The organism is Legionellales bacterium (assembly GCA_026125385.1).
In the GTDB taxonomy this organism is placed as follows: domain Bacteria; phylum Pseudomonadota; class Gammaproteobacteria; order JAHCLG01; family JAHCLG01; genus JAHCLG01.
In genome coordinates, this window is the sequence record JAHCLG010000015.1 from 1 (window position 1) to 50,252 (window position 50,252).

At 39.2% G+C, this 50,252-nt stretch carries 46 protein-coding genes; 24 read left to right on the top strand and 22 right to left on the bottom strand.

Annotation, left to right across the window (positions count from 1 at the left end):
• The 4 genes from KIT27_07095 to secA all read right to left on the bottom strand — a co-directional run.
• On the bottom strand, positions 1-857 hold an 857-nt coding region (locus KIT27_07095; protein ID MCW5589417.1), incomplete at its 3' end, for a hypothetical protein.
• A gap of 121 nt (positions 858-978) precedes the next feature.
• Entirely contained in the window at positions 979-2,037 is a 1,059-nt protein-coding gene (gene ribD / locus KIT27_07100) for a bifunctional diaminohydroxyphosphoribosylaminopyrimidine deaminase/5-amino-6-(5-phosphoribosylamino)uracil reductase RibD (protein MCW5589418.1), read from the bottom strand.
• A 33-nt stretch (positions 2,038-2,070) separates the two neighbouring features.
• Positions 2,071-2,496, bottom strand: a complete 426-nt coding sequence (mutT, locus tag KIT27_07105; GenBank protein ID MCW5589419.1) for an 8-oxo-dGTP diphosphatase MutT — start codon at positions 2,494-2,496, stop codon at positions 2,071-2,073.
• Complete coding sequence (secA, locus tag KIT27_07110; GenBank protein ID MCW5589420.1) at positions 2,475-5,198, bottom strand: preprotein translocase subunit SecA; 2,724 nt, start codon at positions 5,196-5,198, stop codon at positions 2,475-2,477. Before secA ends, mutT begins: the two co-directional genes overlap by 22 nt.
• A gap of 162 nt (positions 5,199-5,360) precedes the next feature.
• Here secA and KIT27_07115 point away from each other — a divergent pair, with 162 nt between their 5' ends.
• Entirely contained in the window at positions 5,361-5,831 is a 471-nt protein-coding gene (locus KIT27_07115) for a DUF721 domain-containing protein (GenBank protein ID MCW5589421.1), read from the top strand.
• Here the strand turns inward: KIT27_07115 and mutH are convergent.
• Complete coding sequence (gene mutH, locus KIT27_07120) at positions 5,828-6,490, bottom strand: DNA mismatch repair endonuclease MutH (GenBank protein MCW5589422.1); 663 nt, start codon at positions 6,488-6,490, stop codon at positions 5,828-5,830. The two genes, KIT27_07115 and mutH, sit on opposite strands and share 4 nt — an antisense overlap.
• A 222-nt stretch (positions 6,491-6,712) precedes the next feature.
• Complete coding sequence (locus tag KIT27_07125; GenBank protein ID MCW5589423.1) at positions 6,713-7,894, bottom strand: ATP-binding protein; 1,182 nt, start codon at positions 7,892-7,894, stop codon at positions 6,713-6,715.
• A 346-nt stretch (positions 7,895-8,240) separates the two neighbouring features.
• On the opposite strand from KIT27_07125, the gene KIT27_07130 reads away from it, so the two are divergent.
• Entirely contained in the window at positions 8,241-8,900 is a 660-nt protein-coding gene (locus KIT27_07130) for a hypothetical protein (GenBank protein ID MCW5589424.1), read from the top strand.
• A 70-nt stretch (positions 8,901-8,970) separates the two neighbouring features.
• Here KIT27_07130 and KIT27_07135 read toward each other — a convergent pair whose 3' ends face one another.
• Complete coding sequence (locus KIT27_07135) at positions 8,971-9,426, bottom strand: hypothetical protein (GenBank protein MCW5589425.1); 456 nt, start codon at positions 9,424-9,426, stop codon at positions 8,971-8,973.
• Positions 9,427-10,023: 597 nt separating this feature from the next.
• Between KIT27_07135 and KIT27_07140 the strand changes: the two genes are divergently transcribed.
• The gene (locus tag KIT27_07140; GenBank protein ID MCW5589426.1) at positions 10,024-10,182 is read left to right on the top strand and encodes an ATP-binding protein; all 159 of its coding nucleotides are present in this window, start codon (positions 10,024-10,026) and stop codon (positions 10,180-10,182) included.
• A 367-nt stretch (positions 10,183-10,549) separates the two neighbouring features.
• Here KIT27_07140 and greA read toward each other — a convergent pair whose 3' ends face one another.
• The 3 genes from greA to carA form a co-directional block, all read right to left on the bottom strand.
• Positions 10,550-11,026, bottom strand: coding sequence for a transcription elongation factor GreA (greA, locus tag KIT27_07145; protein MCW5589427.1), 477 nt, complete (start codon positions 11,024-11,026; stop codon positions 10,550-10,552).
• 128 nt (positions 11,027-11,154) lie between these two features.
• A complete protein-coding gene (gene carB / locus KIT27_07150) occupies positions 11,155-14,382 on the bottom strand; it encodes a carbamoyl-phosphate synthase large subunit (GenBank protein ID MCW5589428.1) in 3,228 nt (1,075 codons plus the stop codon).
• A 5-nt stretch (positions 14,383-14,387) separates the two neighbouring features.
• A complete protein-coding gene (gene carA, locus KIT27_07155) occupies positions 14,388-15,536 on the bottom strand; it encodes a glutamine-hydrolyzing carbamoyl-phosphate synthase small subunit (protein ID MCW5589429.1) in 1,149 nt (382 codons plus the stop codon).
• Positions 15,537-15,860: 324 nt separating this feature from the next.
• On the opposite strand from carA, the gene KIT27_07160 reads away from it, so the two are divergent.
• From KIT27_07160 to KIT27_07185, 6 genes are all read left to right on the top strand, one after another.
• Positions 15,861-17,084 carry a TolC family outer membrane protein gene (locus KIT27_07160; protein MCW5589430.1) on the top strand — a complete coding sequence of 408 codons (1,224 nt, stop codon included), beginning with the start codon at positions 15,861-15,863 and terminating at the stop codon, positions 17,082-17,084.
• A 47-nt stretch (positions 17,085-17,131) separates the two neighbouring features.
• The gene (locus KIT27_07165) at positions 17,132-19,297 is read left to right on the top strand and encodes a type I secretion system permease/ATPase (GenBank protein ID MCW5589431.1); all 2,166 of its coding nucleotides are present in this window, start codon (positions 17,132-17,134) and stop codon (positions 19,295-19,297) included.
• 83 nt (positions 19,298-19,380) lie between these two features.
• Positions 19,381-20,526 (top strand): HlyD family type I secretion periplasmic adaptor subunit, encoded by a 1,146-nt coding sequence (locus KIT27_07170; GenBank protein ID MCW5589432.1) that lies wholly within the window; start codon positions 19,381-19,383, stop codon positions 20,524-20,526.
• A 19-nt stretch (positions 20,527-20,545) separates the two neighbouring features.
• Positions 20,546-20,956 carry a cytochrome c5 family protein gene (locus KIT27_07175; GenBank protein MCW5589433.1) on the top strand — a complete coding sequence of 137 codons (411 nt, stop codon included), beginning with the start codon at positions 20,546-20,548 and terminating at the stop codon, positions 20,954-20,956.
• Positions 20,957-21,134: 178 nt separating this feature from the next.
• Positions 21,135-21,572, top strand: a complete 438-nt coding sequence (locus KIT27_07180; protein ID MCW5589434.1) for a hypothetical protein — start codon at positions 21,135-21,137, stop codon at positions 21,570-21,572.
• Between the two features lie 167 nt (positions 21,573-21,739).
• Positions 21,740-22,651 (top strand): phospholipase A, encoded by a 912-nt coding sequence (locus tag KIT27_07185; protein ID MCW5589435.1) that lies wholly within the window; start codon positions 21,740-21,742, stop codon positions 22,649-22,651.
• Positions 22,652-22,779: 128 nt separating this feature from the next.
• On the opposite strand, the gene KIT27_07190 is transcribed toward KIT27_07185, so the two are convergent.
• The 3 genes from KIT27_07190 to KIT27_07200 form a co-directional block, all read right to left on the bottom strand.
• The gene (locus tag KIT27_07190; protein ID MCW5589436.1) at positions 22,780-23,691 is read right to left on the bottom strand and encodes a heme o synthase; all 912 of its coding nucleotides are present in this window, start codon (positions 23,689-23,691) and stop codon (positions 22,780-22,782) included.
• 57 nt (positions 23,692-23,748) lie between these two features.
• A complete protein-coding gene (locus KIT27_07195) occupies positions 23,749-24,744 on the bottom strand; it encodes a zinc-binding dehydrogenase (protein ID MCW5589437.1) in 996 nt (331 codons plus the stop codon).
• A gap of 538 nt (positions 24,745-25,282) precedes the next feature.
• Positions 25,283-25,456: a hypothetical protein gene (locus KIT27_07200; GenBank protein MCW5589438.1), complete on the bottom strand. Its 174-nt coding sequence runs from the start codon at positions 25,454-25,456 to the stop codon at positions 25,283-25,285.
• Positions 25,457-25,469: 13 nt separating this feature from the next.
• Between KIT27_07200 and KIT27_07205 the strand changes: the two genes are divergently transcribed.
• The 8 genes from KIT27_07205 (at position 25,470) to KIT27_07240 (ending at position 31,877) form a co-directional block, all read left to right on the top strand.
• Complete coding sequence (locus tag KIT27_07205; GenBank protein ID MCW5589439.1) at positions 25,470-26,369, top strand: SagB family peptide dehydrogenase; 900 nt, start codon at positions 25,470-25,472, stop codon at positions 26,367-26,369.
• Between the two features lie 8 nt (positions 26,370-26,377).
• Entirely contained in the window at positions 26,378-27,355 is a 978-nt protein-coding gene (locus KIT27_07210) for a TOMM precursor leader peptide-binding protein (protein ID MCW5589440.1), read from the top strand.
• Positions 27,356-27,573: 218 nt separating this feature from the next.
• Complete coding sequence (locus KIT27_07215) at positions 27,574-28,686, top strand: YcaO-like family protein (GenBank protein ID MCW5589441.1); 1,113 nt, start codon at positions 27,574-27,576, stop codon at positions 28,684-28,686.
• Entirely contained in the window at positions 28,661-29,302 is a 642-nt protein-coding gene (locus KIT27_07220; protein ID MCW5589442.1) for a CPBP family intramembrane metalloprotease, read from the top strand. The genes KIT27_07215 and KIT27_07220 overlap by 26 nt, the downstream gene beginning before the upstream one ends.
• Entirely contained in the window at positions 29,299-30,024 is a 726-nt protein-coding gene (locus KIT27_07225; protein MCW5589443.1) for a CPBP family intramembrane metalloprotease, read from the top strand. The genes KIT27_07220 and KIT27_07225 overlap by 4 nt, the downstream gene beginning before the upstream one ends.
• 9 nt (positions 30,025-30,033) lie before the next feature.
• The gene (locus KIT27_07230) at positions 30,034-30,933 is read left to right on the top strand and encodes an ABC transporter ATP-binding protein (protein ID MCW5589444.1); all 900 of its coding nucleotides are present in this window, start codon (positions 30,034-30,036) and stop codon (positions 30,931-30,933) included.
• Positions 30,933-31,622 (top strand): hypothetical protein, encoded by a 690-nt coding sequence (locus tag KIT27_07235; GenBank protein MCW5589445.1) that lies wholly within the window; start codon positions 30,933-30,935, stop codon positions 31,620-31,622. Before KIT27_07230 ends, KIT27_07235 begins: the two co-directional genes overlap by 1 nt.
• A 6-nt stretch (positions 31,623-31,628) precedes the next feature.
• Entirely contained in the window at positions 31,629-31,877 is a 249-nt protein-coding gene (locus KIT27_07240) for a hypothetical protein (protein ID MCW5589446.1), read from the top strand.
• A gap of 165 nt (positions 31,878-32,042) precedes the next feature.
• Here the strand turns inward: KIT27_07240 and KIT27_07245 are convergent, their stop codons facing one another.
• From KIT27_07245 to grpE, 5 genes are all read right to left on the bottom strand, one after another.
• Positions 32,043-33,014, bottom strand: coding sequence for a hypothetical protein (locus KIT27_07245; GenBank protein MCW5589447.1), 972 nt, complete (start codon positions 33,012-33,014; stop codon positions 32,043-32,045).
• Between the two features lie 127 nt (positions 33,015-33,141).
• The gene (locus tag KIT27_07250; protein ID MCW5589448.1) at positions 33,142-33,351 is read right to left on the bottom strand and encodes a hypothetical protein; all 210 of its coding nucleotides are present in this window, start codon (positions 33,349-33,351) and stop codon (positions 33,142-33,144) included.
• A gap of 231 nt (positions 33,352-33,582) precedes the next feature.
• On the bottom strand, positions 33,583-34,731 hold the full coding sequence (dnaJ, locus tag KIT27_07255) for a molecular chaperone DnaJ (protein ID MCW5589449.1): 1,149 nt from the start codon (positions 34,729-34,731) through the stop codon (positions 33,583-33,585).
• An 88-nt stretch (positions 34,732-34,819) separates the two neighbouring features.
• Positions 34,820-36,748 (bottom strand): molecular chaperone DnaK, encoded by a 1,929-nt coding sequence (gene dnaK, locus KIT27_07260; GenBank protein MCW5589450.1) that lies wholly within the window; start codon positions 36,746-36,748, stop codon positions 34,820-34,822.
• Positions 36,749-36,840: 92 nt separating this feature from the next.
• Positions 36,841-37,491: a nucleotide exchange factor GrpE gene (gene grpE, locus KIT27_07265; GenBank protein MCW5589451.1), complete on the bottom strand. Its 651-nt coding sequence runs from the start codon at positions 37,489-37,491 to the stop codon at positions 36,841-36,843.
• Between the two features lie 209 nt (positions 37,492-37,700).
• Between grpE and KIT27_07270 the strand changes: the two genes are divergently transcribed.
• Complete coding sequence (locus KIT27_07270; protein ID MCW5589452.1) at positions 37,701-39,542, top strand: acetate/propionate family kinase; 1,842 nt, start codon at positions 37,701-37,703, stop codon at positions 39,540-39,542.
• Positions 39,543-39,557: 15 nt separating this feature from the next.
• On the opposite strand, the gene KIT27_07275 is transcribed toward KIT27_07270, so the two are convergent.
• Together KIT27_07275 and hrcA are read right to left on the bottom strand one after the other, a co-directional pair.
• Positions 39,558-40,685, bottom strand: coding sequence for an ATP-binding protein (locus tag KIT27_07275; GenBank protein MCW5589453.1), 1,128 nt, complete (start codon positions 40,683-40,685; stop codon positions 39,558-39,560).
• A 157-nt stretch (positions 40,686-40,842) separates the two neighbouring features.
• Entirely contained in the window at positions 40,843-41,892 is a 1,050-nt protein-coding gene (gene hrcA, locus KIT27_07280; protein ID MCW5589454.1) for a heat-inducible transcription repressor HrcA, read from the bottom strand.
• Between the two features lie 121 nt (positions 41,893-42,013).
• Here hrcA and KIT27_07285 point away from each other — a divergent pair, with 121 nt between their 5' ends.
• The 3 genes from KIT27_07285 (at position 42,014) to KIT27_07295 (ending at position 44,970) form a co-directional block, all read left to right on the top strand.
• The gene (locus KIT27_07285) at positions 42,014-42,898 is read left to right on the top strand and encodes an NAD(+) kinase (protein ID MCW5589455.1); all 885 of its coding nucleotides are present in this window, start codon (positions 42,014-42,016) and stop codon (positions 42,896-42,898) included.
• A 10-nt stretch (positions 42,899-42,908) separates the two neighbouring features.
• Positions 42,909-44,573, top strand: coding sequence for a DNA repair protein RecN (gene recN, locus KIT27_07290; GenBank protein MCW5589456.1), 1,665 nt, complete (start codon positions 42,909-42,911; stop codon positions 44,571-44,573).
• A gap of 169 nt (positions 44,574-44,742) precedes the next feature.
• The gene (locus KIT27_07295; protein MCW5589457.1) at positions 44,743-44,970 is read left to right on the top strand and encodes a hypothetical protein; all 228 of its coding nucleotides are present in this window, start codon (positions 44,743-44,745) and stop codon (positions 44,968-44,970) included.
• A gap of 2 nt (positions 44,971-44,972) precedes the next feature.
• Here the strand turns inward: KIT27_07295 and fur are convergent, their stop codons facing one another.
• Entirely contained in the window at positions 44,973-45,389 is a 417-nt protein-coding gene (fur, locus tag KIT27_07300; protein ID MCW5589458.1) for a ferric iron uptake transcriptional regulator, read from the bottom strand.
• A 220-nt stretch (positions 45,390-45,609) separates the two neighbouring features.
• Between fur and KIT27_07305 the strand changes: the two genes are divergently transcribed.
• Complete coding sequence (locus KIT27_07305) at positions 45,610-46,818, top strand: hypothetical protein (protein MCW5589459.1); 1,209 nt, start codon at positions 45,610-45,612, stop codon at positions 46,816-46,818.
• On the top strand, positions 46,793-47,788 hold the full coding sequence (locus tag KIT27_07310) for a hypothetical protein (GenBank protein MCW5589460.1): 996 nt from the start codon (positions 46,793-46,795) through the stop codon (positions 47,786-47,788). Before KIT27_07305 ends, KIT27_07310 begins: the two co-directional genes overlap by 26 nt.
• 110 nt (positions 47,789-47,898) lie before the next feature.
• Here the strand turns inward: KIT27_07310 and KIT27_07315 are convergent, their stop codons facing one another.
• The gene (locus KIT27_07315) at positions 47,899-49,596 is read right to left on the bottom strand and encodes a hypothetical protein (protein ID MCW5589461.1); all 1,698 of its coding nucleotides are present in this window, start codon (positions 49,594-49,596) and stop codon (positions 47,899-47,901) included.
• A gap of 320 nt (positions 49,597-49,916) precedes the next feature.
• Here KIT27_07315 and KIT27_07320 point away from each other — a divergent pair.
• Positions 49,917-50,252 (top strand): hypothetical protein (locus KIT27_07320; protein MCW5589462.1); only part of this gene is annotated, 336 nt, incomplete at its 3' end.

A 50,252-nucleotide genomic window follows, 5' to 3' on the forward strand; every position in this document is an offset into this window, starting at 1 on the left:
TTCACAATCTGCTCGGCTGTAAATTTTAACTTTTGCAGTGCATCAAAGTTATCTTGAACTGCAGCTAAATTCTGCGAACCACCGGTGTGTGAAACCATCCTCACAATCTGCTCGGCTGTAAATTTTAACTTTTGCAGTGCCGAGAGATATTTTCTAACTGCAGTTAAATTATTCGAACCACCGATGCGTGAAACCATCCTCACAATCTGCTCGACATTAAATCCTGACTCTTGCAGTGCCGAGAGGTATTTTTTAACTGCAGTTAAATTATTCGAACCACCGTTGTGTGAAACCATCCTCACAATCTGCTCGACGTTAAATCCTGACCCTTGCAGTGCGGCATTGTGGTGTATGACCGCAGCTATATTCTTCGAACCACCGGTGTGTGAAACCATCCTCACAATCTGCTCGACATTAAATCCTGACTTTTGCAGTGCGTCAAAGTGAACTACAAGAGCGGCTAAATTATTATGACCACTATCATGTGAAACCATTCTCACAATATCAGTTTTCGAAAATTCCTTTTCTATCAGCCAGTTATAGTGTTCAGAAACACCAGTTGCATTACTTTTGCCGTTATAATGTGAAAAGATTCTAATAATTTGGCTATTATCGAAATTGATTTTCAGAGTGTTATATTCTTTTTTAATCGCTTGCCAATCTTCTATGCCTGCTTTTGAAAGTAGCAATTTTAGAATATCTTCGGATGAGAATTTGTATATTCCATTCTCATCCAGAAAGGTTCTCATAAGCGCTATAATATCGGCGGGAAAATTGTTCAGTATTTTTATTGCTTTTTTTATATTTTTATCTTTTATGGACGGAAAGAGGTTTTTCACACTATTGTTAGTATACATAATCTATGCTCACTTGTTATTTTTTTCGATATTCTATAGGCCATTTATTATTAGGTCAACATAAACACTCTGGCACAATCGCAGCTAAATTACTTGAAAGCGAACTATCAACAAAACTTAATCAAAACACCATTTCGCAAGCCGCATCATTTCCCAATGAAAACCAGCGAATGCTTTTGGCGTGTTGTAATAATTCGGATTTTTCTTCAAATGCGTTGGTAGCATTTTTTCCTAATAATTTTAAACTAAGATAAATATACACTTTATTCACTAATTGTTGGGTTAATAATCCCATAAAACACGTGCTACCCGTTTCTACCCATAAATCATGAATGCCTGCTTGACCTATTTCACGAATGATAGCGTTTAAATTAAGTTGGGAATTTTCTGTCAGTGGGATGGCTTTAAAAAGAACGTGATTACCCAAACTGCGCGAAGGCGTGATCGAGGCATCATGAAAAATTGTAATTTGACTGGCGGTATTAAAAACTAAGGCGTCAGGATTAATTTGCAATTGACGATCGATAATATAAAGTTTTTTCGCAAAAATCGAATTTTCTAAGCGCACATTCAATTGTGGATTATCCTGATTGATAGTGATGGCCGTGGTTAAAATCGCATCAGCCTTTTGACGTTGTTGATGAGTAAAATATAACGCTTCTTTTCCGGTAATCATTTCACGTTGTCCTTTATCACCAGCAATTTTGCCATCCAAACTCAATGCTAATTTTGCAGTGACCCAGGGAGTTTGGGTATGGTGCCAATGGGTGTAAGCGCGGTAAAATTCGCTTATTTCTGGCAGAGATAAATAATGACAAGTAATTCCCGCCGCTTGCAAGCGCTCGATACCTTTACCGGCAACAATGGGATTAGGATCATACCAGCCAAAATAAACGGTTTTAATTTTCTCATGAATAATTCGGTCAACACACGGCGGGGTTCGCCCCACATGACAACAAGGTTCTAAGGTCACAAACAAAGTGCCTTCTGCTGGAGACTCTCGAGCATGTTCAAACGCATCCACTTCAGCATGTGCGCTACCCGGACCGCGATGAAATCCTTCACCAATAATCCGATTATTTTTAACGATAACCGCACCCACTGCCGGATTTGGCGCACAAGCACCTTGTGTTTGTGTGGCTAAAGCTAATGCGTTGAGTAAATAATTTTCCGCATTCATGCGATGCTTAACTTATTCTAGTCATTGTCGGCGTTACTCCGTATCTTCAACCCATTCTAGCAACGTTGAAATAATTTTTTGATTGGCTTCAGGAAAGGGTTTGTTCAATAATTCAGGTAAATGCATCCACGCAATTTCTTGTCCTTCATTGCCCACTGCGACTCCTGAAAATTCTGTGATTAACCAGACGTCTAACATAAATTCACGATCAGAATAGGTGTGAGCGATGGTTAAAAAGGGTTGGTAGGTTTTAATGTCAATGGCTAATTCTTCGCGCAATTCACGAATTAACGCGGCGGTCACCGTTTCGCCCGCTTCCACTTTTCCACCTGGGAATTCCCAATAGCCTCCCAAGTGAACATGTTGCGGACGACGAGCCACCAACACTTGACGGTGTGAATTAAAAATCACACCGATGGCAACATGAATAGGCATATTCAATAAATTTTTCCATGGCATTGTTTATATTTTTTTCCAGAACCGCAAGGACAGGGATCATTACGCCCGACTTTAGGTTCTTCACGCACAAAAGGAATTACTTTAGCAAGATCGTCTTCTCCTGCATCGTTTTGAGGAGTGTTAGCACTGGCAATATTAGCAATATTGGCATGATCAAATTGCATGGCTTGTGCTAAAGCCTGTTTACGCCGCTGTTCTTCCATCGCGTCGACATCTGCTTGCGCTTGAACTTCAACGCAAGAAATTAAATTGACAATATCATATTCTAAACTGCCCAGCATGGTACTGAATTTTTCAAACGCCACGCGCTTGTATTCTTGTTTAGGATCTTTTTGCGCATAACCATGTAAATGAATACTATGGCGCAAATGATCCATGGCCGCTAAATGATCTTTCCAATGCGCGTCTAATTCTTGCAGCATCACCGCTTTTTCAAATTGACGCATGGTTTGGCTTCCCACTTGTTGTTCTTTTTGCGCATAAGCCGCTTCTGCGGCTTGAATAATTTTTTCTTGTAGGTGTTCATCGGTTAAATGATGATCTTCTTCCAACCATTGTTGCAATGGCAACGATAAGCCAAAATCAGCGCGTAATTGTTTTTCTAATTCTGGAATATTCCATTGCTCTTCTAAACTATTGGGGGGAATATGCAAGTGGATGGTATTACTCAAGACATCGCGGCGCATCGAGCTTATGCCATCGGATAAATCATCACTTGACATTAATAATTGTCGACGCTCATACACGGCTTTACGTTGCACATTCGCGACATCGTCAAACTCTAATAAATCTTTACGAATATCAAAATTATGGCCTTCAACTTTGCGTTGCGCATTTTCAATGGAGCGCGATACCATGCGATGTTCGATGGGTTCCCCTTTGGGCATGCCCAAACTTTTCATTAAACGTGAAACCCAATCAGGTGCAAAAATCCGTAATAAATTATCTTCTAAGGATAAATAAAAACGGCTGCTGCCGGGATCACCTTGGCGTCCGCAGCGTCCGCGCAATTGGTTATCGATCCGCCGTGATTCGTGGCGTTCACTGCCAATCACATGCAAGCCGCCTGCGGCAATGACCGCATCGTGGCGTGCTTGCCAAATTTTCTTTAATTCTGCAATTTTTTCTGGCGTAGGATTTTCAAGCTCAGCCACTTCTGCTTCAAAATTACCGCCTAAGACAATATCCGTGCCGCGACCCGCCATGTTGGTAGCAATCGTTACACTACCCGGACGACCTGCTTGCGCGATAATATGCGCTTCCCGTTCCGGTTGTTTGGCATTTAACACTTCATGCGGGATTTTTTCTTTTTTAAGTAATTGAGAAATATATTCAGAGGTTTCAATCGAAGCGGTACCCACCAGCACAGGACGTTTTTGCTCCAGTGTTTGTTGAATATCTTTAATGACTGCTGCAAATTTTTCTTGAGCGGTTAAATACACTTGATCGGTAAAATCTTTGCGTTGAATGGGTAAATTTGTGGGGATCACCACGACTTCTAAATGATAGATTTGCTGGAATTCATAGGCTTCAGTATCGGCCGTTCCAGTCATGCCCGCCAATTTATCGTAGAGACGAAAATAATTTTGGAAGGTAATCGAGGCCAGTGTTTGGTTTTCATTTTGAATTTTTACGCGTTCTTTAGCTTCAACTGCTTGATGCAACCCTTCCGACCAGCGACGTCCAGGTAATGCCCGTCCAGTATGTTCATCGATAATCACCACTTCATCATTGCGAACAATATAATCGACATCTCGATGAAACAAAGTGTGGGCGCGTAACGCTGAATTTACATGATGCATTAAACTCACGTTAGTGGGACTATAGAGGCTTTCCCCTTCGTTAATAATATTCTCAGCGACTAAGAGTTCTTCAATTTTTTGATGCCCTGCTTCGCTCAAATACGCTTGTTTGGTTTTTTCGTCTAATAGATAATCACCTGGCGCATCTTTATCGGCTTGTTTGACTAAATGCGGAATTAAACGATCAATTTTTTTATATAAATCGGAGCTGTCTTCGGCGGGACCCGAAATAATTAAGGGCGTGCGCGCTTCATCGATTAAAATTGAATCGACTTCATCCACAATCGCAAACGCTAAATCGCGTTGCACGCGATCTTCAATGGTGAAGGCCATGTTATCGCGTAAATAATCGAAACCAAATTCATTATTGGTGCCGTACGTAATATCGGCTTGATACGCTAATTGTTTTTGATCGTGCGGCATTAGGGTTAAATTAATGCCGACGGTTAATCCTAAAAATTGATAAATAGGTTCCATCCAGTGTGCGTCACGTTCGGCTAAATAATCGTTGACGGTGACAATATGAACGCCACGTCCGCTTAAGGCATTTAAATACGCGGGCAACGTAGCCACCAGTGTTTTACCTTCACCGGTACACATTTCAGCAATTTTACCATCGTGTAGTACCATGCCACCGATTAATTGCACATCGAAATGGCGCATGTTTAAGGTTCTAACCGACGTTTCTCGCACCACGGCAAACGCTTCTGGTAACAAATCGTCGAGAGTGGCACCTGCTTGCAAACGTTGTTTGAATTCCTGAGTTTTGGCCTTTAATGCGTCGTCGGATAATGTTTTAAGCCCTGCTTCTAAGGCATTAATTTTTTCGACATTATGCGCGTAGCGTTTTAATAAACGTTGATTGCGCGAACCAAAAATACTTTTCATTAATGCTGAAATAGCCATTGACCACCTTTCTGTTTGTTTCTGTCGGCATTTAAATTCGCCAGCCTACGCCGGCGAGTTTAAATAGGCTTAGAAAATTTCCATTCTCTAAAATTCTGGTTTTTCCTAAGCTCCGTCTGTTATGATTTCATTTTCCCATTTACGTTTAGATACTTGATGAACAAGAACCCTGAAAAATCAATAGCGCAGATCCTACTGGATGCGGCGTCACAACTCCAGCCTTTAGTGAATAAAGCGCAAAATATCTTAGCGTTAGAGGGCATTGTTAAGCAATATTTACCGTTACATTATCGAGATTATTGTAAAGTCGTCAATTTTCGCGGTGGAATTCTGGTACTGGCCTGTGCCAATGGCAGTGTCGCCACTCATCTTCGCTACTCCTCTCAGCAATTGTTGAGCGATTTGCGTCAAAATGGCTTGATCGCCAATCTATCGTCTATTCACGTCATTGTCCAACCCGACGTCTGCTCGCAAGCACATCCCCATCACGCACTCCCGCGTGCGCGAATTTCATTAGCTACTTCGGTGTTTTTAGCCAAACAAGCTGAAGAATGCGAGGATGTGCGTTTCAAAAAATTATTACGTTGCCTGGCCTCACATACCCATCATCATTCCTCTCATCATTAAAGATAATGCTGCGCTAATAATTGTGTGGTAAATTCTGCGCGTAAATAAAACCCACGTGGTAAGGTTAAAATAGGTTGTCCTTCTTCTCCTATCGCGCGACAGAGAGCCTTGGCATTAGCAGCTTTAGGACGAATTTGTAATACTTGCCCTAATTTGCCGTGAATGCGCGTTAATTCTCCCAAACTGATTAAATCCGTGAGTTCTTGCCAATCGGTTTTTAATAATTGTTCTTCTGCACGATTGGGCGACCATAATAATGGCATACCTACAATACGTTCGGCGAGTGGTATGCAACGCTCAGCCAAAATGGGCACCCATAACACGCGTGCTAATTTAGCGCGAACATACGAGGTTTCCCAAGTAATTTGACTTAACTCGGTTAATTGTACTACACAGACATACGTCGATTCTAAAACACGACCATGTCGATCGATGGGTAAGGTTTTTAATTCGATGCCTAATTCTGGAAAATCGGGGATGGGTTGTGAATGGGCTTTTGCTCCTAAACATTTTTCAATTAATTGCCCCACAATTCCTTTTTCACGAGTTAAATCGCGTGGTAACGTTACGTCCAGAAGTGCCGCCAATTGCGCTAAATTTTTTCCCGCTAAACGTTCCGCATGGGCAAGTAAGCTTTGTTCATTGTGAGGCGATAACATAACTATAAAACTTCAATAAATAAAACGCAGTTTACTGATTTTTTAGGTTTGGAGAAACAATTTTTATAGTTTTATCAAATTCACTTGATTCAACAGAGCTACTAATATTTCTCCAACGATGACCCGAAGTAAATTATAAAAAATTTTATAATTAAATATTGAATAACTACTACCTATATTTTAAATTCCCCACGTAATATCAGGTTTAGTTGGCAATAGTTATCATTTAAATATTGGAATCGCTCGTTTCATAAACTCATCAAAAAGCGGGACAGTAAACCTGATTTCTCCATGAGCAGGACTAAAAATCATTCCTTTTTTAATGAGTTTTGCTCTAACAGGTCCTATCTGATGGATTTTTACACCTAACCGAATTGCAATATCACTGGTTCGTAACAAATCTGTTCCAAACTCTGCCATGGCTCTTAAAAATTTTTGTTCGCTCAACGTTAATCGATCGAATCGAACTCGAAAAAAATTTTCATCTAAACGCCGGATGACATCGATCGTTGAATTCTTTACGTCCTGTAATGTAATAGGCGAGCTTACTGCATGATTCCATGATTGATAACCCCATTCTTGAATAAAATACGGATAACCTTTTGTAAGCCGAAATATTTCTTCTAGCGCTTCTTCAGTAAATTTTACGTTGTATTTTTTCACGGGCTCTTGCAATGCTTTTATAGAATCAATGGCTGAAAGTGGACCAATATCAGGAAATTGAAAAAGTCGTTCAGCATAAGTTTTTGATGACCCTACCAAGGCTGGTAAAACAGGTAGCCCTGCCCCAATTAAAACTAATGGCAGTTGACGCTGTTGCATTTTATGCATTGCCATGATTAATGCCCCTAGCTCATCTTGGCTGAGATATTGAATTTCATCGATTAAAATCGCAATAGGCGTTTGTTTTTCTTGAGCGGCTTCTGCAACGGCCATAAATAAATTAGGCAAATCGGATGCCAAATCACCACTATCAGCAGTGCCTTGTTCTGGCTCAATATCCAACCCTACTTCAATTTCGCCCATTTTGACTTTGATTGCAGTAATAAAACTTTTTAGTACAGCAAGTCCACGACGCACCTTGTTTCCCATACCAGCCAATCGATCCAACTGGTACAACAACTGACGTAGTGGAGGTATCAGTAGCACCCCTAATGATTTACCTTCATAAGCCTCAATCAAAATAGTTTTATAACTCGCTTGCTCTGCTAATCTTTCTAATTCATTGATTAATACAGTTTTACCGACCCCACGCAGCCCTGTTAGTAATAAACTTTTTTCAGCTCGTTGACATTTCACACGGGCAAATAAAATATTACCTTTTTTTAAAATAGCTTCTCGTCCCACTAATTCAGGAGGTGGGGAGCCGGCTCCAGGCGAAAAGGGGTTTTCAATTGAATCCATGGCAAATTTAGCTCCAACCTATTTAATTGATAATAGCTTATAATTAATTATAACTAAAATCAAATATAAATAGATATAAATAGATATAAATAGATATAAATAGATATAAATAGATATAAATAGATATAAATTATTATAACTTGCTTGAGAATATACTAAAACCGATTCAATGCCACAATTGACTGCGATGTGAGCTTAAGTAAACGAACTCTCTGAAGAAGATATCACTACCGAATCTTGCATGACCTTAACTTGACAAGCGCTGCGAAACAATAAAAGCATTATTGTCAAACTCGTCATAATTTGAAATACTGAGTTTTTTTAAGCGTTACAGGGAAACGCGAAAATGAAATATTTATTATGGTCATGCCTTTTTTTTATTTCTTCGGCGTGCGCGTTGCACCGCTCCACCTTACCAGAAACTTTGCAAAGTCATACGACGCAACCGCGTTATTTGTTAGTCACCTTACCGCTATTACAAACCGATGCTTGGATTTTTACCAATAGACACACCGTATTAGCAGGAAAATTAATACTGACCCTTCAGCATGAACAATCCCAGCAGTCTATCACCATCTTTGAAAATGGTCATTTTACTCAACATTGGCATGATCTACCCTTGGGAAAAAAAGCAAATCCACACACCATGAATTTTAAATTTATTTCTACCCAAAAATATTTAACCGCCCCCACCGATAAACTGTATTTAACGTTAATATTAAACGATGCGGCGTTTGGTCAAAGTGAATTTTTTTCTGGCATGGTGCCTGCTGGTATTTATCACAGCCAAGGAATTTATTCTGGCTTAACCGCTACCCCTAATCTCCAGCACACCGCCATTCACGCGCTTATTCAACAACTCGGCAAAACCCCGCAACAACGTCAGCAATTATTGCATTCACTCGATCACAAAGCCTTTTTAGCCAATTGGCAACCGCAATGGGCAATTAAGATGGTGAATCAACACGGCTGGCTTTCACCACCTCAAATACCCTTTCGCAATTAGGGGGTACTGTTTGAGTAACACGGCGGGGGCGCAATGAATCAACACGCTATGCTAGCCAATACCCCGCAAATTAACCCAGTTTTGACCTTTTGAAACCATTCCCACCAATGTTAAAGTTAAATTGAATGTGAGTTGATCCTTGACGTGCAGGTTCATCTCGGAAAACATTGGATATACAATTCATCATTATTTGACAAACATTTTGTAATTTACCGACTGATGTTTCAATTTTTGTTCTTTCCCCAGATTCCGAAACTTCATTTAAAATTTTTCTTTTTGAAAAATTGAGTAACAGCGTTGCATACCTAAAATTAAAACTTATATTCACCAATTGTTCAGTATTAAAAGTTGATGAATTGTAAAGCTGCCTCAATAATCTAAGAGTAAAATTCTTGTTAGATTCCATCGTTTCCTTAAAAGATATAAATTGATCATAAAAGCCTACTAATGCCGTTATTTCATCGACACTAAGAGTCTTTATAGCTGTTGATTCACCACTTGAATTTGTATTGTTAACACCATTCATTGTCCGAGCAGGGAGTAAAATTGAAAAAAATCTTGAAGGTATGTTATTTACAGGTAAGTATTCGAATCGTGCAGGAGTATGAAAATAATCAATTAAGGCCTCTCCCTTTTGACCAAGTTCATTTATCAGCGACAGAAAAGGGGCATGTGAAAGTGGATTAGGGGGGGCTCGTTTGAAGATCCTTGCGTTATTTCTCCCGCCTTTCTTTTTTTTCGATTGCTATTGTTATTAGACATATAAAAATCCTCTAATTAATATTATTGTTATCAACTCTTACCCATTCAGTAAGCGCGATGAGTTTAGCATCAATCTAAATATCTTAAAACATTTTCCATTCAATCCCCCAGAATAAGCGCTCGCCATCGATTTCAAGTGTTCAGGAGTTTCGCCCCAGTGCGAAACTCCTGGTGTTAACTGGATTTTGGATTTTTGTATAAAGATGGCCATTGAATCGGAATTGGACGGTTGTTAAATCGGAATCGGACGGCCTTTCAATCGAAATTGGACGGTGTTCTAATCGGAATTAGACGGGAGTTAAATCGGAATTGGACGATTAAAGATAGTTGTTATTCAACATAAAATACGAGAATAGTCAATATGATACATATAAAACCCTATCCGCGCCGGGTCGAAAGTCTTATTCAAGAAGCACTATCAGACACGCCAGCTGTGTTTATCATGGGAGCAAGACAAAGCGGTAAAACAACCTTAGTAAAATCATTAACGGATTCCACTTGGCGATTGCTTTGCCATTGAAGTTAAAGCAAGTGCAACGCTATTGCCCAAAGATTTTCAGGGGTTAACGCGATTTAAACAAATCAATAAAAACCGCTTTAAAATGGGAATATTAGGGCGTGTTGACAATTCGCTATGCTGAGACGTAGCTTGTTGATTTTTGAGCACCGCAGCGCAGTTTACACGAAGTAAATGAGCAGCGGAGCACAAAAAATCAACGAGATACGGCCAGCAGAGTAGAATTGTCAACACGCCCTACTTTACGATGGCGAAATTATCCTGCTCTTTGGCGAAAATTTATTTGCAGTACCGATTTACGCATTGTGGAATTAGGGCGTGTTTAATTTTTGTTATCACGCCCTTTGAGCTTGATTGAGAAAATCAGGCGCTAGATATAATCCACTTTTTCTACCACGTATTCAGCCATACCACCAGGAGTTTGCACGTGCACTTCATCGCCCGCATGTTTACCAATCACGCCTCGTGCAATCGGTGAATTCACCGAAATTTTCTGCTGTTTTAAATCCGCTTCATCATCGCCTACAATTTGATACGTGACTGTGGTGTCATCTTGGACATTGACAAGCGTTACCGTTGCGCCAAAAATTACCTTATCACTCGCGCTTAATTTAGTGACATCGATAATTTGCGCATTGGCAAGTTTGCTTTCAATTTCTAAAATTCGACCTTCAGTAAAACTTTGTTGTTCACGCGCCGCATGATATTCCGCGTTTTCTTTTAAATCGCCATGTTCGCGTGCTTCGGCAATGGCGCTGATAATTCGTGGACGCTCAACGGTTTTTAAATGGTTTAATTCTTCTTTTAATAAATCCGCACCGCGCACGGTCATGGGTACTTTACTCATCATTCTAATCCTCTCACAATCAATACTGGAAATGATTAGGTCAATCATTTCTCGTGTTCAACATCCAAACGAATAAAACACCACGGGGCAAGCCGCAGAGAATACATTTTAATAGTTTGATAGGACACTCAGTATAGATTTTCAAATTCGTCTTGTAAATCTTGCAAGCGATTTACCTGGCCGGGTAAGCGATAATGCCACGATAATAGACTCGCGCGTGCTCCCGCCAAGGTGGTGACATAGTTGACTTGATGCTGTAGCGCACTACGACGAATGGCAAACGAATCGGCGGTGGCTTGTTTGCCCTGAGTGGTATTGATAATAAATTGAATTTCATCGTTTTTTATTTTATCCACAATATGTGGCCGACCTTCAATCACTTTATTGACGCGCTCGCAGTGAATTCCCGCCGCTTGTAACGCTTTGCAAGTACCGTGAGTTGCGACTAAAGCAAAGCCCCAGCGAATTAAATCCCGCGCTAATGGAATTAATAATGCTTTATCGCTATCGCGAACACTCACGAAGGCAGTCCCACCCGGGGAAAATTCTAAGCCACTGCTAAGATTGGCTTTGGCAAATGCTTCGCCCAAACTATTACCAACCCCCATGACTTCTCCGGTTGATCGCATTTCAGGGCCTAAAATCGGATCGACCGAATGAAAACGATGAAAAGGAAATACGGCTTTTTTAATCGCAACATAATTAATCGTTATTTCTTGCAGCATGTGTTGTTCAGCCAGCGTTTTTCCAACCATGCATCGCGCAGCAATTTTTGCTAACGGACGATTGATGGCTTTAGAAACAAATGGCACCGTGCGGGCTGCTCGCGGATTCATTTCTAATACGTAAATTTCATTATTTTGAATGGCAAACTGGCCATTAGCTAAACCTACCACGCCAATCGCCAAGGTCATTTGACGCATTTGCTCTCGCAATTGAGATTGAATTTCCAGGGATAAGGAAAACGGAGGCAAACAACACGACGAATCACCAGAATGCACTCCCGCTTGTTCAATATGCTCCATAATGCCACCGATGACGACATCTTTTCCGTCACTCACTGCATCGATATCGACTTCAATTGCATTTTCTAAAAATCGATCGAGTAAAATGGGTGAGGCTTCAGACACTTCAACCGCATTCGCTAAATATTCAGCCAGTTCATGTTCATGATAAACCACCTGCATGGCACGCCCACCTAATACGTAAGAAGGACGAACAATTAAAGGAAATCCCATTTTTTTCGCAGCAAGCACACCTTCTTCAACCGTTTTGATAATCGCATTTTGGGGTTGACGCAAAGCCATTTTTGCTAATAATGTTTGGAAACGTTGACGATCTTCGGCAATATCAATCGCCTCGGGTGAGGTGCCTAAAATGGGCACGTGATTTTCCTTTAATGCGTTAGCTAGATTTAAGGGCGTTTGTCCTCCATATTGCACAATAACGCCGAGGGGTTGCTCAATGCGCACAATTTCTAAAATATCTTCTAAGGTTAAAGGTTCAAAATACAGGCGATCGGAAATATTATAATCGGTTGAAACGGTTTCGGGATTACAATTTACCATAATGGTTTCATAGCCTTCTTCGCGTAAAGCCAGTGCGGCATGAACACAACAGTAATCAAACTCAATCCCTTGGCCAATTCGATTAGGTCCCCCGCCTAAAATCATTATTTTTTTCTGAGTGCTTACTTTTGCTTCGCAGTCTTCTTCATACGTGGAATATAAATAAGCGGTTGGCGTGGCGAATTCGCCTGCGCAAGTATCAACACGTTTATAGACTGGAAATAAATTAAATTGCCAACGTTGCTGACGAATCAAATTTTCCGATGTTCCCAGCAGTTGAGCGATATAGCGATCGGAAAATCCTTTGCGTTTTAGTTGGCGTAAGGTTTTATAATCCAATTCCTGCGGGTTTAATTTTTTTACTTGTATTTCTAATTGAACTAATTCTTCGATTTGCGCTAAAAACCACGGATCGATTTGGCAATAGCGAAATACTTTATTCACACTAAAACCATTACGAAACGCATCGGCAATATACCATAAACGATGCGCTCCTGGTTGACGCAACTCACGGCGCAAGGTATAAAAAGCGTTATCATCTTGCTGGGTTAAAATAGGTTCTAAACCATAACGCCCAATTTCTAAACCACGAATGGCTTTTTGCAAAGATTCTTGAAACGTGCGACCAAACGCCATGACTTCGCCCACCGATTTCATTTGCGTGGTTAAACGATCATCGGCGTTACCAAATTTTTCAAAATTAAAGCGCGGAATTTTAGTCACCACATAATCGATGCTGGGTTCAAACGACGCCGGAGTTTGTCCGCCGGTGATGTCATTTTTTAATTCATCCAGCGTATAACCAATCGCTAATTTTGCCGCAACACGCGCGATAGGAAAACCCGTCGCTTTGGAAGCCAACGCCGACGATCGTGATACGCGCGGATTCATTTCCACCACCACCATCATGCCATCGGCGGGATTCACCGCAAATTGCACGTTGGATCCACCGGTATCTACGCCAATTTCGCGCAATACTTTAATCGCGGCGTCGCGCATGAGTTGATAAAGTTTATCGGTTAAGGTTTGTGCGGGAGCCACGGTGATGGAATCACCCGTGTGAACGCCCATCGGATCGATATTTTCAATGGCACAGACGATAATGCAATTATCGTTACGATCGCGCACCACTTCCATTTCATATTCTTTCCAACCAATGACGGATTCATCGAGCAATAATTCATGTGTAGGAGAAATAGCTAATCCGTTTTTACAAATTTCAATAAATTCATCGCGATTATACGCAATACCTCCACCACTTCCGCCTAAGGTAAAACACGGACGAATGATGGTGGGAAATCCTAATTGTTCTTGCAGTAATAAGGCTTCTTCTAAACTACGCGCTATCGCAGATTTTGGCATGTGTAAACCAATTTTTTGCATAGCTTGTCGAAATAATTCGCGATCTTCTGCTTTAGCAATGGCCTCACACGTCGCTCCAATCATTTCTACGTTATATTTTTTTAAAATGCCTTGGCGTGCTAAATCTAACGCACAATTTAATGCCGTTTGTCCTCCCATGGTGGGTAAAATAGCATCGGGGCGTTCGCGCTCGATAATCTTAGCAATGGTACGCCACTCAATCGGTTCGATATAAGTGGCATCGGCGGTTTCGGGATCGGTCATGATGGTGGCTGGATTAGAGTTCACTAAAATAATGCGGTATCCTTCTTCGCGCAATGCTTGACAGGCCTGTGTGCCAGAATAATCGAATTCACAAGCTTGCCCAATCACAATAGGACCTGCACCCAGCAACAAAATACTGTTGATATCGCGACGTTTTGGCATAGGCATTAATCCACTAACTGGTTAACAAATTCAGCAAATAATTCATTTAAATCGTGCGGTCCTGGACTGGCTTCAGGATGACCTTGAAATCCCATAATGGGTAAGGTGTTACTAGCAAAACCTTGCACCGTTCCATCGAATAAAGAACGATGCGTGATGGTAATAGTCTGGGGCAAACTGGCTTCATCGACAGCAAAACCATGGTTTTGCGCCGTGATCGCCACTTTTCCAGTGATTTCATTTCTTACGGGATGATTCGCCCCATGATGGCCGAATTTCATTTTATAGGTTTTTGCCCCCAAGGCTAATGCCAGAATTTGAAATCCTAAACAAATCCCTAACACTGGAATGCGCGCCTTTATTAATTGTTGGGTATTGGCAATCGCCTGCTCACACGCGGCTGGATCGCCAGGTCCGTTCGATAACATCACGCCATCGGGTTTTAAGGCAAGAACCGTATCGATAGAAGTTGTTGCTGGTACCACGGTGAGAAAACAACCGTGCTCGACTAACAAGCGTAAAATATTTTTTTTCACACCAAAATCATAGACCACCACATGATGGACTAGCTCATGATCGGGTCGCGTGCGATAGCCCACAGGATAATGCCAAATGCCTTCTCGCCATTCATAAATCGCCGTCGTCGAAACGACGTTAGCTAAATTTTGTCCGCTTAAACTCGGAATTTGTTGCGCTTTTTGGATTGCACTCGCTTCATCGAAATTATCACCACATAAAATTATGCCATTTTGCGCACCTTGATCGCGTAACAAGCGCGTTAGTCGTCGAGTATCAATTTCAGCAATCGCGACAATTTTATGTTGTTGCAAAAATTCAGGTAACGTCGTTTCACTCCTCCAATTACTAACGACCCGCGATAAATCGCGAATAATGAGTCCCTGGCAATAAATCGTGCTAGCTTCATTGTCGTAGTGATTGGTTCCGACATTACCAATGTGGGGATAGGTTAAGGTAACGAGTTGAGCGGCGTAAGAGGGATCGGATAAAATTTCTTGATAGCCGGTCATGGCAGTGTTGAAGACGACTTCGCCCTGAGCTTCTCCTAAATAGCCGACGGCAATACCATGAAAAATATTTCCATCCGCCAATGCCAGCACTGCTTTAGGAGTTGGAGACAGGATTTCCTGTTGCAAAGACGCCACCTTGAACCAGACTGTAAAAAATAAAAAATCGGGTTATTTTAGGAGAAATCTTTATCACCTGTAAAGTAAAATATGAGTATTTTCAAAATACTATTGTCTTCTGAGGAGCTATCAGTAACAATAGTGCGTGCTTTTTGGGTAGGGAGCTTATTAATGCAATCTAGGGAATCACACGAAAAGAAAAATCCATTTTTTTTGGGGATGATATTTCAATTTTTTTTCCTCTGCTCACTCATAGCGAATACTTTCGCTCATCCTTGCTCTCAGGTTCACCTATTTGCATCTACTCATCGTCAAGCACACGGGGCGCAGGATATGCAACAGCAACAAACCTTAGCACGGGTAATGGCAGAAACCTTAAATACCAATCCTACTATATTAAAAACGGAAGCAAATGAATTAGCCACGCACGAAAGTATCATCGAAGCACAAAGTGGATTATTACCACGGATCGATGCATCGGTCGCGCAGGGGCGTGAAAATACCAATAGTTTATCTACCGCTTTTACCGATCGTTATTTAACTCGGCAAGAACGCCAAATCACCGTCAGTCAATTATTGTGGGACGCCTGGGGTACAATTAATCAAGTACGGAGTCGTAATTTTCAATATCAAGCCAGTCATTTTCAAACCGCAGAACAAAAAGAATTAACCGCCTTGCGCGTTACAGAAGTCTACCTAGATATGATCCGTTTTAAAGCGTTGCTCGACTTAGCTAATCATAATGTAATGGCACACCGTGAAACTCTGCGCAAAGTAACCTTGCGCTATAAAGGTGGTGCGGGACAAAAGGCCGATGCCGATTTAGCCGATAGTCGTTTGGCACAAGCGGTTTCGACGTTATTAGCATCGCAAGGTTTAGTTGATAATGCTCGTGCTACTTATCAAAGTGTTACAGGCCTTGATCCACAGCAGTTGAGTTTACCCCAAACACCGCGTCTTCCTAAAAATTTAACCACAGCACTCAACATTGCCTATACAACCAGCCCTGCCATCACTGTTGCCAAAAAAAATATTCAATCGGCACTGGCGAATATCAAAGTTGCACGTGCGGGATTATGGCCGCGCATCAGCTTTGAATCGACAATTTCGCGCAATAAAAATTTAGATGGCTTACTCGGACATAGTAATGAAGAATTAGCGATGATCATGATGCGTTATAATATTTACAATGGTGGAGCAAATGTAGCGGCCATCCGCAAAGCTGTTTTTAACTATGAATCAGCCTATCAAACTTTACAAGAAGTTAAACGCACCGTCACGGAAAATGTCACCACGGCATGGAATGATTATCAAATCACTAGCAGTCGAGTGATAGAATTATCTCGTCGCGTGGATAATACGCGCCTGGTATTAAATGCCTATGAAAAACAATTTGAATTAGGTCAACGCTCTTTACTCAATTTAGTCGACACAGAACGTGAATTGTTTAATGCCAAAAGCGATTTAATTAATGCCCGTTTTCTGGCGCAAGGGAGTGCGTATCGTTTGCTGGCAAGTATGGGAACCCTAGAAAATAATGTGTTATACGAACAGTGAAGTGCAACAGGTCGTTATCCACATTTTTTTAATGAACGAGTAAACTCATGACAAACACTAACTCTCAAGATGAGTCTATCACCACACCACGCGATAGTTTTATTGATCCTCTATTAGAATGCTTAGTCATTATCACGAAATTGCAGGGTCATCCACATTCTGCCGATTCATTCAAAGCCGGTTTGCCGCTAAAACAGAATCGCTTAACACCCGATGTATTCGAGCGCGCGGCGCAACGCGTGAATTTTAATTCGCGTATTGTGCAAAGACCACTGAATGAATTATCCAATTTATTATTGCCTGCCATTTTATTATTAAACAATAATCAAGCTTGCGTAATAACCCAAATCCATGAAGATCAAACCTATAGCATTATTTTGCCTGAAAATTCTCAACAAGAAAAACGCGTCACTCTGCTGGATTTGAGTCATGAATATTGTGGTTACGCCATTTTTTTACACTACACGCACCATTTTGATAGACGCGCCGATGAATTCAAACTCGAAAAACCCACATCATGGTTTTGGGGAACGATTTGGCGATATCGCAGCAATTATTATCAAGTCCTCGCTGCGGCATTATTAATTAATCTATTTGCCTTAGCGTCTCCTTTATTCGTGATGAATGTCTATGATAGAGTGGTACCCAATGAAGCTTTTGAAACGTTATGGGTGTTAGCCATTGGCATTTCAATTGTATTTATATTTGATTTTTTATTGCGGACCTTACGCAGCTATTTAATTGATGTTAGCGGAAAAAAAGCCGATACACTCCTTGCTACCTTAATTATGCAACATGTGTTAAATATTCGTTTAGAACAAAAACCCATTTCAGCCGGTGGCTTTACTAATAATTTAAATGGCTATGAAGCCTTACGTGATTTTTTTACCTCAGCTACCGTGGTGACATTAATTGATTTTCCATTTATTTTTTTGTTTTTATTATTTATTGGTTTGATTGGTGGCGCAGTCGTTATTATTCCATTGCTTGCGGTACCTTTGGTGATTATGGCAGGATTTGCCCTGGAAATTCCGGTGCGGCGCGCGGTGGAAGAATCCTTTTTAGGGGCTACGCAAAAACATGCTATTTTAGTAGAAACCGTTACCGGTTTAGAAACCATCAAAGCACAAGGCGCTGAAAGCCGCATCCAACGCAAATGGGAACAATATGTGGGAATTGTCGCGCGCTCTGGTTTGAAATCTCGTTTTTTTTCACAACTTGCGCTCAATATTACAACTTATATTATGCAAATGGTGACGGTGGGCACCGTTGTTTTGGGCGTGTATTTAATCAGCGCTGGCAAGTTGAGTATGGGTGGATTAATTGCTTGCACGATTTTAAGTGGCCGTGCACTCGCCCCATTATCCCAAATTGCCAGTATTATTACTCGTTTTCAACAATCGAAAATGGGGTTGCAAGGATTAAATCGCGTAATGTCATTAAATGTGGAACGCCCTGATGGCAGTCAATTTTTACATCGTCCGAATTTATCTGGCGCTATTGAATTTCGTCAGGTGAGTTTTAATTATCCCGATCGTAAATTGGCTGCGGTTGAAGATATTTCATTTCGTATTCAAGCTCACGATCGTGTCGCCATTTTAGGCCGCATTGGATCGGGAAAATCAACAATTTTGAAATTAATTCAAGGACTCTATCAAGCTCAAAATGGAAATATCCGTTTTGATGGCACCGATATCGGACAAATCGATCCTGCTGATTTACGGAGAAATATTGGCTACGTTTCCCAAGATTCCTTATTATTTTTTGGCAGTATTCGCGAAAATATCGCGCTTGCAGCCCCTTGGGCGGATGATGCCGCGATTTTGCAAGCGGCAAAATTAGCAGGTGTGGATAATTTTGTGCGACGTAATCCTAATGGTTACGATATGATAATTGGCGAACGCGGTGAAGGATTATCTGGTGGACAACGCCAAACGATTGCCATTGCCCGTGCCATTGTCGCTAATCCACCTATTTTGTGTTTTGATGAACCGACTAGTGCCATGGATAATTCTTCAGAACAAGAATTTTTACGCAATATGCTGCAATTTTGCCAAGATAAAACGTTATTACTAGTAACCCATAAACCCCACATGTTAGCGTTAGTAAATCGGGTGATTATTGTCGATAATGGAAAAATTGTTGCAGACGGCCCCAAAGATCAAGTGCTCACCGCTTTAGCTCAAAATAAAATTAAAGCGGTTGATGTTTAACTGAGGATTTAACTGAGCGTATGAAAAAAAATTTACCGATTCAAGACGAAGAATTAAATTTTATAAATGATTGCCGTGAGGCAATGTTAAATAAACGTACGCCTTTGGCATTAGCATTAATTATCATCGTATCGGCTTTTTTAATTATTTTTTTAATCTGGGCACATTTCGCCATCATTGATGAAGTTACCCATGCTGAAGGTAAAGTGATCCCGCCATCGGAATTAAAAGTTATTCAAAATTTGGAAGGTGGAATATTATCGTCTATTGATGTGCGTGCGGGCGAAGAAGTTAAAAAAGGCGATGTTTTATTACGTATCGATGATACCCGATTTTCAGCCTCTTATCGTGAACAACGTTCTCAATATTTAGCTCTGCAAGCACAAGTCGCGCGTTTAATTGCAGAAACTAAAGGTCAAACCGAGATTACTTTTCCAACAGAGTTAAATGAATATCCGCAATTAATTCAACGTGAAATTAATTTATTTCATTCGCGCCAAAAAGCCTTAAACGAAAGTATCGAAGTATTGCAGCGTAGCTATAAGCTCGCAAAATCTGAACTCGATATGACGGAACCTTTAGTAAAACAAGGAGTGATGTCAAAAATTGAATTGTTACGCTTGCAGCGGCAAGTTAACGAGGTAAAAGGTCAAATTAATGAAAAAATCGATAAATTTAAAGAGCAAGCGCACACCGAGTTAACCAAACAACAAAGTGCCTTAGAATCGTTACAAGAAACCTTAAAATCAGAACAAGATCGAGTGGAACGCACGGTAATGCGCTCACCCGTAGATGGCATTGTTAATAAAATATATATTAATACCATTGGTGGTGTGATACGCCCGGGTATGGATATTATGGAAATTGTTCCCAATGAACAACATGTCATTGTTGAAGCACGCGTCAAACCGCAAGATCGCGCATTTATTACTATCGGCCAACCTGCAAAAGTCAAATTAACTGCCTACGACTTTTCTATTTATGGCGGCGTAGAAGGTGTGGTTTCTCATATTAGTGCCGATACCATTAAAGATGAGCAAAATAAAGAAAACTATTATGAAGTGTTAGTAAAAACCGATAAAAATTATTTAGGCACCAAAGAACATCCGTTACCGATTCGTGTGGGTATGGTAGCCAATGTCGATATTTTAACAGGGCGTAAATCGATTTTAAGTTATTTATTAAAACCCTTATTAAAAGCTAAACAAAATGCGTTAACGGAACGCTAATTTTCTAGAAGGTATCAGCATGCGAAAATATAAAAATACCTTAGCATTATTATTAGTGATTGCGTTGATTGCAGTCTATCCTATCTTTAAAATCACGCAAAATTATTTACAAAATTCTCAAAATGAAAAACCCAATCAACATAATGCTCAAGCATTTGTTGATTCTTTAGAACACGATCCCAAAGCGGGTGAAAAAATTTATGATTTTTATTGCAAAACCTGTCACGCGCCAGATCCTATCATTCAAACGGGTGCGCCCGCATTGCATAATCGCGAGCAATGGGCGCCCTATCAAAAAAATGGTTTTGCTTACATGTTAAAACAATTAACTGAAGGCTTAGGCAGCATGCCACCACGGGGTGGCTGTTTTGAATGTAGCGATCGTTTATTGCGTCTGGCAATTTTATATATGTTGCCTCGCAATCCTTAATCAACTTATTGATATTTTGCGAATATTAGGCTGCTGAGCATGCACTAAAGAGTCATGAAATTTTTGTCTAGATCTCAGTTTTTTAAATAGAGATCCATTTTTTATCTTTAACAAGGTGGTAATTTGAGGTAAGTTGTTTATACTTTTGGTAATTGTCAGCTGCTGGAGAATAAAGAAAATGAAAAGCAATATAGTAGGTAATCTATTAATAATAAAGTTATTTATCCTTTTGTTTTTTATCAATACTGTTTTTGCAGGTACAGGCATTCCTGGCGGTGGAGCGCTATGTCAAAAGAGAACAACGATAATGAATTTTAGTGATCATACCAAGGTCATGTGTGGTTTAGATTTTCTAAATCTTGAGAGCTGTATTAAGGCTTACGATACGACCGTATTAGAGGTTTGTGCTGTTGATAACAATGGCCATTGTTTATTAGATACTAATTCCTTTTCTCTTAGTGTTGCTGGAAATAATAATTCAGTTTCTGGTCGCACAGTGACGATAAAATCTCAAGGGAGTATTACATTTACAGCAAATAAGGGGCAAACGCTAGGCGATATTAAACTAACCGCTAATCAAGGTAATATTGATATACAATCCTGTACTGTTCAATAAATTCTTAACGAATATTCACCATTTGGCGTTTGACGAGTGGTATCTTCTTTTAAGAATGAGTGGCACGTCAGCGAGGTAGCTCAATGGAGTTGTTAGCAAAAAGTAGAATTACACTCACACCTTAGTATATGATAAGGCATTATTAATAAAAAAATAGGCAATTACACATGCGTGGGTGGGTTTTTTCGTTAGTGTTAGGGTTTTTCGTGAATTGTAGTTTTGCCATTGCCATTCACCCTAAGTTAGAACAAGTGGAAGATGGCATTAAACACGAATTGCAAAAAGTCACGCCCACGAAAAAATCGGTATTGCAAGAGCGCATTAATAAATCTCGTCAAATTGACAACAACCCCTTCGGAATTGTGTTTTTCAAACCTAGCTATATATTACCGTATTATTACACCAGTTCGCCCTACACGAGCATTTATCAAAATATTACTCCTGATCATCAAAAACTCGATAATAATGAATTTAAAGTTCAATTCAGTTTTGAATTGCCTATTTGGCGCAATTTATTCAATCAGTCTAATCTCGGCTTATATGCAGCCTATACGCAGTTGTCGTATTGGCAGGTTTACGCAAAATCACAATATTTCCGCGAAACCAATTACATGCCAGAAATTTTTATACGCGACAATTTTATGCCCAATTGGGTGCTAGAAACCGGTGCTGTTCATCAGTCGAATGGTCGTGGTGGTGATTTAGAGCGTAGTTGGAATCGAGCCTATGTCGATGTTAAATTTTCCAGCGGTAATTGGTTAATGAGTGTTAAACCATGGATTTTAATTTTTAAAAATCAATCCAGTAATTTGCATAATCCTGATATTGCAAAATATTTAGGTTACGAGCGAGTATTGTTTGCCTATAAGTTACCTTGGCAAATGGTTTTATCCCTTAAGATTGCTAATCTTGAGCACGGCTGGGACCGTATTTCAACTGAAGGCGCTATTAGTTTTCCGCTCACCAAAAAAATTCATGGCTACATTCAATTATTTCATGGTTACGGCCAAAGTTTGATTGAGTACAATCACAAAACAAATAGCATTGGTATTGGAATTTCATTAAATAATTGGATTTAGCTATACTCTTCACACTTGAATTTTAGGCTTTGTTGTCGAGTTAAAGCTGCTCAGTCATGTATTCAGTATACACTCCTTCGCATCTTTAACTCGACGCCTCGCCTAAAATCCAATTGTTTTGAGTATAATTACCATTTTATTAAATAATAATGATCAATCAGCATAATTATGAACAGTAAAAATAAATAGATAATGGAAAATCGAAATAATTTCATGGCAATAATATTTTCTTGTGTGCGGTATAAACGCCATGCCCACCACAATGCGCGCGCGCCTAATAATAAACTCCCCACTAAATAAATCAAACCACTCATACCAGCGGCATAGGGTAATAAGGTGGCGGCAACTAATAAGAATGAATACAACAAAATATTAATTTTCGTGTAAGCAATACCATGCGTCACCGGTAACATCGGTACACCGGCCTTAGCGTAATCATCGCGTCGATAAATTGCCAGCGCCCACGCATGTGGTGGCGTCCAGGCATAAATAATTAATACCAGCAATAAAGCATAGGGACTTAAATGGCCGGTAACCGCCGTCCACCCTAAAAGCGGTGGTGCGGCACCAGCGGCACCACCGATCACAATATTTTGTGGCGTCGCATATTTTAAAAACATGGTGTAAAAAATCGCGTAGCCCGTTAAGGTTAACAAGGTTAACCAAGCCGTAAGCATATTAATAAAAACCGCTAACATAAAAAATCCGCTGCAGCCTAACATAATCGCGAACAGTAACGCTTGACGAGGAGACACTTGACCCGTTGGCAAGGGTCGGCGTTTAGTGCGCCACATTTGCGTATCGATTTTGCGATCGACGACATGATTAATGCTGGCTGCCGATCCCGCACACAACGCAATGCCTAAACAGCCCAGCAATAACACATGCAACGGCACCCACCCCGGAGTTGCTAAATGCATTCCCACAATGGCGGTAATTAACATTAATGCGACGACACGCGGTTTACATAATTCCCAATAACTTCGCCACAGAGAATGGTGGGTGGGGATGATTGCAACCGTGTCTGTTGGATTCGACATGCCGTTCCTTACTAACATAAAAATTTATTGGCAAATGTTACCCAAAGCGCGTGCAACTTACAAATCGCATTCTAATAATACTTTGCCTTGTGCTTTTCCACTTTCTAAATATTGATGCGCTTTGGTGATCTCGCTGAATTTGAATGTGGTCGGGTCGCTTAACAAACGCACTTTTTGTTGATCAATGAGAGTGGCTAACTCGGTTAAATAATGATGATAAGCCGCGCGTCCTTCTTCATATAATAAGGGCAACATCATAAATACTACGTGTAAATTAGCGGATTTATCGTGCAAGGGGGTGATATCTAAGGTGGTACGCGCTACTGTTGTCACAATATCGCCAAAGTTTTTAATCGCGGCCAGAGAATTATTTAAATTAGGGCCACCCACAGTATCATAAATCACATCAAAGCCCGTACCGTTGGTAATACGGTTAACATAATCCGCGACTTTTTCACTACGAAAATCGACGGTATTATCGGCACCGAACTCGCGTGCTTGCGCAAATTGTTCGGAACTGGCGACCGTCGCCGTTACAATCGCACCTTGCGCTTTCGCCAATTGCACTGCTAAATGACCCACGCCACCCAAACCACCATGCACCAGCACTTGCATACCGGGCTTAATACGAACTTTTTGCATGATACCAATATACGCGGTGATCCCAACCAAAGGCACTCCCGCGCTCGTTAAAAAATTTAAACTCTGCGGTTTTTTGGCAATTAAGCGCGCATCCACCGCCATATATTCAGCAAGCGCTCCAGGAACATGACCAATTCCTCCAGCAACGCCATAGACTTCATCACCCACCGCAATATGTTTAACATCCGTCGCAACTTTTACCACGGTTCCAGCGACATCACCATTTAAAATTGCCGGAAAAGGGGGCGTAATCGCGGGAACTGCGCCACTACGCATTTTAATATCCAACTGATTTACAGAACTCGCCGCAACTTTAATTAACACTTGCCCAGAGGCTATTTCGGGGTTAGCAACTTCTCCTAACGAAAAAACATTAGCATCGCCAAATTCACGAATAATCATTGCACGCATGGTTGTGATCCTTGTAGGTAATTTGGTTTGGTATATACAGTAGATTCGAATCGCGACGCGTTAAGGCTCAGAAATTCACCGCGAATCAATAGCACGCATCAACTGCCTTTATTCAACGTATTGTTTGCTAGGTGACTTATTTTTGCAAGAGGTTTGATATTTATTTATACAAACTATTAAAAGAGCAGTTTCATGCCTTTAAATATTAAATTTATATTATTTTATAATTATAAGCATAATATATATTGACTTAAGGAATAAATTAATAGTATGCTGCTCGTGTTTTTAATTTTATTAATATAAGGGGGTAATCGCATCATGAGGTGGCTTCAGTCTATTCATGACATGGCAAAGATGACTAACTGGCTTTGCTCTTTTATAAACCGTTATGAAATTAAATACCCTAAATTGGTAAGGTTAAAAATCAGTTAAACACTACTCGCCATTAATTGACATTCCGTAACTTTTAAAGGAGAAATTAAATGAAACTCAACATCAATACACATTCTGATATAAAAACTTTATATAGCAATTTATTTTATTCAGCAAACTCTGTTAATACGGTTGGCAATATGCCATTACCCGGAGCTACCTGTAGTGTTGTTGCCGGTGGCTGCTCTACCTGTACCTCATGCTGTTTTGCCAGCGCGTAAATTCGCCTAGTGGAACACCACAAATTTTTAAAATTTTCTGGTGTTCCACTAAACAACATTGGAGAGGCTCCTGTGGATAAAAAACTTAACCACTTAAACGTGCAAGATCTATGCTACGCTTCAACGGCAGGATTGATAAATCGCAATTTGTACTCTACTGGTGTTCGCGTAGACTCAGCGATGTTGCAAAACGATTGCATAGATGAAATTTCTGAACACTTTCTTTTAAATTCAAGTATTGAAACTAATGAATTAGAGCGAGTTTATACGATAAATAAATATTTAACCTATCCATTTACCAGTCTAACTGCTCTTTCAAATAAAACGGTATATACCGGATTAATTAAAATTGATTTACCAAAACCCACCACATTAGATTTAAAATTCGATTTGGCAGTAAAACAACGCACATCGATTCGACACTATAGCGGTGATTATATTCCGATAAATTATTTAAGTAGTGTTTTATTTGCATCACAAGGCGTCAGTCACATTAGTTCATATGAAAATGAACCCGATCGCATGCAACGAACCTATCCCAGTGGTGGTGGCTTATATCCAGTAAAACTGTATATTCTGGTTAATCGCGTTAAAAAATTAGAGCGGGGAATTTATTATTATAATCCGTTAGCTCATAACTTATATAGTATTAATCGCAATCAAGATGAAATTAATGATTTTTTAAAAAGTGAATCTATCAATGAGCTACCTAATATAGAACACTGTAGCTTTACTTTATTTTTTACTATCGAAAGCTGGCGCTCCATGACTAAGTATGGATCTGCAGGACTACGTTTTTCATATATTGAATTGGGTGAAATTGCTCAAATGGCTCATTTAGCTTCTGGATGCCTTGGCATAGGATCTTGTGCTTATGCTAGTTTTTCCCCAGAGCGAGTCATTCAACTCCTCAAAATTGATGGTCAGTACGAATCATTTCAACACGCCATTTTACATGGCATTTCAGCGTAAGGTAAAACATGAATAATCACCAATATTTCGACAAAAGTTATTCCATTCTTTATCACGATGAGAATACCGTAGAATTTCGCAGCGGGATGTGGAATATTACCACCCATACCTTACAGGACGAAGAAAAAAAGGGATTACTCTCGAAAATTATATTAGCAATTGATGAAAGTGGATTTAAAGACCTTAAAACACTGGCTCAACAAACACAAACTAATCAAGCTATCTGCGCTGAAGTGATTGAATCCTTGCGCGATAAAAATTTACTTACTACTGAAAGAGCGAAACCTATAAATAAATTTAAAAAAATTTCCATTATTTCTGACAATAAAATGGGATCGTTATTAAAATCTCTCTTGCAAGATAAAATCTCTGACTTAGCAATAAACCTATTTCACCAAGAAGACGTTGATTTTATATTAAAGTCTGGAAACACTATTTTTAGTGATGAGGTATTGTTATATTCATTAGTAGAAGAGCTACACAATAAATTTAAAGATTCTTTGGTAGTGGTAATGAATACTACAATTAATTCATTCTATTATAGCCTGCTTAACAAAGTATTTCATGAGGCAGGCATCCCCTGGTTTTTTAGTGCTGTAGATGGCCCTTGCATTTATATTGGGCCATTATTCGATAATCAATTTTGTTATGATTGCTTAGAAACACGTATTATTATGAATACTAAAAATGCAGCTCACTATCAAGAATACCAAAAATTAATATTAAAAAATAATATTCGTTTAGCTAAGCCGATGGTAAATGAAACAGAACAACATTTAATGTGTTCATTGGCATCTCTTGAATTAAACCGCTATTTACTAACGGGAAATACAATTTCTCAGAGTAAATTACTGTCGCTTTATATTCCTACTATGGAATTTTCATATCATAAAATCTTGCGTTTTCCAGGCTGTAAAGTTTGCGGCGTTGACAATGCATTAAAGGGACATCAACTTCATTTTGATGTGGGGGCATTATTAGCATGATAATAAGTTACAGCAGAAATACGTTACACAAACGCTTACAGTACCAAACCTCACAACTTTGGGACAATCTGGTAAGCCCACTTTGTGGTGTTGTTCCTAGAATGTATTCCTATTTACGCCAAACCTACGATCCCTATACTATCGCATTAGGTGCTGAGTTAACCGACGTTGCCAGATGGAAAGGTATCGTCGGCAACGTTACTTATCATATTGGCGGTATGGGTTTAAATCGAGAAGATGCAATGATTAAGTGCTTAGCCGAATCTTATGAGCGCTATACTGCTTTTATGTTTGATTATCAGCAATCCACTCCATCTATTTATCAATCCTATAATGAAATCAAGTCAAGTTATTCCAATGATTTATTACCTAAAACATCATCTTTGTCATATTTTAGTAACAATCAATTTAAAAATAGCCCACATTTTAAACCTTTTAATGCAGATGAGAAAATGTGCTGGCTACGCTTGCCTGAGTTGACAAGTTTAAAACACATTTGGTTGCCCGCTCATTTATTGATTTTAGGTTATTCATCTCATAGGGAAAAACCAGAACCAAGACTCAATGGTGCAGTAAGCACTGGTAACGCCGTCCATCGCGACTATCAATCCTGTATTCTTAACTCACTACTTGAGCTCATTTTGATTGATACAACCATTGGACATTGGTATTGCGATTATAAAGCATATAAAATTAATTTTGATCAACGTACTAAACGATTAGAAAAAATAGTAAATAAAAGCATTCCCTTAAATAATATCGATATCGAATTTTATTGGCTGCCTAACCCAGATTTTTCAGTATTTAATATCGCATGCGTGGCTAAGAGTGATGCTGTTCCAAAATTTTGTGTAGGCTTAGGTAGCGATACTAAATTAGAAAAAGCAATGTATAAAGCATATTTGGAATTATCAGGAACCCGGTTTTTAGCTAATACACTCGCGGTTTTGAAAGCAAATGATAAAATATCTGACAATATTTCAAACTTAGATGATAACGTATTTTTGTATGCTAATGGAAAAAACAATGATTTTGTAAATAGAAAATTTGATAAAAATAATACTATTAAAGCAAATGAAATTCCAGGGGAGGAAAATTCAGATCAACGAGTCGCACTTAAGAAAATTATAGAATCTTTTAGAGAGTCTGGAAAACAACTTGCGTTTTTGGATTATTCTAACGAGGAAAGCCAACAATTAGGTTTAGTGGCTACCAAATTATGGAGCCCAGATTTGTTAACCCTTCCTCTACCTAATTCTGTTCCAATCAATCATCCGCGATTTAATATTTATGGTGGAGTTAAGCATGTTGAACCACACCCTTATCCATAGCTCTATTCTTGACAAGCTAATACTATATTTTTTATGTTGTGGAAGTTTATTTTTTAGCATCAGGGTTTATGGAAAATTAAAATTCCACAAAAAAAATGAGCAATATTTAACTGCATTCATTATAAACAGTGCAATTTTTATTTATGGATTAATAACTTTACAGATTAAATTGCAATTTCACTATACTTCAGTTACTAACACTATCTTTATGGCGTTAATTTCAATTAGCATGGCAATTTTTATGTTTTTTGTCGAGTTAAAATCTTACCAAACCAATCCCATTTATTTTCGTTTATTGAGCAGAGTATCTGTCACCACTATATCCGCGTCATTAACGGCGGTTAGCGAAGAAGTGCTATTTCGAGGAATTATTGTATTAATATCGACAAATTATCAAGGTTCATTTCGTTATTTATTATTAACTTTTGGCACACTGATGTTTGGTGCCTCACATTTATATTATGGATGGAAGCAGTTTTTACTGAAAAACATATTTTCTGTATCATTAACGCTATTGGTTTTAATGTCTGATAATTTAATATTTCCAATAATTACTCACGTTATATTTAACTATATGATAACTCAACTATTTAACTCTCAAGAGAAAAAAATATGAATATTACTTTATCTTCAATGATATTGAGCATATTGGTAGTGCTTTACTATCATTATTTCAAAAATGCATTACGAATTCCAGTATCTGCTGTTTCACACTATTTTCACTTTACCAGAAATTATCCGTTAGAAGTAGCTAAGGGTGGTGTTGGTTTTATTTTAGTCGTTTTATCGCATGGCGTTTTTGCCATTTTCCTCTGCATACTACTAAAAGTTCCATTTTCGTCATTAGGAATATTAAATTTTGATCTATCTCAAACTATAAAGGGGCTTTTACTTGGGCTTGGTTTAGGCGGAACAGCAGCAATCTTAACCCTGCTCGTGATGAAATTAGTAGAAATAGTAGTGAAATCTAACATTAATGAATTAATGAAAAATATTTCGTCTGGTTGGATTAAAAGTTATTACTATGTAAAGCTATTATTACCAAAGCCAATTGCCTATTTATTTATTATAGCCCAATTGGCCTGTGAAGAAGTTATTTTCAGAGGAGTATTTCAACAGTATTTGATGGAATTTGGCATAGTCCTTTCAATTCTAATTGCCACATTATTATTTGCATTAATGCAAATTTTTCAAATGCCTTCGGCACGGACAGCAATGTTTCCGGTCATAGGGGCATTAGTCATGGGGCCGATTCATGGGATACTATTTTATTGTACCCAATCTCTTTGGCCATTAATCACATCGCATACTGCGTTTTTTTTATTATTAACGGCCTAAGAGGGTAAAATGCATAAAGAATTACAAGCTAATGAAACGATACCGATTGTGATCAAAGAGGTTTTTTTCCAGCAAAACAATCAGGTATTACTCGATATACCCCACTTGCACGTTAATCACGGAGACAGAATCTTACTGCTAGGAAAAAATGGTTGTGGTAAATCAACTCTCCTTAATACACTAGCGGGTTTATTATCTCCTCAAGGATTAGTCTCAATTTTTTCAACGCCAGCCGGATCACTTTCCGCGAAAAAAAAATTAAGCTATCTCACCCAACACATAGATTACCCACCAAGAATATCGATAAAAGAAATTATTGATTTTGTTGCGGCTCATACACATAATAAAATTAACCCTATAACTATTTGTCAGCAATTTGGACTTGATCCTGAAAAACATGCTCAACTATTATCAGGTGGTCAAAAACAACGGTTAGCCTTAGCGTTGGCAATGCTCAATCAACCAAAAATTGTTTTACTCGATGAGCCGGATTCGGGTTTAGATATTCAATTTCGGGAAGTTATTTTACGCGAAATGCTTAATTTAATGGTGAATAATCAGCTTACTTTTATTATGGTTTCGCATTCATTTGCTAATCTTACTGAATATTTTAATCGTGTTTGGGTAATGAAATCCGGGAAAATAATCACCGATATTAGCATGAGAAAATTTCTACAAAATACCACAACGATTCACCGCTGGGATATTGAGACTGAACAACATGAGCAAGCTATTTCATTTTGCCAAAAACATTCAATACCGTTTGTAAAACTGGGAGAGCAGCTACGAATTTATTCAAAAGATCATCACAAAACATCGATATTGCGTGCTTATTTTCAACCCTATCAAGCAAGCATGAAACCAATGACCGCAGAAGATATCTATTTTTACTATGAGGAAAGCCATTAATGTTATTTTCAAACTATCTGATCCTGGTATTAAAACAATTATACCGAATAAAGATCGCATTTTTCTTTACACTTATTTTTCCATTAATTTTATATTTATTATTTAATCAAGGTAAAAATGCGTTATCTCTCATTGGATTTTTCAATTTTGCCATTCAAAGTGCCATGTTGCAATCTGTAGGCATGTTTATTTCTGCCTCGAAAAATACTGCCTGGGGATGTTATGTTGAGACTCTACCCGCCCCTTCTTTATACCAGGCCGCTAGCATTATTATCGGCATGCTCTTAGTGGGGATCTTGGGTGTTATTGCCATCGCTGCAATCGATTTTATTATTTATCATACCTTATCATTGAATAGCTTATTATTAGCATTAATAAGTTGTTTACCTGGGGCATTAGCCATGGGAGCATTAGGATATTTAATTGGCTATCATCTCGACCCGATGTCATCTCGTAATATACTCGTACTAACCAATATTGTGTTTATGTTTTTAACGTTTACCAGCGGACATATTCAACAATGCTTATCTTGGTTTTTCTTGCCAAATGCCTGGATGCTATTCAGTTATCACTTATCATTAGCACACACGTTCGATATGGCGAGGTTTGCCATTATCATGAGCTATTTTTTGGTGTTTTTAGCGATCATCCATTTTTATCAGCCACCTAAAACTGGACATCAATATTAGTTTTTAATGACAGATCAAAATCTTGAGTTCATAAAAAAAGCTACCGCAGCTTTAATCACTCAAACTGAAGAATCGGCTAAGCTTGCTGATATTGTTTCAGCCCCACCTCATCCCAAACCATTTAAAAACGCAGGTTGCAACCGTTCGATTTTATTCGCTAAAAAATACAACTCTAAAATTACCACGAAAGATAATACATTCGCAGATATTATGATCAATATAACAGGGAAAAAACGTTACAATTCACTAGACTAGAGAAACTTAGTATCACTCTAAGATGCGTTGACAATTTGCTATAGCGCAGTCTAGTCGGAGTAACTGAGCAGCGGAGTACAGGAAATCAAGGAAATACACCAGCAGAGTAGAATTATCAACATGTCTCAAATAATTCACCATAATACTAGCTTATCACTAAGCAAACTATTTCGGTTTTTTTAATGGATGCTCAACCGTAAGTGTTCGTTCCAGATCTTTTTTCAATGACGCAACTGAAATGGCTGGGGAATTTTTAAATATAGGGCTTAATCGCGATAATAAGAATGCATTATTAGATTTTATATCAGCCTCAGCTTTTAAATAGGATTCCGTGTCTGGAGCTTGTAAATAGTGGTTAATATAACAGTCATTAAAATAGTTTAAGTAATTATCTGCGCGTGCGATCACTTTCTCTAGAGAGCTAAAAGCATACTCCGAGCTAACAAATGCGTATAGATGACTACTTTGCCATCGCAGATAGGGAACGGGGACTTCAGCCGTTGGTTTAGCGCTTAGCAACTCATTAAAATTTTTATGATAAGGTCTAATATAAGTCGCTCTTACCTCACCGTATCTTGCTGTAATCACTGCATGCTCTGGAGAAAGAGCACGCACAACAGGAGTTGCGCCGCAAGTGGGTGTTCCATCTTTGCTAAGTACCGTACCATCCCCCCATTGTCTGGTGAAATGACTATAAGTGCCCACGTTAGAATTGTGATAAAAAAATATTTTTTCAAATCCTTGATGAGTAGAAAAATCTTTTGGATCATCTAACTTAACCCATCCTTCTTTTATTAGATCATCGACTCTCCAATCAACCATTGATGTTAATTCTTTATTGAGTTGAGTATTGTCAAGAAAATCATATCCCAATAATGTATATCGCAAACAGCAAGCATCCATCACAGGGACTTCAAACAATTGGATAGTTGCATCATTCTCCATTTGAACATTAAAGTCTTTTTGATAAACAGCATAAGTGATCGCTAAATTCCTGATCGACTCTAATGTATGTGCAGGGGTAATAAAGATAGATGAAAGTTGTTGTGGTGGATTAATAAGAGTTGCAGTTTGATATTGCTCTAGAACTAATTCTCGCCAATTGTTGGGTAGATTTAAAATTAGTTTCTCTGGCATGCTCACTCATTTTTATAATATGATTCTGAATATTAATGACCATGATTTACGGCTAGGAAGTGCCGAACATTATGACGATAATTTACAGTATAGCTCATCTTTCTATTTTTTCTACTCAAGCAAAAAATTATATCGAAGTCGTGTTGTGATTTTTTAATTCTTCGATATGATCTTTCGCCCAATACACTTTACTGAGTGTATCCGTAAATTTTTCCATAAACTCTTTATCGAATTCAATATTATTGCAGTCTAAAATTTTTTTAATTTCATGGGTGATCACCGTAAGATTGTGATGCAAATCATTGATAATAGAATCGAGTGTATATTGGTTAACCATAGCGATCTCCTAGTTTTAGTATTATTATTTTTTATAGAAATCTTGTTGCAAAGCGAGAAGCGTATTATCCAATGTGATGATTTTTTTCAGGTCTGGATATCCTCACTTCAAGTCAGTGAGTGTACAATAATTTAGCAATCAAAGAAAGCATTATTAGGCTTAACCCTCCAATTTTGGGGTAAACCCTAATGTTATTGAAATTGACACATTTGCGCGGTTTAATCGAAATAGTTAAAACTTCATGTCATCAAAAAATTTTTTAACTTTTGAAAACCAAGAAGATTCTTGCGGACTGTGATTATGATTATCCTGACTCATGGAATCGGAAAATTGTTGTAATAATTCTTTTTGCTCACGATTTAATTTAACAGGCGTTTCGACAAACACATGACAAATTAAATCACCCGTTTGCCCACCTCTGACTGATTTCACGCCTTTACCCCGCAAGCGAAATTGTTTTCCAGTTTGGGTTTCAGCAGGAATTTTTAATTTAACACGACCATCGAGTGTTGGTGCTTCTAATTCGCCACCTAATGCCGCTAACACAATGTTAATCGGTACTTCACAGTGCAAATCGTTACCTTGGCGTGAAAAAATCGGATGCGGTTTGATGCGAATTTGCACGTAAAGATCGCCTGCCGGACCACCACCAAAACCGGCCTCACCTTCACCCGATAAGCGAATACGATCACCATCATCGATACCCGCAGGAATATTCACCGCTAAGGTTTTTTTATCGCGCACTCGTCCTTGTCCTCGACAGGAACCACACGGATCGCCAATCACCGTGCCAGCTCCCCGACACGACGGACAGGTTTGTTGAATGGAAAAAAAGCCTTGCTGCATGCGAATTTGCCCGTGACCGGCGCAATCAGGACAGGTTGTTGGTTTACTGCCTTTACGCGCACCACTGCCTTCACATTCTTTACAAGCGATTAAATTGGGAATAGTAATACTTTCTTTGGAACCGTGTGCGGCTTTTTCTAAATCAATGGTGATTTCATAACTTAAATCGGCACCGCGTTGCGCGCGTGAACGTCCACCGCCATTGCTTTGTCCACGTCCACCAAAAATATCGCCAAAAATATCGTCGAAGATATCGCCAAAACCATTAAATCCGGCACCGCCACCAGGATGCCCTCCGCCCATATTGGGATTCACACCGGCATGGCCAAATTGATCGTAGGCTGCGCGTTTTTGACTATCGGATAAAATTTCATAGGCTTCTTTGGCTTCTTTGAATTTTTCTTCGGCGTCTTTATTATCAGGATTGCGATCGGGATGATATTTCATGGCCAAACGACGATAGGCTTTTTTAATATCGTCTTCGCTGGCATTACGTTCTAATCCGAGGGTGGCGTAGTAATCTTGTTTGGACATGAAATGTTTATCTCGCTAGCAATTAAAATTTTCAAAAAACATTAAATAAATTGAGCTAAGAACATTCTTAGCTCAATGAATTAATTATTTATTTTTTATCGTCTTTCACTTCCTCAAACTCTGCATCGACAACATTATCCTCAGCTTTAGTTTGCTGTGAACTTTGCGCTGATGATGCATCGCCTGCTGTTTGATTGGCAGCGTATAAACGTTCCGCAAGTTTTGCTGAAACATCGGTTAACTCTTTAGTTTTCGCTTCAATCAGATCTTTATCGTCGCTTTCCATGACTTTTTTCACTTCAGCAATCGCAGCTTCGATTTGTGATTTTTCCGCGCTATCCACTTTATCGCCTAATTCATTCAGCGATTTTTGCGTGGCGTGGATCATGCTATCGGCATGATTACGTGCGCTAATTAAATCGTGGAATTTTTTATCAGCTTCGGCATTTTGTTCGGCATCGGCCACCATGCGTTGAATTTCTTCGTCGGATAAACCACTGGAGGCTTTAATCACGATCGATTGTTGTTTATTCGTGGCTTTATCTTTTGCAGAAACATTTAAAATACCGTTGGCATCGATATCGAAAGTCACTTCGATTTGGGGCATACCGCGCGGCGCAGGTGGAATATCGGTTAAATCAAAACGACCTAACGATTTATTCGCCGACGCCATTTCACGTTCACCTTGTAACACATGCACCGTTACCGCAGTTTGATTATCGTCTGCGGTAGAAAACACTTGCTGGGCTTTGGTAGGAATGGTGGTATTTTTTTGAATTAATTTCGTCATCACGCCACCCATGGTTTCAATTCCTAACGATAATGGCGTCACGTCGAGTAATAATACGTCTTTGACTTCACCGGATAAAACGGCACCCTGAATCGCCGCACCCACAGCAACTGCTTCATCGGGGTTAACATCACGACGAGGTTCTTGAGCGAAAAAGTCTTTCACCGCTTGTTGAACACGAGGCATACGAGTTTGACCACCGACTAAAATAACGTCGGTAATATCAGAAACACTTAAATCCGCATCTTTTAGCGCAATTTTGCAAGGATCAATAGTGCGCGTAATTAAATCTTCGACTAATGCTTCTAATTTTGCGCGCGTCACTTTAATGTTTAAATGTTTTGGTCCTGTGCTATCGGCTGTGATGTAGGGTAAATTCACATCGGTTTGTTGAGTGGAGGATAATTCGATTTTGGCTTTTTCAGCCGCTTCTTTTAAGCGTTGTAATGCCAAAGGATCGTTACGTAAATCGATACCGGCATCTTTTTTAAATTCTGCGACTAAATAATCGATTAAACGTAAATCAAAATCTTCACCGCCTAAGAACGTGTCACCGTTAGTGGCTAATACTTCAAATTGATGTTCACCTTCGACTTCGGCAATTTCGATAATGGAAATATCAAAGGTACCACCACCGAGATCGTAAACAGCCACTTTCGCATCACCTTTTTTCTTATCTAAACCAAAAGCCAGTGCTGCTGCGGTGGGTTCGTTAATAATGCGTTTTACTTCTAAACCGGCAATACGTCCAGCATCTTTCGTGGCTTGACGTTGCGAATCGTTGAAATAAGCAGGAACGGTAATCACCGCTTCTTTCACTTCATGGCCTAAATAATCTTCGGCAGTTTTTTTCATTTTTACTAACACTTGCGCAGAAACTTGCGGAGGCGCTAGTTTATTATCGCCCACTTGTACCCAAGCATCACCATTATCGGCTTTGACGATTTTATAAGGCACCATATTAATATCTTTTTGCACGATATCGTCTTGAAAACGGCGACCAATTAAACGTTTAATGGCATATAAGGTTCGTTCAGGATTAGTCACGGCTTGACGTTTAGCAGGTGCACCTACAATGATGTCGCCTTCTGCGGTATACGCAATAATAGAAGGTGTGGTGCGCGCACCTTCACTATTTTCGATGACGCGAGGTTTACCACTTTCCATTACTGCAACACAGGAATTCGTAGTACCAAGGTCAATGCCGATTACTTTGCTGGTAGCCATTTATTATCTCCGTCTCATCTATTAAGTTAATTAAAATAATTTTGCTTGTTCTAGCACATGGGGATGAACTGATATTTTTCAAGCCCTGTGGTTTAATTTGTCGATTTACTCACAATCACGCGTGCGGGTCGAATCAGACGCTCGTTTAATACATAGCCTTTTTGTACTACGGTTAGTACTGTATTAGCCGGTACATCGGGTGCTTCTTGCATCACCATCGCTTCGTGAATTTCAGGATTAAAGGGTTGATTCACTGGATTAATTTGGATGACATTAAATTTATTTACCGCGTCTAAAAACATTTTCATGGTTAATTCCATGCCTTCGCGCATCGCTTGATGAGCGGGTGTGTCGTCGACAGCAAGTGCTAGAGCACTATCGAGACTGTCGATCACTGGTAATAATTCATTGACAAATTTTTCTAAGGCAAATTTGTGGGCGTTACTAATATCGCGCTCAGTACGCCGTTGTAAATTTTGCATTTCGGCATTTAAGCGTAATACTTTTTCCCAATTTTCCCGCGCTTCTTTTTTAGCCGCAGTTAATTCTGCTTGCAGGCTATTGAGTGGCGCTAACTCATCGTGATCATCGTCGAGTAAGTCGGATAAATCTGCGCCAAAAGCAGAAGTTTTAGGCGCATCCGCTTGCGCTAATTTCTCGTGAATACTCTGAGAATTTTGCCCCGATTCTAAATTTTCTTCAGTGGTTATTTCAGAGGATTTAGGATTATCGTTATCAGCCATATTTCTTTCCATTCTCATTAATAAAGGTTAACTGCAGCGAATGATAATCATCTCATCGCCTTCTGACAACACTTGGGGGCGATTTTATAAAAATCAAGGCGGATACACAGGCAAAATCAATCCAGGAAGGAGTAACGCACGGAAAGTGCTAAACTCCTGTCAAAATTCGCTATAATAAACCATCATAAAATAAGTAGAGTGGAATGATCATGAAAATTCTGGTGTTCAATGCCGGCAGTTCCAGTTTGAAATTCGGTGTATTCGATATGGATCTCGAGGATTGTCGTATTTTTAAGGGTGAATTTGAACATTTCAAGGAGGGTCGATGTCTACTGCACTATCGCCTAGGCGGCGAACAAGGCGAAGAAAAACAGCGTGAAGAATACATTGCCACACTCGATGCTGCCATTACCCGCTTACCCGAGATTTTACAAGAATTTGGTTTTGCAACCTTCGAGGCGATTGGGCATCGCGTTGCTCATGGTGGTGAACGCTTTCTCGAGGCCACCTTAATTGATAAAGCAGTATTGCAGCACATTGAAGGAATAACACCACTTGCCCCCTTACACAATCCGGCTCACTTAAAAGCCATTAAATTGAGTCGAGCACTGTGGCCTAATCTTCCTCAAGTAGCTGTTTTCGATACGGCATTTCATCACACCATTCCCGAAAGCGCCTACACCTATGCGGTCCCCAAAGCATGGCGCGATAAAGGACTCAGACGTTATGGTTTCCATGGCACGTCCCATCAGTATGTTGGATTACGTGTGGCTCGTGCGCTGGCACAACCGATAACCGATTTGAAAATCATCAGCTGTCACTTAGGGAATGGCGCGAGCGTTTGTGCGATTCATCGCGGATTTTCACTGGACACTTCCATGGGTATGACGCCGCTCGAAGGTTTGGTGATGGGAACCCGTTCGGGGGATGTCGATCCCGGGATGTTTAGTTATCTTACTCGTGAATTTAATTTAACTAGTGAAGAAATTGAACACGAGCTTTATGTGAACAGTGGTCTGCAAGCACTGGCGGGCAGTGCTGATTTACGCGAAGTCGAACATCAAGCTGCCCAAGGCGATGCTGCCGCGCAATTAGCCATTAATGTTTATGCGTATCGCGTGCGAAAATACATCGGTGCTTATGCAGCGGCCATGGGTGGCGTTGATGTCATTGCGTTTACTGGCGGCATTGGTGAAAACTCAGCTTCCATGCGTCGCCGCATTTGCGATAAATTCGAATTTTTAGGATTGTATTTGGATGATGATAACAATCAGGCAGTCAAACTGAGCGGTTTTGAAGCACCAGAAATACACAGTTTTGACTCACGGATCAAAGTACTGGTGACTCAAACCGCTGAACAACTCATGATCGCACAAGAAGTCAATTATTTGCTAAACCAGACACGCCCTTCAGCCATTAATACCTGGCGTATTCCTGTCGCGGTCTCTGCGCGTCATGTTCATTTATCCCAAGCAGCGGTCGAAGCACTCTTTGGAAAAGGTTATACCCTAAAAAAAATGCATGATCTAAGTCAGCCTGAAGGTTGGGCAGCCGAAGAAACCGTGGAGGTCATTGGTCCTAAAGGATCGTTTAAAACTGTCAGAGTACTAGGGCCCACTCGATCACAAACTCAAATTGAAGTATCAAAGACCGATACGTTTACCTTGGGAATCGAAGCACCTGTACGCCCTTCTGGTCAACTGGATGGCACACCAAAAATTAAACTGCGTGGCACAGTAGGAGAAATTGAAACGACTGGACTTATAATCGCTGCTCGTCATATTCATATGAGTCCCGCCGATGCCTTAAAAATGGGATTAAAAAACGGTGACTATGTGAATGTAAAATTAGGTGATGATACCCGCAACGTATCTTTTTCCAATACGTTAATTCGTGTGAAAGAAACTTACGTCACTGAAATGCATATTGATACCGATGAAGCTAACGCTGCTGGAATTGCGTTTCGAGGTGAAGGCGAAGTTATCATGAATAAAACGCCAGAAACTGCAGCGATTACTGCTAAGAAAAATATGGAATTGCTTGGACGTTAATACAACCTCACCGATTTAGTAACGATGGATAAACCACTGTGCAAAACTTTCGTCTTCTAACGCGTATGAGCCACGACCAGACTGCCAGATAAAATCTTTTTCCCGTAATTGATCAATCGCTGTTTGCACGCTAGCAGTAGAAAGTGTTTTTTGCTGAGTTAGTTTTTTATAGTTTTGCATTGATTCCTCTGAAAACGGTGACCAGTCACGCCCTTTATTAATGAGAGTGTTTAATATCGCTTGTTGAAGCGGGTTTAATGCTAGGTATTCATTTTCAAATTCATGCCAAATTTGATTTTGTAAAATTAAGGCATCTTTTTTTAACAACCCGTCAAAATGCTTAGCGTCACCAGCAATGGCAATTTTACCGACAATATTTCGTAATATTTCAGGGCGATTGCCCAGCAACTCAAAGGCATGCCATATGCTATCTTGAGTAAATTGATTGTCTTCCTTTAAGTTTTTATTAACCCATTGGGTAAAGGCATCCGTATATTGTTTATTAAGCAATGGAAAGGCATTGATATCAGAGCCAAAAAACGGTTGGCCTTTTTTAAGCAATAGATGAGCCAGTTTATTTTGATTTGAACCCGTAAAAACCAGCATCAAGGTAGGGTGTTGAGTATTTGTATTCAGTTGATCGCGAGCGGATTTGAGAGCAAACATGGCGTTTACCCCATTGTCTGTCATCAACGCGTGTTGAGCTTCATCGATGACTAACATCACTGGTTTTTCTGAGATATCAGCGAGGAAACGTATTGCATCTGGCAGGGTAATATTTGGAGGCAATCCAGGTTGAGTGAAATCGATTATTAAGGTACCTAGGAGTTGAAGCTTGCTGAGTTTCACCGCTTTGGCCAGTTTGAGAAGTTTGTTTTCAAATAAACTCATTTTAGCTTTGATAGCTTCCGCTATCAGTATGGCTGGATTTGCATTTTTATCTGCCCATAAATCCACGTAAACGGTCATCCAACCGCGGTTTTCAGCTTCAGGAATTAATTCATCGAGCACGAAGGTGCTTTTACCCACGCGGCGTGGTGCGGCAAGAAACAACCCGGAACGAGCATTTGCTATCCCCTTACCTTCCAAGCTATCGCAATAGGCCATAGCCAGCTCAGGGCGTTTAAAGGAAAAATGAGACATGGATTGTTCCCGATTAGACTAATTATGTGTAATTATGTCATTTTACATAAATTATGTAAATCTCCATAATTAGCCATAAAGAAGGCTCAGCTTGGGGATTTGCCGTTGAATTCAATGGGTGAGCGTTTGGATGAATAAAGAGTCCTATCCACACGCCCTAATTTTCCGCAGATTTATTCAAGGCGGCGGATAATAAACGTGCGGTGACATCGACAATGGGAATAACCCGCTCGTAAGCAATGCGAGTAGGACCGATGACGCCTAAAACTCCTGCAATTTTTCCTTCCACCTGATAAGTTGAGGTAATCAATGCGCAATCACCCAACGCTTGATAACCCGATTCATCACCAATAAAAATTTGTAAGCCATCGGCTTTTAAACATTTATCGATTAAATGTAAAATATCGTGTTTCTTACTGAATGCGCCAAATAAATTACGCAAACGATCGAGATTATCTTCCGCTAAATTCACTAAATTATCTTGCCCCGATAAAATAAAATCTTCTTCAGGTTGATTAGGTTCAAACGCTTTATCGGTGATTTCAATCACGCGGGCTAATAAATTTTGCATGGATTGTTTATCATTTTCGATGGCTTGCAACATGAGTTGATGAATTTGCGTTAACTCTTGTCCCTGATATTGCTGATTAATTAAATTGGCCGCTTCTTGTAACTCCGCTTTACTATAAATACGATCCGTATAAATAATGCGATTTTGCACTTCTTTTTCATTTAATACTAAAATCACTAATACCCGCTTGTCACTTAACGGTAAAAATTCCACGTGACGTAATAAGAGTTGATCGCGACGCGGAATGCTCACGAGTCCTGCCAATTTAGTGATGCCGGATAATAGCGAGGAAACGGATTGTAAATAGCGATGGGTCGACGCCTCATCTTGTATACCTAATTGCGCTTGAATGGTTTCGATGGGAATCGTAGTTTCAGATTGTACGCTTAAAATACTATCGACAAAAAATCGATAAGCGGCTGGTGTGGGAATTCTGCCCGCTGACGTATGAGGTGAGGTTAAATAGCCACAGTGTTCTAAATCGGCCATGATATTGCGGATCGTTGCCGAACTTAAACTCAAGTTAGTGTCATCCGCCAAGGTTTTTGAACCCACGGGATAACCATCCTGAATATAACGTTTGACCAAAATTTTTAATAAATGTTGTGCGCGCTCGCTAATATCAACTTTATTCATAGAAAAAATACACGTAGCTCGATAAAATCTCACGCTAGCTTAACATTCTCGCAAGAGCTTGTTAAGCGCTAGATTCCTGTTTAGTATATAGCGCTAATTCGTCTCATAGGTTCGTCACTCCATGCACAAACAATTTTTAACAATTGGGATCATCGGCAAGCATCGCCACTATGAAGTCAGCGATAGTGTTCAAGAAGTGATTGCGTATTTACGGCGCAAGAAAAAAACGATTATTATTGACGAAGAAACTGCCCATGGTTTGGAGGCCGCGCAATCATTAACAACCTGTCCGCGTAATCAATTAGGCAAATACTGTGATTTAGTCATAGTCGTCGGCGGTGATGGTTGTTTTTTAAGTGCGGCACGCACGGTGGCTAAACATAATATCCCCATTGTTGGAATTAATCGCGGACGCTTAGGCTTTTTAACCGATATTCTCCCCGCTCAACTCTCGCAACGCTTAGACGATGTGTTAGATGGCAATTATCAAGAAGAACAACGCTTTTTATTACATTGTGACATCAGCGATGGTGACAAACAAATTGTCGATGGAGATGCCTTAAACGACATAGTCATTTCGCCAGGAGAAGCGGCGCAAATGATCGAATTTGATGTTTTTATTAACGGAGAATTTATGGCGCGCCATCGTTCCGATGGCATCATTATAGCAACGCCCACCGGTTCCACCGCTTATGCCTTATCCGGTGGCGGACCAATTTTACATCCACAATTAGATGCCATCGCCTTAGTGCCAATGTTTCCACACAATTTAAATTCACGTCCCATTGCTATCCCTGGCAATAGTCAAATTGATATTATTATCAGCGAAAATAACCACGCTGCACCCCGTTTGAGTTGCGATGGTCGTACGCGTGTCGCGGTGCCGCCACTGGCTAAAATTACTATTACTAAAATGAGTAACTTGTTACGATTAATTCATCCAGAAGGTTATAGTTTTTTTGAAACCTTACGCTCAAAATTAGGTTGGCAAATTCAAAAGGTGTAGGAAATAGTGTATGTTAAAGCAACTGGACATTGAAAATTTCACTCTGATTGATAGAGTATCTTTAGAATTTCATTCTGGGCTAACCGCATTAACCGGTGAAACGGGCGCCGGAAAATCGATTTTAATCGACGCATTAAATTTAACCCTAGGCTCACGTGCTGAAAGCAGTCTAATTAAAAAACCCAATACACGCGCAAGCATTAGTGCCATTTTTCATTTAGACGATCCGCATCATCCGGCGTTGCAATGGTTAATTGAACATAGCATGGATGCGCAACAAGATTGTATTTTACGCCGTGTTTTATACAAAGAAGGCCGCTCAGCGGCATTTATTAATGGGCATGCTTGTACTTTATTAGAAATTCGTCAATTGGGCGATTTATTATTAACCATTCACGGACAACATGAACATCACGCACTATTATCTCGCGATTATCAACGTCAATTATTAGATGCCTATGCCAATAATCATCAACTCTTACAACAAATAAAAACTCTCTATCAGCAGTGGCAAGTCACCCAAAAAAAATTAGAACAATTATCTCATCCAAAACAATCGCACAGTGAGCGCAAAGCGCTATTAACTTATCAAATTGCTGAATTAGAACAATTAAATTTACAAGAAAATGAAATCGATACGCTAAGTGAACAACAACAACGATTAAGCCAGGCAGAAACCATTCAATGGGTTTATCAAGCACTCTTAGATGAAATTAAACTCGCCGATGAAGATGCCATGATCCCACGTTTACACGCTTTGCAACAAAAATTAAAATCATTAAATTTAGCAGAAACTCAATCGATTCATGATTATTTACAAAATGCCATTATTCAATTAACCGAAGGCGCGGATGAAATAAAAATTCTCTTAGAAAATATTATTGCCGATCCCGAAAATTTACGTCACATTGAACAACGTTTAGATAAAATTTACGAAGTAGCACGTAAGCACCATATTAAACCTCCTGAATTAAGCAATTATTTTAATGATTTATCGCAAGAGCTCGATAAGTTGAATCAAAATGAACATCTTATTTTGCAGTTGCAAAAAGAGTTACATCATTATGTCGAACACTATCGTGTGCTCGCCAAAGAGCTTCATCAATCACGGGTGCGCGCAGCCGAAAAATTTAAGCACGCGGTTAGCGAAATTATTCATACCTTAGGAATGCCGCATTGCCAATTTTCCGTTGCGATTAAATCCATGGATGTCGCAGAATTGCATGCCTTTGGCAGTGATGAAATTGATTTTATTGTGCAAACGAATCCCGATCAGGAACCCCAATTATTAAATAAAATTGCTTCTGGCGGAGAATTATCGCGGATGAGTTTAGCCATTGATGTGGCAACGGCGAATGTGCAAGCCATTCCGACGTTAATCTTTGATGAAGTGGATAGTGGCATAGGAGGACGTATCGCCGCAGTAGTTGGCAAATTATTGCATCAATTAAGTCAGCATAAACAAGTGTTGAATGTCACTCATCTCCCGCAAATTGCCGCTAAAGCTCACCAACACATTCGCGTAAGTAAAATCACCCATGAAGGCAAAACTACAACTCAGGCCGATTATTTAGCAGCAAACGATCGCGTTCACGAAATTGCGCGGATGTTAGGTAGTGAAGAAATCACTCAACAAACCTTGGCGCATGCCGAAGAAATGTTAGAAATCACCTAAATATACCCAACGCACTTCAAGATGCCGGATAAAAAGATGTAAAGCGGTATAACTTTTCAAAAGAAACAATGAGTTATAAAATTTTTGCTGTCCTGGCAATATTTTCCTAAAGTTCTGGCAATCTTTGCCGATAGTACCATTGACTCCCTCAAAACCTGTAGGAGATATCATGGCAATTGTAAATAATGTGAACTCTAATCCCGTTCAAGCCCCCACGAGAACCGATCAACGGCCGATCTTCGAGCCAGAAAAGGACACATCCAAAGCGGATAATAAGCCAACGGCAGCGGTGAAAGTGGAAATTAGCTCGAATGCGATTGAAAAATATTTGGTGGAAGCCGAACAGCGCAATCAAGAGCAAAATAGCAAAGGAGGTAAGTCCGACTTAGAAGTATAGAATTATTTGCAATGACAATCACGGCATAGGCCGTAAATGATGAGTGAGTGATCGGTCATACGAAAGCCGTTCGCTTCTGCAATATTCATTTGCCTTTCTTCTATCAATTCGTCGATAAATTCTTCGACGTGGCCGCATTTTACACAAACTAAATGATCGTGATGATCGCCTTGGTTTAATTCGAACACGGAATTACCGCCCTCGAAATGATGGCGAGTGACTAAACCGGCAGTTTCAAACTGGGTTAATACGCGATAGACCGTGGCTAAGCCCACATCATCGCCCGAATCCAATAAGGAACGATAAACATCTTCGGCACTCAGATGCCGTTGTGGGGCATTTTCTAAAATTTCTAGAATTTTTTGCCGGGGTAAAGTGACTTTTAAGCCAGCTTTGCGTAATTCTGCATTATTATCCAAGAGTGTTCTCTTCCACATGATGCTGCGTTGATTCAAGTTTAGAATTTTACTGCAAAAATACGCATTAACCAATGTATTTCTTTCAGTGAAAAATCAATTGATTAAAAACGAACAGCCGTACTACACATTGACATTCCTTCATTAGCAACTATACCTAGTAATGAGGTAGCGAGTTTTCCACTTAGCCGAGAAATTGTGTGCGGTTAGGAGAGGATGGTTTATGGGGAAGTTAGCATCATACTGTGAGAATTTTTTAAGTTCATGGAATAAACGTTGGCAATGTTTTGTCGTCGAGTCAATTGAAGATTTAGCCGAGTGCGATCATTTACGACGTAAAGTTTTTGGCGAAGAATTAAAACGGCATCACGACAATCCGTTATATAATCCTGGCGGTGATGAAGTTATTTTTAAAAATAGTACTTATATCGCTTGTCGTGATAATCAAACTAAAAAAATTATTGGATTATGTTGTCTAACACCCGCACATTTAGTTTATCATTATCAAAGTTGTCGCGAGCTTTATCTTTTAGATAGTTTTGATGAAAAACTATTGCCCCATATTCTTATTGCTTCACGCTACGCTGTGTTACCTCAATATCGCAAATCAGTCGCATCGCTTGCAATTCTCGAAAAGGTATATAGCTATGCTTTAGCGCTATCATGTCCAATTATGATTTGTGTGAGTGAGCCCAGATTATATCCAATGTATCAAGGATTAGGTTTTCGCCCATTAGGACGCATGCATACCTCTGATTTGGGTGGTTATCGCATTCCATTATTTTTAATATTACATGATTATCCCTATTTAAAGAAATTATCTTCCGCTTTTTATTCGCTTATTAAAAAAGCACGTTTTCCCAAAGAAAAGGCTGGATTATGGTGGATGGAAAATCACTATCAACCCCCTTACTCAATTGGATTTTGTAAGCTTGCCAATAGCCAAATTGACTATCAAAAAATTTCATTACTGCAAGGAATAAGTGAAACTGGACGCAAAATTATATTGAATGATAGCTTAGTGTTTTGCTGTAAAAATGGAGAAAAAATCACAAAAAAAGGCGCAAAGGAAACTGGATTTGGTTATGTGTATTCAGGCGAAGTTTCTTTAATTACCAAAGATAAGCCTATTAATATATTACGAGCAGGAGACTGGTTCGGTGAAGCTGAACATATAACCCAAGGTGACAGTGAGGGTGATTTAATTGTTAATCGTGCCAATACTATGATTATTTCTTTTCGCTTAGCCATGTTAAATCACCTGAAAAATGATCAAGACCGCAGTCAATTTTGGCAAAATCTCACTAATATTCTTGCGCAAAAAATAATTACCTTAAAACAACATTCTCTCAATAGAGATTATATTTATCCTAATAAAATTCAATATCAAGATGGAATCTATCAACATGAAGACCAAGCCAGTAATTTTTAACAAACAGGATTTATTTAGAAATTATGATGCAATACTGGCAAAAAGCGGTTTAAATAAGCAGCACATCCAACAATTTATTACTCAAAAAATACAGCCGCGCGATTTTTTAATCCAGGCGAGCTCTGGCCGTGGAGGTAAAGTCATTTATATTCCACGCCATTTAACCGATATTCAAAATGTGGTAGAGCGTATGTTGCAACCTTATCAGGATTATTATCAACACCCGCCACAACGTATTGCATTAATTGGAGGAATTTCTCATGCTGAAGTTACTCGTGCATTTTCAATTGGAAAAATTGAATTTCGTTTATTATCATTAAATGATTATTCACAATTGCGCGAATTTTCACCGGATATTATTATGTGCTATCCCAGTATTTTACGTGAGTTAATGGCGAATCAATATCTTAATCCTCAGCAAATTAAAGGTATTAAGTTAGGCGGAGAACCGTTATTTCCGGATGATTTAGAAAAAATTCATGCTTATTTCTCTGAGGTGATTATTCTCGAACAATTTGGCTCCACAGAAATGCCTGCTGTTGCAGCACGTGTATTTAAACCGGGTGAAAAAACAGCTTCTTTTTATTTACAGCCACAACGATTTGAATATTATTTGGACTTTTCGCAATCGGGTTGGCAACGTTTAATTGTCAAAGATCATTTTCAACAGTTATTATTTCCTATTGAGGAATTCTTTGATCTAGGTGATGAAGTATATTTAGAAAACGGTATTGTCACGCAAGTGCGTTCTGCTAATGATGCTTTTTTTCAGGATCGCCACACTATAAATCAATTGTATCAACAAGGTTGTGTGAATTTGCAATTGGATTTAAAAGCAGATAAATTGTGTTATCAAGGTGACATTATAAATAATGACACTATTCAACTGGGCAAACGCGAATTTTTTCCAAGTAAAGAAACATTAGTGCGCTTGCCGAGTTCTAATAAATTGCCGTTGTTGAGACCTTAATATTTGAGTATTAATAATAAATTTTCTAGGCATTCAAGCTTTCCTACTAAGGAATCCGCGGCAAGCCGCGGGGAATACTAGTTAAATGATATTTTATGTGCTAAGTGAGGTTATACTGTGTTGGTCTGGTATATATTTAAGTCACCAACCTTCGTTGCCCCTATATCTTCTTTCGAATCATCATCATTATTAGCAAATACACGAAGAGGTGAGGATGTTGGTGAGGTAATATTAACACCATTATTACTTAGATCTGAATTCGAACCAGAATTACCACGTGATAAAGAACTTGAGCTGTTATTTGAATTTCCGGAAGTCATTAGTCGCACTAGTTCACCCTCCGTATAAATTTTATTGTGAGTAACATTAATACCCAGCAATGCTTGATGTACTCTAATTTTATGTCGTGATAATTTAGCCTGTTGATTTACATTATAAGTGGATAAAAGAAATAGTATGGGTAATAAAGTTTTCTCTACGTTATCAAAGCCCCTATCTTGTGGCCCCGTCGCCCAACGCCCATTATGAATCGCCTGTCCGCCATTATAAAAACATACCATACCACCCAGAACAAAATCGATAAATTTTAATGCGTTGGGTAAATAATATTCACTCCACCTCGGGCCAATGAAATAACTACCCGCAACTCCCAAACCAGCAGCAGAAGTATTCATGGCGGTATAAACTGATTCGTTAGGAGCGCCATTGATATTCACAAACAGAAGATACCACACGTGGGACATTGCATTACTTTCTCCCGCTCCAGAGTTTAATAAAAAAGTCAAAACCGCTTGGAGGCCTTGAGGATGAGTTTTTTGTCCTAAACGCTGGTTAATTTTTTGAATATCATTGACGTGTGGAGAAGAATAGGTACTTTCAAGTTTTTCAAATAATTGTTGAGTTGTTAATTTAGGTGCGCTTTCTGCTTTTTTTGATACGCTAGAACCCACATTTTCAATATTAACTACAGTAGCAGTTACAGCAGACAAAGATACCCCGTCAGTTTCATGATTATCAGTTAAAGTTACTAATTCTATTTGTGGGTCTTTAGCACTATTATTTTTCAAAAACTCTTTTACAACTTGCTGATAAAAATCTTCCATAATTAATTCTTGACTATAGGTTAAATCGTTAGAAAATAAATTCATCCGCGATAGAGTTTGATAAATTCTACTTTCTTCACCAAAAATTTTAGCAATTATTTGTGGACTGGTAAAAAAAACATAACACAATGATAATACACCCGCACTTACTAACATACCAATAACATCTTCGTGAGTAGCTTCATTAAATTCATTTCCACTCAGCTTTTCAATAATCATGCGGAATAAATTTTCAATGGAAAAACTTGTTACAGTAGTTTTTAAAGTACGCTTGAAAGGATTAAAGGCTAAACTTTCTAGAGTAAAAATTATTTGCTGCTTCCAGCGATGATTCTCATTTTTTCCCATGTTAAATGAAATATGAGCAATAACTACTTCGATAACATTAACAGCAAACAAAGCTAATCCTGTGGAATAATAGGAACGAACGGGCCAGAAATCGTTATTAACTTGATTATCATCTACTAAGCCACGTTCAACACCCGCTGCTTGCAGAGAAAAGAGCAAAGTTAATAAATGTATATAATATCGGTTAGCAAAATTACTGAGTGTATTGAGGAAAGTTGTAGTTGGTGAACCTAAATATTTTCGAGTCGTATTCACTCCCCGCTGAATTAATCGATAAGTTCCTTTAACGGTACCCTGACAGGTCATAGCAAAAGTACTACAATATTCGCGAAGCGTTTTACCAAATCCAAAAGGCATATCATCTACTCCTTGTTTTTGTTTAGATTTACTATAAATAAATATTAAAATTTAATATTTAGGGTCATACCAATCGACCACTTGGCAAACAGTGTAGCGAATTTACTTACCATTGTCATCACTTAATCAAGATTTTTTTCTACATTTATAACTGTTTGAAAAATAATGCTATCCAGTGTGTTTAAATTGACTTAATTTATCAGTCTACAAATCCTATTTTTAAGCAGTAATTTTATTATTAAAAGAATCAATATGTTAACTTGACCAAAAGTAAACCCACCTCTACACTGCCTAAAATTATCGTAATAGGGATTTAAGGGATGACACGATTTTATTTTTTATTAACATGTTTAAAATACTTCTGCTTCATTTTAATATTATTTTATTTGTTAAATATTTCTCGAAGTTTTGCTTGGAGTAATCCTTTTACTTTTATTAATAATTTTAATTTTCCAGTTTCACTGACATTAACGAATACTACGTTAAATTGGTCTGATCCGGCAGGTATTCATAATAGTTGCGGAAATTCAATTTCTAATATAACAATCCCCCCGCAACAAAAAAGTTGCGAATTTACGTTAACCGATGGTCACAAAACGATTTTAAGTCAACCGGGTAATCAAGGCACCATTACTCTTGCTCAAAAAAACGATCCT

What these genes read in the sequence shown, in the direction of transcription:
- greA (MCW5589427.1), bottom strand. Translation starts at nt 11,026, where the DNA reads ATGAGTAAAGTACCCATGACCGTGCGCGGTGCGGATTTATTAAAAGAA.
- KIT27_07275 (MCW5589453.1), bottom strand. Translation starts at nt 40,685, where the DNA reads ATGTCTCATTTTTCCTTTAAACGCCCTGAGCTGGCTATGGCCTATTGC.
- carB (MCW5589428.1), bottom strand. Translation starts at nt 14,382, where the DNA reads ATGCCAAAACGTCGCGATATCAACAGTATTTTGTTGCTGGGTGCAGGT.
- KIT27_07175 (MCW5589433.1), top strand. Translation starts at nt 20,546, where the DNA reads ATGCGAAAATATAAAAATACCTTAGCATTATTATTAGTGATTGCGTTG.
- KIT27_07125 (MCW5589423.1), bottom strand. Translation starts at nt 7,894, where the DNA reads ATGGATTCAATTGAAAACCCCTTTTCGCCTGGAGCCGGCTCCCCACCT.
- KIT27_07270 (MCW5589452.1), top strand. Translation starts at nt 37,701, where the DNA reads ATGAAAATTCTGGTGTTCAATGCCGGCAGTTCCAGTTTGAAATTCGGT.
- KIT27_07235 (MCW5589445.1), top strand. Translation starts at nt 30,933, where the DNA reads ATGTTATTTTCAAACTATCTGATCCTGGTATTAAAACAATTATACCGA.
- KIT27_07225 (MCW5589443.1), top strand. Translation starts at nt 29,299, where the DNA reads ATGAATATTACTTTATCTTCAATGATATTGAGCATATTGGTAGTGCTT.
- KIT27_07160 (MCW5589430.1), top strand. Translation starts at nt 15,861, where the DNA reads ATGCAACAGCAACAAACCTTAGCACGGGTAATGGCAGAAACCTTAAAT.
- mutT (MCW5589419.1), bottom strand. Translation starts at nt 2,496, where the DNA reads ATGCCATGGAAAAATTTATTGAATATGCCTATTCATGTTGCCATCGGT.
- KIT27_07250 (MCW5589448.1), bottom strand. Translation starts at nt 33,351, where the DNA reads ATGGTTAACCAATATACACTCGATTCTATTATCAATGATTTGCATCAC.
- KIT27_07215 (MCW5589441.1), top strand. Translation starts at nt 27,574, where the DNA reads ATGGGTTTAAATCGAGAAGATGCAATGATTAAGTGCTTAGCCGAATCT.
- KIT27_07130 (MCW5589424.1), top strand. Translation starts at nt 8,241, where the DNA reads ATGAAATATTTATTATGGTCATGCCTTTTTTTTATTTCTTCGGCGTGC.
- KIT27_07195 (MCW5589437.1), bottom strand. Translation starts at nt 24,744, where the DNA reads ATGCGTGCAATGATTATTCGTGAATTTGGCGATGCTAATGTTTTTTCG.
- KIT27_07115 (MCW5589421.1), top strand. Translation starts at nt 5,361, where the DNA reads ATGAACAAGAACCCTGAAAAATCAATAGCGCAGATCCTACTGGATGCG.
- KIT27_07220 (MCW5589442.1), top strand. Translation starts at nt 28,661, where the DNA reads ATGTTGAACCACACCCTTATCCATAGCTCTATTCTTGACAAGCTAATA.
- KIT27_07295 (MCW5589457.1), top strand. Translation starts at nt 44,743, where the DNA reads ATGGCAATTGTAAATAATGTGAACTCTAATCCCGTTCAAGCCCCCACG.
- ribD (MCW5589418.1), bottom strand. Translation starts at nt 2,037, where the DNA reads ATGAATGCGGAAAATTATTTACTCAACGCATTAGCTTTAGCCACACAA.
- dnaK (MCW5589450.1), bottom strand. Translation starts at nt 36,748, where the DNA reads ATGGCTACCAGCAAAGTAATCGGCATTGACCTTGGTACTACGAATTCC.
- KIT27_07210 (MCW5589440.1), top strand. Translation starts at nt 26,378, where the DNA reads ATGAATAATCACCAATATTTCGACAAAAGTTATTCCATTCTTTATCAC.
- KIT27_07170 (MCW5589432.1), top strand. Translation starts at nt 19,381, where the DNA reads ATGTTAAATAAACGTACGCCTTTGGCATTAGCATTAATTATCATCGTA.
- hrcA (MCW5589454.1), bottom strand. Translation starts at nt 41,892, where the DNA reads ATGAATAAAGTTGATATTAGCGAGCGCGCACAACATTTATTAAAAATT.
- KIT27_07230 (MCW5589444.1), top strand. Translation starts at nt 30,034, where the DNA reads ATGCATAAAGAATTACAAGCTAATGAAACGATACCGATTGTGATCAAA.
- KIT27_07240 (MCW5589446.1), top strand. Translation starts at nt 31,629, where the DNA reads ATGACAGATCAAAATCTTGAGTTCATAAAAAAAGCTACCGCAGCTTTA.
- recN (MCW5589456.1), top strand. Translation starts at nt 42,909, where the DNA reads ATGTTAAAGCAACTGGACATTGAAAATTTCACTCTGATTGATAGAGTA.
- KIT27_07135 (MCW5589425.1), bottom strand. Translation starts at nt 9,426, where the DNA reads ATGAATGGTGTTAACAATACAAATTCAAGTGGTGAATCAACAGCTATA.
- KIT27_07190 (MCW5589436.1), bottom strand. Translation starts at nt 23,691, where the DNA reads ATGTCGAATCCAACAGACACGGTTGCAATCATCCCCACCCACCATTCT.
- KIT27_07180 (MCW5589434.1), top strand. Translation starts at nt 21,135, where the DNA reads ATGAAAAGCAATATAGTAGGTAATCTATTAATAATAAAGTTATTTATC.
- dnaJ (MCW5589449.1), bottom strand. Translation starts at nt 34,731, where the DNA reads ATGTCCAAACAAGATTACTACGCCACCCTCGGATTAGAACGTAATGCC.
- KIT27_07315 (MCW5589461.1), bottom strand. Translation starts at nt 49,596, where the DNA reads ATGCCTTTTGGATTTGGTAAAACGCTTCGCGAATATTGTAGTACTTTT.
- mutH (MCW5589422.1), bottom strand. Translation starts at nt 6,490, where the DNA reads ATGTTATCGCCTCACAATGAACAAAGCTTACTTGCCCATGCGGAACGT.
- KIT27_07165 (MCW5589431.1), top strand. Translation starts at nt 17,132, where the DNA reads ATGACAAACACTAACTCTCAAGATGAGTCTATCACCACACCACGCGAT.
- KIT27_07310 (MCW5589460.1), top strand. Translation starts at nt 46,793, where the DNA reads ATGAAGACCAAGCCAGTAATTTTTAACAAACAGGATTTATTTAGAAAT.
- KIT27_07200 (MCW5589438.1), bottom strand. Translation starts at nt 25,456, where the DNA reads ATGTTGTTTAGTGGAACACCAGAAAATTTTAAAAATTTGTGGTGTTCC.
- KIT27_07285 (MCW5589455.1), top strand. Translation starts at nt 42,014, where the DNA reads ATGCACAAACAATTTTTAACAATTGGGATCATCGGCAAGCATCGCCAC.
- KIT27_07185 (MCW5589435.1), top strand. Translation starts at nt 21,740, where the DNA reads ATGCGTGGGTGGGTTTTTTCGTTAGTGTTAGGGTTTTTCGTGAATTGT.
- KIT27_07245 (MCW5589447.1), bottom strand. Translation starts at nt 33,014, where the DNA reads ATGCCAGAGAAACTAATTTTAAATCTACCCAACAATTGGCGAGAATTA.
- KIT27_07140 (MCW5589426.1), top strand. Translation starts at nt 10,024, where the DNA reads ATGATACATATAAAACCCTATCCGCGCCGGGTCGAAAGTCTTATTCAA.
- grpE (MCW5589451.1), bottom strand. Translation starts at nt 37,491, where the DNA reads ATGGCTGATAACGATAATCCTAAATCCTCTGAAATAACCACTGAAGAA.
- KIT27_07305 (MCW5589459.1), top strand. Translation starts at nt 45,610, where the DNA reads ATGGGGAAGTTAGCATCATACTGTGAGAATTTTTTAAGTTCATGGAAT.